The organism is Candidatus Accumulibacter sp. ACC003 (genome assembly GCF_907163085.1).
Lineage (GTDB): Bacteria > Pseudomonadota > Gammaproteobacteria > Burkholderiales > Rhodocyclaceae > Accumulibacter.
The window spans coordinates 573,988-631,658 of the sequence record NZ_CAJQTX010000009.1 but is presented as its reverse complement, the minus strand read 5'-3'; the positions used below and the strand labels follow the sequence as shown (position 1 = coordinate 631,658).

The window sequence follows — 57,671 nt, the reverse complement described above, 5'->3', positions numbered from 1 at the left end:
CGTGGCTCGCGCTGCTTCCGGGTAGGCTGCTTGAGCGTGCTGGCAACAGTACGCCTAGAGGAATGGCTGTCCACGACAGAACCCGGCTTATCGACCGGCTTCCCACCTTTTCCGAAGCTCGCGCCACTCGCGCTGCCGCCCCGGCGACGTTTCCAAAGTCCGCCAATTCGATCACGATTACCTGTCGCGCGTGTGCGTGCGCCGCCGCTAACGCGGACTTGCCGCTCGTTTCTGAGAAAATACTTTAACTACCGCAATTTTGTTGCTGTTTTATAAAGGAATACTCCTTCGAGATCGCCTCAAGAATCGCCTATAAGTCCTTGTAGGCATTGGGAAAAGCGACGTAAAACCCCTTGCTTTGACGCAATCTTTATCTTAAAGTGGGTACAAGTGGTAGAAAGTGGAAAGCTCGGCGTGCTCTCGCCAGGAAAACAAGGGACTGTTCGAACAAATGTTTCAGGGTGCGGCAGCATTAAGTCTCGACGTCAAAGGCCGGCTGGCAATTCCCGTGCGTCATCGGGAGGCGCTGATGTCGGCGGCCGACGGTCGTTTGGTGCTTACCGCGCATCCACATCGTTGCCTGCTCCTCTATCCCGAGCCAGCGTGGGAACCGATTCGCGACAAGGTGCTGGCGGCTTCGAGTCTCAACCAACAATCGGCGGCGATCAAGCGCCTGCTGGTCGGTAACGCCCGCGAAGAAGAAATGGACGCTGCCGGCCGGTTGCTGGTCGCGCCCGAGCTTCGGCAATTTGCGCGGCTCGAGAAACAGGTGTGGCTGGTTGGTCAGGGGACTCATTTCGAAATCTGGTCCGACAGTGGTTGGCAAGAACAGCAGGAAGTCGTTTTTGCCCTCGGCGAGCAGTTCCTGCCGCCGGGCCTGGAGGATCTTGCGTTGTGAGTTCGCCGTTGCAGCATCAGACGGTCCTGCTGCGAGAGGCGGTTGAAGCGCTGGAGATCAAGCCCGCAGGGATTTACGTCGACGGTACTTTCGGTCGTGGTGGCCACAGCCGGGCGATCCTCGAACGGCTTGGCCCGGACGGCCGTCTGCTGGCGCTTGATCGTGATCCGGAGGCGGTCGAACGGGCACGCGAAATGAACGACCCGCGCTTGCTCGTCATGCATCGGTGTTTCGGCGATCTGGCAGAAGCGCTGCAGCGGGCCGCTATCGAAATCGGCGAAGGCGTCGATGGCGTGCTTCTCGACATCGGTGTTTCGTCGCCGCAGCTCGACGATGGGCGGCGGGGTTTCAGTTTCCGCCACGATGCACCGCTCGATATGCGGATGGATACGACGCAGGGCGAGACTGCCGCGCAGTGGTTGCAGCGAGCGGGCGCGCAGGAGATTACGGAGGTTATCAGGGACTATGGGGAAGAACGGTTTGCTTTCCAGATTGCAAAGAAGATTGTGGCTGCTCGGAGAGAGCAGCCGCTTGCAACCACGGGTGAGCTCGCCGCCCTTGTACGCGCGACCGTGCGGACCCGCGAGCCCGGGCAGGACGCGGCGACGCGTACCTTTCAAGCTCTACGGATTCATATCAATCAAGAGCTCGAACAACTCACGCTAGTGCTGCCGCAGGCAATGGCGGTCCTCAAACAGGGAGGCCGGCTGGTGGTCATCAGTTTCCATTCGCTCGAAGATCGGATCGTCAAGCGTTTCATGCGCGAGCAGGCGGCGGCCGATCGTTTGCCCAAAGGCCTGCCCTTGCGCGCCGTGGACTTGCCGCCGCCAGCGCTTGCTCTGGTCGGCAAGCTGGTCAGGGCGAGCGTCTCGGAAATCGCCGGTAATCCGCGCGCGCGCAGCGCGGTGATGCGGGTTGCCGAAAAGCTCACCACAAGGACGGCCTGAGATGGCTCGCCTGAACGTCTTTCTGTTGCTCGCCGTGGTCGTCTGCAGTCTTGGGCTGGTCACCTCGCAGCACAAGGCGCGGCAGCTTTTTCAGGCGCTCGACGTCCAGCAGGAGCGCGCGCGCCAGCTTGACGTCGAGTTCGGGCAGCTGCAACTGGAGCTTTCGACCTGGGGGACGGCGCCGCGAATCGAGAAAATCGCCGTCGAGAAGCTCGGCATGCACACGCCCGAAGCTGAACCGCTGCTTGCCGCCGCCAACAAACCAGGCCGAGGCACCCGGCGATGATGCGTTTCAAGGGAAAAGTGGCGCACAAGTTCGCCGAAAGTCCGTTGCTCGAGCTGCGCATGCCGCCCTGGCGTTCGCGGCTGATGGCCCTGCTGATTCTCGGCTCCTTCGTCGTGCTGATCGGCCGCGCCTTCTATCTGCAGATCGTCAATACCGATTTCCTGCAGGAGAAGGGTGAGTCGCGCTACCGGCGCGATATCGAGATCAGCGCATCGCGCGGGCGCATTGCCGACCGCCACGGAGACGTTTTGGCGATTTCGACGCCGATGAAATCGATCTGGGCGGTGCCGTCAGCGGCAACGCTGACGCCCGAGCAAACTCGTCAACTGGCGAGCCTGCTGGAAACCGACGTGCAGCAGCTGACCAGCAAGCTGACTAGCGAAAAAAACTTTGTCTTTCTGCGCCGGCAGATTCCACCGGCCGTCGCCGACCGGGTGGCGGCGCTGAAACTGCCAGGCATCGGCCAGGACAAGGAGTACCGCCGCTTCTATCCGACCGGTGAAATGACGGCACACATGGTTGGCTTCACGGGCGTAGACGACAAGGGGCTGGAAGGCGTCGAACTGGCGTTTCATGGCCAGCTCCTGGGCCAGCCCGGCCGTCGTAGCGTGATCAAGGATCGTCGTGGGCAGCTCGTCGAGGACGTTGGCTCGATCAAACCGCCGCAAGACGGCGACGATATCCGTCTGGCGCTCGATTCGAAGATCCAGTACCTGGCGTACAGCCAGCTCAAGCAGGCCATCGCCGACAACAAGGCGAAGGCTGGCGGCGTCGTCGTGCTCGACGCCAGGAGCGGTGAAATTCTGGCGCTGGCCAACTGGCCGACCTACAACCCGAATAATCGCGAGAGCCTGAGCGGCAGCCAGCTCCGCAATCGTGCGGTGACTGACACCTTTGAGCCTGGTTCGACGCTCAAGCCATTCACCATCGCCAAAGCGCTTGACACTGGCAAGGTCCGCTTCGACACGATCATCAACTGCGCGCCGGGACGGCTGACCATCGGCAGAGCGACGATTTCCGACGCGCACCCGCACGGCGCCCTGACCGTCGCGCAGGTGATCCAGAAATCGTCCAACGTTGGCGCGGCGAAGATCGCCGCCATGCTGCCGTCGCAGCAGATGTGGACGATGTTCGATGACGTCGGTTTCGGTCAGCTGCCGCACCTGGGTTTTCCTGGCGAGGTCAGCGGCCACCTGCGCCCGTGGAAGACGTGGAAACCGATCGAGCAGGCCACCATGTCCTACGGTCATGGCATTTCAGTGTCGCTGATTCAACTCGCTCGTGCGTATTCGGTTTTCGCGCGCGATGGCGATCTGATTCCCTTGTCGCTTACCCGTCTCGATTCGCCGCCGCCGCGTGGCACGCAGGTATTCAGCCCGCAAACGGCCCGTGAAGTTCGGGCGATGCTCGAGATGGCCGTCCAGCCGGGTGGCACGGCTCCCAAGGCGCAGATTCCCGGCTACCGGGTGGCCGGCAAGACCGGCACCGCGCACAAGCTTGCCGGCGGACGTTACGCCAACAAGTACGTCTCGTCCTTCGTCGGTTTCGCGCCGGCGTCGGACCCACGGCTGATCGTCGCGGTGATGATCGACGAAGCCGCTGGCGGACAATATTATGGCGGTCTGGTCGCTGCGCCGGTGTTTGCGGCGGTGATGAGCAGCGCCCTGCGGACGCTCGGCGTCGCCCCGGACTCGCCGCTGGAGCTTGAGCCGAGTCCGCAGAGCCCAATCGTGAAGGCCGGACTTTGAGCGCGTCGACGACCGCCTTGGACGCCGCCGTTGCCGATACCACCGGCGCGATCCTGCAGCGGCTGGCAGCGCTCGGCGTGCTGCCCGGCGGCGTCACCGACGACAGCCGCCAGGTGCAGCCCGGGGACGTCTTCCTGGCGTATCCCGGCGATCTGGCCGATGGCCGCCTGCACATCGCCGAGGCGATCGCCAACGGTGCCGTCGCGGTTCTCTGGGAGGCGACGGCGGCCAATGCCGACTCGTTTGCCTGGCAAGGCGGCTGGCCGCTTGCCAATCTCCCGGTCAGCGGTTTGCGGCAACTGTGCGGTCCCCTGGCCAGTGCCATCTACGGCCATCCGAGCGAACGGCTGTCGCTGGTCGCAGTTACCGGCACCAACGGCAAGACCAGCGTCACGCAGTGGCTGGCCGCCAGTCACCCGCGCCGCTGCATGGCCATTGGCACGCTCGGTGCCGGCTTGCCCGGCGAGCTCGTCGAAACCGGCTTCACGACGCCCGAAGCAACGACCTTGATGCGCTATCTGGCGGCTTTTGCCGACGACCATGGCCAGGCCTGCGCGCTCGAAGCGAGTTCGATAGGTATTGCCGAAGGTCGTCTTGACGGCGTGCGCGTCGACGTCGCGGTGTTCACCAATCTGACGCGTGATCACCTCGACTACCACGGCAGCATGGACGCCTACGCGCAGGCCAAGGCCAGGCTGTTCACCTGGCCGCGTCTGCGCCTGGCGATCTGCAATCTGGACGACCCTTTCGGCCGCCAGCTCGCGGCGCTGACCAGCGCCACCAAAGTCGTCGGCTATACGCAGCAGGACGCGCCCGACGATCGGCAGGGAACGATCCGCGCCGAGAACGTCGAGGAAACCATCGACGGCTTGCGCTTTCGCCTGTGCGCTCCGAACGGTCGAGCGCTGGTCGAAACGGGCTTGCTGGGTCGCTACAACGTCGCCAATCTGCTCGCCGTCGCCGCCGTATTGATCGACGCTGGCCTGACGCCGCAAGCCGTCGCCGAGCGCTTTGCGGGCCTGCACTCGCCAGCTGGCCGCCTGGAGAAGCTTGGCGGCCATAACGAACCACTGGTGGTCGTCGACTATGCGCACACGCCGGACGCCCTGGCCAGTGCTTTGGCTGCCTTGCGCGCCATCGCCGGCGTTCGCGGTGCCGCTCTGGTAGTCGTTTTTGGCTGCGGCGGTGACCGCGATCGCGGCAAGCGACCACTGATGGGCGCGGTCGCCGCGCGGCTTGCTGATCGAGTCGTGCTGACCAGCGACAATCCTCGCAGCGAGGAGCCGCAAGCGATCCTCGACGATATCCGCGCCGGCGCGCCGGCCGCCGAAGTCATCGCCGATCGCGCGTCGGCGATCAAGCGCACGATCCTTGCTGCACATCCGGCCGACGTGATCTTGCTCGCCGGCAAGGGACACGAGTCGTATCAGGAGATCGGCGGCGTGCGCAGTCCGTTTTCGGATGTCGCGCAAGCACGCGCCGCACTTGCCAAACGTCCGGAGATCGTCGAATGACCGTAATGATGGATCTCCTGGCCGCCGCCCGCGCGACGGCCGGCCAGCTCGCCGGCCCGAACGTGACTTTCAGCGGCGTCTCCACCGACAGTCGGGGAATTGCCGCTGGCGAGTTGTTTGTCGCCTTGCGCGGTGAAAATTTCGACGGCCACAACTACCTGGCTGCGGCCAAGGCGCGTGGCGCGGTCGCCGCGGTCGTTGCCGCCGACTACCACGCCGACGATCTGGCGGTCGCCGACCTGCCGCTGATTCGCGTCGCCGAGACCCGCTTGTCGCTCGGCGCGCTGGCCGCCGACTGGCGCGGCCGCTTCACCTTGCCGCTGCTGGCGGTCACCGGCAGCAACGGCAAGACGACGACCAAGGAGATGATCGCCAGCATCTTGAAGGTCGCTTTTGGCGACGCCGTCCTGGCGACGCATGGCAACTTCAACAACGATATCGGCCTGCCGCTGACGCTGCTCAAAATGAACGCCACGCACCGCGCGGCGATCATCGAGATGGGCATGAATCATCCCGGCGAAATCGCCTATCTGGCCGGCATCGCTCGCCCGCGCGTCGCGCTGGTGACCAACGCCCAGCGCGCGCATCTCGAGGGGATGGGTTCTCTGGAGGCGATCGCCACCGAAAAAGGCAGCATTTATAGCGGTCTTGACGACGCTGGCGTGGCCGTCTTCAACGCCGACGACGTCTGGGCCGGGCTGTGGCGTAGCCAGAGTCGTGGTCTGCGGGTGATGACTTTTGCTTTCGAGAAAGCGGCCGACGTCAGCGGCAGCTGCCATCTGCATGGACTGGAGAGTCGCCTGCGGGTGCTCGCCCCCGCCGGTCAGGTGGACGTCGTCCTTGCCGTTCCCGGGCAACACAATGCCCGTAACGCTCTGGCAGCAGCCACCGCATGTCTGGCGGCCGGCGTTTCGCTGGCCGAGGTACAGGCTGGCCTGAGCGCTTTTCGTGGTCTCAAGGGACGGCTGCAGCAGCGGCCCGCCGTACATCATGCGGTGCTTCTCGACGACACCTACAACGCCAACCCGGACTCGGTGCGCGCCGGCATCGACGTGCTTGCGGCAACCATCGGCAAGACCGTGCTGGTGCTCGGCGACATGGGCGAGATCGGCGAAATGAGCGGCCAGTTCCACGACGAAATCGGCGGTTACGCCAAGAGCCAGGGAGTCGACCGTCTGCTGACCCTTGGTGAGGCCAGCGCCCTCGCCGCGCACAACTTCGGCAGCGGTGGCGAGCACTTCCGCAGCATCGACGAGCTGATCAGCGTTCTGACGGCTGAACTGACGCCGGAGACGACCGTCCTCGTCAAGGGTTCGCGCTTCATGCGCATGGAACGTGTGGCCGATGCCATTACCCTGCCAGCAGCCGGAGGAAACGACTGATGCTGCTACTACTGGCGCAATGGCTGGCGCAGGACGTCCGGGCCTTCAACGTCTTTTCCTACATCACGCTGCGCACCGTGCTCGCCGTGATGACCGCGCTGATCATCTCCTTCGTCGCCGGTCCGCCGCTGATCCGCTGGCTGGCAGCCAAGAAGATCGGCCAGGCGGTCCGTCAGGACGGCCCGCAAACGCACCTCGTCAAGTCGGGAACGCCGACCATGGGTGGCGCGCTGGTCCTGATCTCGATCAGCATCACGACGCTGCTGTGGGGCGACCTCGGCAATCGCTACGTGTGGGTGGTCCTGCTCGTCAGCATTGGCTTCGGCGGTATCGGTTGGTACGACGATTGGCAGAAAGTCGTCAATCGCGACCCGCGCGGCTTGGCGTCACGGTGGAAGTACTTCTGGCAATCGGCGCTCGGCCTGCTGGTCGCCCTGTACCTGGCGCTGAGCGCCAGCGGCCCGGAACAATTGCAGTTGATCGTGCCCTTCTTCAAGACCGTCTCCTATCCGCTGGGAATCGTCGGTTTCATCGTCCTCAGCTATCTGGTTGTCGTCGGTACCAGCAACGCCGTCAACCTGACCGATGGCCTCGACGGTCTGGCGATCATGCCGACGGTCATGATCGCCGTTGCCCTGGCGATCTTCGCCTACGTCGCCGGCAACGCCGTCTATGCCCGCTACCTGTTCCTGCCTTACGTCCCCGGTGCCGGCGAACTGGCGATCTTCCTCGGCGCCATGGCCGGCGCCGGGCTTGGCTTCCTGTGGTTCAACGCCTATCCGGCCGAAGTCTTCATGGGCGACGTCGGTGCGCTGGCGTTGGGCGCGGCGCTCGGGACGGTGGCGATCATCGTCCGCCAGGAGATCGTGCTGGCGATCATGGGCGGGGTGTTCGTCGCTGAAACGCTGTCGGTCGCCGCGCAGGTGCTGTACTACAAAGCAACCGGTGGCCGGCGGATCTTTCGCATGGCGCCACTGCACCACCATTTCGAACTCGGTGGCTGGAAGGAAACGCAGGTTGTCGTCCGCTTCTGGATCATCACCATCATGCTGGTGTTGATCGGCTTGTCCAGTTTGAAGTTGCGTTGACATGGAACTTCAGGGCAAATTGATCCTCGTCATCGGCCTCGGTGAAAGCGGCCTGGCGATGGCCAAGTGGCTGGCACGGCAGGGCGCGCAGCTGCGCGTCGCCGACAGCCGCAGCGCGCCGCCGCAGGCTGCCGCGCTGCGTGCGGCGGTCCCCGCGGCGCAGCTGTTTACCGGCCCGTTTACAGCAGAAGCCTTCGCTGGCGTCGAACTGATGGCGATTTCCCCCGGCGTGCCGGTACAGCAGCCATTGATCGAGCAGGCGCACGCGCGTGGCGTACCACTGGTCTCCGAGATCGAGTTGTTCGCCTGGGCGGTGCGCGAGCTGACGCCGCAGGCGGTGCTCGTGGCGATTACCGGCAGCAACGGTAAAACCACCACCACAGCGCTCACCGGCGCGCTCTGTCGGGCGGCGGGTCGGCGCACGGCCGTCGCCGGCAATATCGGCCCGGCGGCACTCGAGGCCTTGATGGCCGCCATCGACAGTGGCCAGCTGCCAGCGGTCTGGGTGCTCGAGCTGTCGAGCTTTCAGCTTGAAACGACGCACTCGCTGGCGGCCGCTGCGGCGACGCTGCTCAATGTCTCCGAGGACCATCTTGATCGCTATGCGGGCCTTGATGACTACGCCGCAGCCAAAGAACGGGTTTTTCAGGGCGGCGGCGTAATGGTCGTCAATCGCGACGATCGGCGTAGCCTTGCCGCCGCGCGCAGCGACCGTCGGGTGCTCAGCTTCGGCCTGGATACGCCGCTGCGGGCGGACGACTACGGCATCACCGATGCCTGGCTGGTGCGCGGCAGTGAGCGCCTTGTCGCGCTCGCCGAGCTGCAGCTGGTTGGTACTCATAACGCCGCCAATGCGCTGGCGGCGCTGGCCTTGTGCGAGGCAATCGGTATTAGTCCGCAGACCGTTCTGCCGGCACTGGTGCGCTTCGCGGGCCTGGCCCACCGCGTCGAATGGATCGCCGAGATCGACGGCGTCAACTACTTCGACGATTCCAAGGGGACCAACGTCGGCGCCACGCTGGCCGCCATCGACGGCCTCGGCTGCAAGGTCGCGGTGATCCTCGGCGGCGACGGCAAGGGGCAGGATTTCTCGCCGCTACGGCGGGCGATCGACCAGCACGCGCGGGCGGTGGCGCTGATCGGTCGTGACGCGCCACGCATCGCCGCCGTCCTCGCCGGCTGTCGGGTGCCGCTGCATGACTGCGCCGAGATGGCCGATGCGGTCGGCTGGTGTGCCGAGCACGCGCTGCCCGGCGACGCCGTCCTGCTCTCGCCGGCGTGCGCCAGCATGGACATGTACCGCGACTACGCGCATCGCGCCGCGGTCTTTATCGCCGCTGTTCGCGCCATCGAAAGCGAGGCCGCCTGATGCTGCGAACTCTCGATGCGCCGCGCCGCCTGCCATCGGAAATCGATCTGGTGCTGCTCTGGAGCACTTTGATCCTGCTGATGATCGGCATGGTGATGGTCTATTCGGCGTCGATGGCGACGGCCGAGGCGGCGCGCGGCACCGGCAATCAGCCAGCCTACTACCTGGTTCGCCATGCCGTTTTTGTGATCATCGGACTGGTCGCTGCCGTCGTGGCCTTTCAGGTGCCGATGTCGACCTGGCAACAATGGTCGCCGTGGCTGTTCGTCGGCGGTTTCCTGCTGCTCGCGCTGGTTCTCGTCCCCGGCGTTGGCCGCGAGGTCAACGGCGCGCAGCGCTGGCTGCCGCTGGGTATTGTCAACCTGCAACCGTCCGAGCTGATGAAGTTGTTTGCCGTTCTCTACGCCGCCGACTATACGGCGCGCAAGATGCCGCACATGCACGACCTGAAGAAGGCTTTCCTGCCGATGGCCTGCGCGATGGTCGCCGTTGGCTTCCTGCTGCTCAAGGAACCCGACTTCGGTGCCTTCGTGGTGATCATCTCGGTCGCCTTCAGCATTCTTTTCCTCGGCGGCATGCGGGCGCGCCTGTTCGTCGTGCTGATCATCGTCATGGTCGCCGCCTTCGCGGCGCTGATCATCCTGTCACCCTATCGACGCGATCGCATCTTTGGTTTCATGGACCCCTGGGCGGACGCCTTCGGACGCGGTTACCAGTTGTCACACGCGTTGATCGCCTTCGGTCGCGGCGAATTGATGGGCGTCGGCCTTGGTGCCAGTGTCGAAAAGTTGTTCTACCTGCCGGAAGCGCACACCGACTTCTTGCTGGCCGTCATCGCCGAAGAACTCGGTTTCGTCGGCGTTGTGGTGGTGATCATCCTGTTCGGACTGGTGGTGCAGCGGGCCTTTGCCATCGGTCGCCAGGCGGTCGCTCTCGACCGCCTCTATTCGGCGCTGGTCGCGCAGGGACTGGGCGTCTGGTTGGGCGTCCAGAGTTTCATCAACATGGGCGTCAACAGCGGCCTCTTGCCGACCAAGGGTTTGACGCTGCCGCTGATGAGCTTCGGCGGCTCGGGGATCCTCGCCAATTGCGTTGCCGTCGCGGTGCTGCTACGGATCGACTGGGAAAATCGCCAGTTGATGCGCGGAGCGAAGGTATGAGTGCGCCGCTCGGCAAGACGCTGCTGGTGATGGCTGGCGGCACCGGTGGGCACGTTTTCCCGGGCCTGGCGGTCGCCGACCTGCTGCGTAGCCGCAACTGGAACGTGGTGTGGATGGGTGCGCCTGGTAGCATGGAAGCCAGGCTGGTTCCCGAGCGCGGCTACGAAATGGCGTGGGTGCGCTTTGCTGCGTTACGTGGCAAGGGCCTGCTCCGCAAGCTACAGCTTCCCTTCCATCTGCTCTCGGCGTGCTGGCAGGCGCGGCGGGAAATTCGCCGCGTTCGACCCGACGTCGTTCTCGGCATGGGCGGCTATATCAGCTTTCCGGGTGGCCTCGTCGCCGCCTTGTTGCGCTACCCGCTGATCATTCATGAGCAGAATTCGGTGGCCGGTCTGGCCAACCGCCTACTCGCTCGCTTCGCCGACCGGGTCGCCTGTGGCTTCCCCGACGTGCTGCCGAAAGGCGTCTGGGTGGGCAATCCCTTGCGGCCCGAGATGAGCCGCGTGGCGCCACCCGCCGAACGCCTCGCCGGTCGCCAGCCAGTGCTGCGTTTGCTGGTTCTTGGCGGCAGCCTGGGCGCCGCGGCGCTCAACGAGACGGTCCCCCGGGGTCTGGCGCTGATTGACCCGCCACAGCGCCCGGAGGTCATCCATCAAGCCGGCGAGAAGCACCTTGCGCAACTGCGCGAGAACTATCAGGTGGCCGGCGTACAGGCGCAGTGCGTCGCTTTCATCGACGACATGGCGGCGGCCTACGAGTGGGCCGACCTGGTGCTCTGCCGGGCCGGCGCGCTGACCGTTGCCGAGCTGGCGGCGACTGGCGTAGCGAGCGTCCTGGTTCCCTTCCCTTACGCGGTTGACGATCATCAGACGAGCAACGCCAGATTCCTGGCGGCGGCCGGCGCGGCGACTCTGCTGCCACAGCCGCAGATGACGCCCGCGGCAATCAGCCGGCTGCGCGATTACCCGCGCAGCCAATTGCTGGCCATGGCCGAGTGCGCACGCGCGCTGGCCAAGCCGGCAGCGACGGCAGACGTGGCACGGATGTGCGAGGAACTGGTCAAGTGAAACACAAAGTAAAGAGAATTCATTTCGTCGGTATCGGCGGCGCCGGGATGAGCGGCATTGCCGAGGTTCTGGCCAATCTGGGCTTCGCGGTCAGTGGCTCGGATCTCGCTGACAACGCGACCACCCGGCGTCTGGCGAGTATCGGCGTGCGTACCGTCGTCGGGCACGCCGCCGAAAACGTCAATGGTGCCGACGCGGTAGTGGTCTCGTCGGCGGTCAAGGCCGACAACCCCGAGGTCGTCGCGGCCCGGCAGTGCAATCTGCCGGTGGTGCCGCGCGCACAGATGCTGGCTGAATTGATGCGCCTCAAACAGGGGATCGCCGTCGCCGGAACGCACGGCAAGACCACCACCACCAGCCTCGCCGCTTCGATTCTTGCCGAGGGTGGGATGGACCCGACTTTCGTCATCGGCGGCCTGCTCAACGCGGCCGGCGCCAACGCCCGGCTCGGTTCGGGCGACTTTCTGGTGGCCGAAGCCGACGAGTCCGACGCCTCGTTCCTGTTTCTTTCGCCGGTGATCTCGATCGTCACCAACATCGATGCCGATCACATGGAGACTTACGGCCACGATTTCAGCCGGCTGAAGCAGGCCTTCGTCGATTTCCTGCAGCGCCTGCCGTTTTACGGTGTGGCGGTGCTCTGCGCCGACGACGCCAACGTCCGCGAAATCATGCCGCAGGTCAGCAAGCAAATCGTCACCTACGGCCTGGACGCTTCGGCCAACGTCTATGCCGAGAATATCTGCGCTGACGAAGGTCAGATGCGCTTCGATTGCGTGCGCGTCAACGGCACCATCAGCCGCCTGCCGGTGACCCTCAACCTGCCCGGACGACATAACATCCTGAACGCCCTGGCAGCGATCGCCGTGGCCAGCGAGTTGGGCGTTGCCGACACGGCGATCGTCAAGGCGCTGACCGATTTCAAGGGCGTCGGTCGGCGCTTCCAGCGCTACGCGGACGTCCATCTGGCCAACGGCACGTCCTTCAGCGTCGTCGACGACTATGGCCACCATCCGGTCGAGATGCGCGCGACGATTGCCGCCGCCCGCGGCGCCTTTCCCGGCCGTCGTCTCTTGCTCGCCTTTCAGCCGCACCGCTACACCCGTACGCGCGACTGCTTCGAGGATTTCGTCAGCGTCCTGAGCACTGTTGACGCACTGGTTCTGGCCGAAGTCTACGCGGCTGGCGAACAGGCCATCGTCGCCGCCGACGGGCGTGCGCTGGCGCGAGCCCTGCGCGTCGCCGGCAAGGTCGAACCGCTGTTTGTCGAGAACGTCGGCGATCTGCCACAAGCGATTCGCGACATGGTGCGTGATGGCGACGTGGTGATGACCATGGGCGCCGGCTCGATCGGCTCGCTCGCCGGCAAGTTGGTGGCTGGCTAGGATGAATACCTTGAACGTTCATGATTTCGGCAAGGTCGCGGTCCTTTTCGGCGGTCGCTCGGCGGAACGCGAGGTCTCGCTGAATAGCGGTTCGCGGGTTCTCGCGGCGCTGTGCCGGCAGGGTGTCGATGCGCATGCCTTTGACCCGGCGCTGCGCAAACTCGACGATCTGGCTGCCTTCGATCGCGCCTTCATTGCCCTGCACGGGCGCTACGGCGAAGACGGGACGATCCAGGGTTGCCTGGAACTGATGGCTATTCCCTATACCGGCAGCGGTGTGATGGCGTCGGCGGTGGGCATGGACAAGTGGCGCAGCAAGATGCTCTGGCGCGCCGCGGGCCTGCCGATTCCGCAATCCGTGCTACTCAACGCCGATAGTGACCTGGCCGCCGTCGAAGCCGAGCTCGGTCTGCCGATGTTCGTCAAACCGGCCAACGAAGGCTCGTCGATCGGCATCAGCAAGGTCTGCCGCGCCGGCGAGCTGGCCGCCGCGTACGCTGTCGCCGGCAAATACGATTCGCTGGTGATCGCCGAACGCGCCATTCTTGGTGGAGAATACACGGTTGCCATTCTCGGCGACCAGGCCTTGCCGATCGTCAAGATCGAACCGAGCACCGAATTTTATGATTACGAAGCCAAATACCTGCGTGACGATACCGTCTACCGTTGCCCTTGCGGTCTGCCGGAAAGCCGTGAACGCGAGCTTCGCGAGCAGGCTCTCGCGGCGTTTCGCGTTCTTGGCGGCCGTGGCTGGGGTCGCGTCGACTTTCTGATGGATCAGACCCGCGCCGATGGCAGCGTCCAGGCCTACTTCCTCGAGGTCAATACCTCGCCCGGGATGACCGACCACTCGTTGGTGCCGATGGCGGCGCGAGCGGCGGGCATCACCTACGACGAACTGGTCGTTCGTGTCCTTGCACTTGCCACCCTGGGATGAGCGATGTGGCACAAACCGCACTTGATGACGGCGCTTGCCGACCTGCTGTATCTGGCCGCAGGGGCGACGCTGCTGGCCGCCGCGGTGATCTGGGGCGCGTCGCGCCTGCACGTCTTGCCGCACCAGGAGGTGCGGGTAAAACACGAGTTGCGAGAAGTGCAGCGTCTCGAGCTGGAGCAAGCGCTCAGCGAACTGCTGCGCAGCAGCTTCTTCACCGTCAATCTCGAAGCCTTGCGTCAGTCACTCGAGAGCCTGCCCTGGGTACGCCACGCCGAGCTGTGGCGGGAATGGCCGGCGCGGATCGGCGTGCGCATCGAGGAGCAACAGGCCGTGGCGCATTGGGGCGAGGGCAACGGCGAACTGGTCAATACCTTCGGCGAGGTCTTCGCGGCCTCCTTGTCCGGAGACCGGCAGCTGCCGCGGCTCAGCGGCCCGGTTGGGTCGGCGGCCGAAGTATTGCGTCGTCACCAGGAGTTTGTGCAGCTCTTGAAACCCATCGAGCAGCCGCTGGCACAGGTGACGCTGTCGCCGCGTCTGGCGTGGGCGCTCGAACTGGAGGATGGGATGTTGGTTGAACTCGGGCGGGAACAGGCCAAGGCGCCGATCCGCGTCCGCCTGCAACGTTTCGTCGACTACTACCCGACGCTGTCGGATACCCGCCATGGCCGGCCGCTGGCGGTGGATATGCGGTATCCCAACGGCTTCGCACTGCGCTTTGCGGCAAGCGTGGGTCAAGAACGCAAAGGAAAGAAATGAGCAGGGATAGCAAGGATCTGATCGTCGGACTCGATATCGGTACGTCGAAGATTGTCGCGCTGGTGGCTGAACTCACGCCCGAAGGTCGGGTAAACGTGATCGGCATGGGCTCGCAGGAATCGAGAGGGCTCAAGAAGGGCGTGGTGGTCAACATCGAAGAGACCGTGGCGACGATTTCGCGCGTCCTGCAGGAGGTTGAACTGATGGCCGACTGCAAGGTTCGCGACGTCTACACGGGTATCGCTGGCAGCCACATCAGGAGCTTCAACTCAAACGGCATGGTCGCCATCAAGGACCGCGAGGTGACCACGATGGACGTCGAAAGGGTCATTGAAACGGCGCGCGCGATGCCGATCCCGGCCGATCAGGAAATCCTGCACATCCTCACGCAGGAGTTCATCATCGACGACCAGGACGGCATCCGCGAGCCGATCGGCATGAGCGGTTTCCGCCTCGAAGTCAAGGTGCATATCGTCACCGGCGCGGTTTCCGCCGCGCAGAACATCGTCAAGTGCGTGCGGCGCTGTGGTCTGGAGGTCAACGACCTGGTTCTGCAGCCGCTCGCCTCGAGCTGCGCGGTGCTCTCCGAGGATGAAAAAGACCTCGGCATCTGCCTGATCGACATTGGCGGTGGCACCACCGATCTGGCCGTCTGGACGCAAGGCGCGATCCGTCATACCTCGGTCATCCCGATTGCCGGCGATCAGGTGACCAACGATATCGCCATGGCCCTGCGGACGCCCACCCGCGAGGCGGAAGACATCAAGCGCCGCTACGGCTGCGCGCTGGCCGATCTGGCCGACCCGGAAGACACCATCGACGTCATCGGCGTCGACGACCGCCCTTCGCGCAAGTTGTCCCGGCGGGCGCTGGCCGACGTCATCCAGCCGCGCGTCGAGGAGCTGTTCGAACTGATTCAGGCCGAGCTGCGGCGCTCGGGTTTCGAGGACGTCCTGTCTTCGGGAATCGTCCTGACCGGCGGCGCGTCGGTGATGCCGGGGATGATCGAACTCGGTGAAGAGATTTTCCACATGCCGGTGCGCCTCGGCATACCCAAGTATCAGGGTGCTCTCGCCGACGTCGTGCAGAGCCCCCGCTTCGCTACCGCTTGTGGTCTGCTGCTCGAAGCGCAGACGCAACGCAAGCGTGGCTTGAAAGTACGAGAAACAAGAGACGTCAAGCAGGTATTCGGGCGAATGAAGTCCTGGTTCGGCAAGAACTTCTGATCGCACGCAGGGTAGCAGTTATCAATTTTTGGCAGTTAGCAGGCTTTTTGCAGAGGAGACGACAATGTTTGAAATAATCGATAGAGAAGAAAGTGGCGGCGAGCGCGATACCGTCATCAAGGTGATCGGCATCGGTGGCGCCGGTGGCAACGCCGTCGATCACATGATCCGCGAGGGCGTCAATGGCGTTGACTTCATCGCCGCCAATACCGACTCGCAGGCACTCAACCGCAGCGTTGCAGTCCAGAAGCTGCAGCTTGGCAAGAGCGGCCTCGGCGCCGGCGCCAAACCGGAGGCCGGGCGTAGCGCCGCCGAAGAGGAGCGCGAGACGATTGCCCAATCGTTGGCCGGCGCCCACATGGTGTTCATCACCGCGGGTATGGGCGGCGGAACCGGCACCGGTGCTGCGCCGATCGTCGCCGAGGTGGCGCGCGAGCTCGGCGTGCTGACCGTCGCCGTCGTCACCAAGCCCTTTGGCTTTGAGGGCAAGCGCCTGAAAATTGCCGAGGCGGGTATCGCCGAGCTGCAAAAGAATGTCGATTCGCTGATTGTCATCCTCAATGACCGCTTGATGGACGTCCTTGGCGATGACGTATCGATGGACGATGCCTTCAAGGCCGCCGATAACGTCCTGCGCAATGCGGTGGGCGGTATTGCCGAAATCATCAACTTTCCCGGCCTGGTCAACGTCGACTTCGAGGACGTGCGAACGGTGATGGGCGAGATGGGGATGGCGATGATGGGCACGGCCAACGCTGCCGGCGTCGACCGCGCGCGGATTGCCGCCGAGAGAGCCGTCGCGTCGCCGCTGCTGGAGGGCGTTAACCTGTCGGGTGCCAAGGGCGTCCTGGTCAATATCACCGCCACGCGCTCCTTGAAGATGAAGGAAGTGAACGAGGTGATGAACACCGTCCGCGCTTTTGCCGCCGACGACGCACACATCATTTTCGGCGCGGTCTACGACGAAAGCATTGGCGACGAGATTCGCGTCACGGTCGTTGCTACCGGCCTCGGTCAGGCGCAGGCCAAGAGACAGAGCTTCGAAGTGATCAACAGCTCGCTGACGCAGGCCACCGGCACCGACGGTCGCTACGCCAGCAGCGGCCACCAGGGGATCGATTACTCGAGCCTCGACCAGACGCCAGCGGTCTTCCGCAAGGGCCGCAGCGCGACCGTCGAAGCGCTGGCCAACAGCGGTGTCGATCGCTGGGATATCCCGGCGTTTCTCAGAAAACAGGCTGACTGAGCGCGCCTGGCTGCACCTCCTCTGCGGCGCCGGTGAGTTCCGGGACAGCGCTGGCTGTGCTAGAATTCACCGGTTCCACCGTCTGTCAAGAACATATTGAAGCAACGAACTCTCAAGTCAGTGATCCGCGCCGCCGGCGTCGGTCTGCACTCCGGCGTCAAGGTGAACATCTGCCTGCGCCCGGCTGCGCCCGCTACCGGAATCGTCTTTCGCCGCATCGATCTCGAGCCGGTGGTCGACCTGCCGGCTTCGGCGCTGCTGATCGGCGATACGCGGATGTGCTCGTGTCTGGAGCGCGACGGCGTCAAGGTCGGCACCATCGAACACCTGATGTCGGCTTTTGCCGGCCTCGGCATCGACAACGCCTTCGTCGATCTGGATGCGGCCGAACTACCGATCCTCGACGGCTCGGCGTCACCGTTCGTCTTCCTGATCCAGTCGGCCGGGATCGAGGAACAGCCCGTGGCCAAGAAGTTCATCCGCGTGAAACGACCGATCGAGGTCCGCGAAACCGACCAGGCCGGCGACAAGTGGGCGCGTTTCGAGCCTTACGACGGCTATCGGCTGTCGTTTTCGATCGGCTTCAATCATCCGGCGATCGATCGCACGGGCCAGTCGGTGGTCATCGATTTTGCCGACAACTCGTACGTCCGCGAAGTAGCGCGGGCGCGCACCTTCGGTTTCATGCATGAAGTCGAATGGCTGCGCGAGAACGGTCTCGCACAAGGCGGCGGCCTCGACAACGCGGTGGTCCTCGACGAGTACCGGGTGCTCAATGCCGAGGGTCTGCGCTACAGCGACGAGTTTGTCAAGCACAAGGTGCTCGACGCCATCGGTGACCTCTATCTGCTCGGAAACCCCTTGCTGGCTTCGTTTGTCGCGCACAAGTCGGGGCACGCACTGAACAACGCGCTGGCCCGCGAGTTGCTGGCGACTCCCGACGCCTGGGAATACGTCAGCTTCGAAAACCGCGACCTCGCTCCGCAGTCGCTGGCGCATTGGTTGACCCTGCCGGCGGTCTGATCCGATGTGGCTGATGCGCCTGCTGGCGGTATTGACGGTAATCACCGTTGCCGCCGGCGTGCTCATCTTTCTGTTTACCAAAGACGCGCGCTACCTCTACTTCGCCTGGCGAGTCTTTCGCTATTCGTTGATCGTCGCGCTATTGATCTTCGCGCTGCTGATCGTCGAGCGGGTGGCGGTCATTCCTCTCTAGGCGCGCGCGCCAGCAGCTTCTCGAGCGCGCCACGCAAGGGTGACACCGGTAGCGACTCGCTCAGCGCGCTCAGGGCCTGACTGGTCCTGACGCTGAGCGGCTTCTGGGCGGCAAGCCGGGGCGCCGGACGAGCGTCCAGCGCGCGCACCTTCACCTCAAGCCCCCGACACTCGATCCCCCGTTGCAACATTTCGTCGACCAGCCTCGGCGTCATCTGGCGCAGTTTGGTGGCGACCGCGCCACTGCTGGCATGGACCACCATGATCCCCGACTTGAAATTGGCCAGGGTGCTCGCCTGGCCAAGATGGGGCGGCGCGATCTGCTGGTAGATCTCGGCGACCCTGCCCAGCAGGCGCGCGTGCACCAGCAGCTTGCTGCTATCGTCGGCTGCTTCCAGATAGTTCCCGAGCGAGTCGGCCATCGCGCGCCTCAGAGGTTTATGGATAATCAATCGACGCATCTTATTCGCCTTGTCGATCGGCTGGCAACCGCCAGGCCGCTGATCACCAGGCGGCGGCTGGCGAGATACAGGTGCCGGGGCCGGCACGGTTGGCCGAAAGCGGCTTGGTAATGATGAAGAGAGCATCATCTAGGCCCACAACAACCTGGTGATACTGAACCGATATAGGGGCAATGAGGTAGCCGCTGGCGGTGATGGCTGAACGGCTAGCGATAACCAGGCCCGAGCGCCATCTTCGCTTGTAGGGAGGGCATTACAGGGATAAGATTCGATCCCTATACCATCAAGATAACGATGGCAAAAGCGCAAGCAAAATAACAACTCGCCCTCACGCGGCGCGGCTGGCGGGTAGGCCATCAATGCTTGAGAAACTTGAACGCTTGGCCACCGATGTTGCTGCCCTCCACAGCAAGCTTATCCTTCTGGTTGGAGCTTCGGACACTGCCAAGACCGTACTGCTGGTCACGTTTGCAACGCGGGTAAAGGCTGCTCCCATGAACGTCGGTGCGGAACTGGGTCGCCGCTTGGCGGCAATCCCGCAGAGGCAACGCCATCTGCAGACCACAACCATCTTGCGTGAGCTGGCTGATCAGCACGCCAGCGGCGACCTGCTGTTGCTGGACCACATCGAGATCTTGTTCGACCGCTCGCTCCAGCTCGACCCCCTCGATCTGTTGAAACGACACGCGCACGCCCAACGCGTCGTGGCCGTTTGGCCAGGCGAATTGCAGGGCGACGCACGAACGGGCCGCCTGACTTATGCCGACATTGGGCATCCCGAACATCGCGACTACGGCCTGGCCGGCCTGGTCCCCTTCGAAATTCAGTAACTGGGAAGAGAGCAACCCATGCGCTACGGCGATCTCATTCAATTCGAACCGATCGAATCGGTCATACAACTGCTCGATGCCAATCGACCCGACGAGGCCAAGAAGCTCGTGTCGACCTACGTCATGTCCAACGACATGGCCGAGCGGATCGCCAAGCAGATGATTTCGCAGCTCTCCTTCGACGAGTCCGTCGACCACATGGGCGTGCTGGTGGTTGGCAACTACGGCACCGGTAAGTCGCACTTGATGTCGGTGCTATCTCTTGTGGCCGAGGATGCGACCTACCAGCCCATGATCCGTCACCCCAAGGTTGCCGAAGCCGCGGGAAAGATCGCGGGCAAGTTCAAGGTCCACCGCATCGAGATATCCAGCCAGATGTCGCTGCGGGACATCATCACCCAGGAGCTTGAGGTCTTCCTTGAAAAGAACGGCGTCAGCTACTCGTTCCCGGCGGCCGACAAGGTGGTCAACAACAAAGCGGCGTTCGAGGAGATGATGGCCGCGTTCACCGAGGTTCACCCCAACCACGGCGTGCTGCTGGTGGTCGACGAGTTTCTTGACTACCTGCGGTCGCGCAAAGATCACGATCTGGTTCTGGATCTGTCCTTCCTGCGCGAGATCGGTGAAGTCAGCAAGCACCTGCGCTTCCGCTTCGTTGCCGGCGTGCAGGAAGCCATCTTCGATAGCAACCGTTTCCAGCACGTCGCCGATAGCCTGCGTCGTGTGAAAGACCGATTCACCCAGGTGCTTCTGGCTCGGCAAGACGTCAGCTTCGTGGTCGCCGAGCGCCTGCTGAAGAAGACGACTGACCAGCAGAACAAGATCCGGACCTACCTCACCAGGTTTGCCAAGTTCTACAGCTCGATGAATGAGCGCATGGACGAGTACGTGCGGCTGTTCCCTGTCCACCCCGAGTACATCGGTACCTTCGAGCGGCTGATCTTCACTGAGAAGCGCGGCGCCCTGGTCACCTTGCGCGACCAGATTCAAGCCGTACTGAATGACGAAGTTCCCAGCGATCGCCCAGGATTGATCGGCTACGACAAGTTTTGGGAGACCGTGACTTCCAACTCGGTGCTGCGCTCCGACCCCAGTATCGGCCCCGTCCTGAAGGTGTCTGAAGTCCTGGCTGAACGCGTGCTGAAGGCCTTCGTCCGCCCGGCGTACAAGCCGATGGCGCAGCGCGTGATCGCAGGCCTGTCGGTGCATCGGCTAACCACAGGCGGCGACATCTACGTCCCGGTCGGGCCAACCGCTGCCGAGCTGCGAGACACACTTTGCTTGTACCAACCCGGCATTGAAGACCTGGGAGGTGACCCAGCCGACGACCTGCTCACCGCTGTGCAGACCACCCTGCGGGAGATCGTCAAGACGGTCAACGGCCAGTTCATCTCCAAGGCCCCGGACACCGAGCAGTACTACCTCGACCTGAAAAAGGACGTCGACTACGACGCACAGATCGACAAGCGTGCCGAGGCCTTGTCTGACGATGTGCTGGACCGTGCCTACTACGGCGCTATTAAGCAGTTGATGGAGCGTACTGACGAGAACAACTACGTGACGGGCCACCAGATCTGGCAGTACCAGATCGAATGGCAAGACCGCCGTGTCGATCGCAACGGTTATCTGTTCTTCGGAGCACCCAACGATCGACCCACCGCCCAGCCCGAACGCGACTTCTACATCTACTTCATCCAGCCCTTTGAGCCGCCACGCTTCCGTGACGGAAATAAGTCGGACGAAGTGTTCATACGACTCAAGGGTCTCGACGATGCCATCAAGCGTCACTTGGCGTTCTATGCCGCAGCGCAGGACCTTGCCTCCACTGCCAGTGGTGGTGCAAAAAGCGTTTACCTGGACAAAGCCAAGGACGCCCTGCGCGACATGAGCAAGTGGCTACAGGAAAAACAGATGACCGCGTTCCAGGTTACCTGCCAGGGTAAGACCAAAACCCTCCAGGACTGGGCCAAGGGCGTCTCCATCCGCGACAAGCTGCGCCTGGGCTCTGACGAACGTGCCAACTTCCGCGACATCGTCAACGTCGTCTCTGGCCTGGCGCTCAACCAGCAGTTTGCAGAAGTCTCGCCCGAGTACCCCACGTTCCCGGTGCTGGTCACCGAGTCCAACCGCAAGCAACTGGTGAGTAATGCGTTGAAGGCACTGGCCGGCGGCACCCGCACCAAAGACGCCAATGCCGTGCTCGACGCCTTGGAGATGCTGGACGGTGACCGCATCGAGCCAGGCCGATCACGCTACGCTCAAGAAGTACTGAGCCGCCTGAAGGCCAAGGGGCATGGCCAGGTGCTGAACCGTAGCGAGCTGCTGAACGGACAAACCGACGTGGAGTACTTCCACCCGGTGAAATTCCGCCTGGAGCCTGACCTGCTGGTGGCCGTGCTGGGCGGCCTCGTCTACTCCGGCGACATCGTGTTGGCGATCACTGGCGACAAGATCGACTCCGGCAAGATCACCCTGCTGGCCGAGCGCGGGCTCGAAGAGCTCAAGCAGTTCAAGCATGTCGAAGCGCCGAAAGAGATCAACGTCGCCGTTCTGCGTTCACTGTTCGAACTACTCGGCCTGTCGCCCGGCTTGGCGCAACTGGCCGCGCAAGGCTCTGAGGAACCCGTCAAGCAGCTTCTCGAAGCCGTCTCCAAGCTGGTCAGCCGTGTCCTAACGGCGGGTACGGATCTGCGAGGCAAGGTCACCTTCTGGGGCAAGCCTCTGCTCACCGATGACGAGATCCGTGACTGGCGCACCCGCCTGGAAGCGCTGAAGACTTTCACCGAGGGTCTGACGCCGTACAACACGGTCGGCAAGCTGAAGAACCTGCGCATTGGCTCGCACGACATCGACGCTCAGAGGAGGAACCTCGATGTTTTGGCCGCCGTCGAGAAGCTGCTGGCACTGGTGACGGACTTGGGCAGCACAGCCGCCTATCTGTCGCAAGCCGAGATGGTGCTGTCTAGCGATCACCCCTGGGTCAAGCAGGCGCAGAGCACCCGCAAGGACATCCTGGACAAACTCGCGCTGGACCGCAACGCGCAGCATGTAGCCAACTACCGGCAGACCCTGGTCCAGCTCAAGAAGGACTACCTTAACGCCTACATTACCCAGCACAGCAAGGCTCGCCTGGGCGTGGCCGAAGACAAGACCAAGTCTGCCTTGCGCAAAGACTCGCGGCTGGTCGCCATGCGCGCCCTGGCAGGAATCGCGCTGATGCCCACCAGCCAACTCACCGCCTTCGATGACAAGCTCGACAAGCTCAAGAGCTGCGCGTCACTGGTGGATTCGGCGCTAACTGCCAGTCCCTACTGCCCGCACTGCAGCTTCCGCCCTGCCAATGAGCAAGGCGACTTCCTGCCGGCCGCCAATGTGCTCAAGCAAATGGATGAGGAACTGGACCGGCTTCTCGACGGCTGGCAGCAGACGCTGCTCGACAACCTGGACGACCCGATCATTCAGGCCAACCTTGACCTGCTGAAGCCATCAGCACGAGAGCTAGTCAAGAGATTTGTGGCGGCCAAGAAGCTGGCCGACCCCGTGACCCCGGATTTCGTCAGCGCCGTGCAGGAAGCCCTATCAGGACTGGAGAAGATCGGCGTCAGTGGCGACGACATCAAGAAGGCCTTGCTACAAGGTGGCTCGCCAGCCACGCCGGAAGACCTCCGCAAGCGGTTCGAAGGCTTCCTTAATGAGCGCTGCAAGGGCAAGGACGCCAGCAAGTTGCGGTTCGTGGTGGAGTAGAACGATTCAGCCACAAAAACTCGGTCGCAAATCCATTTGCACCATCCGAACTGGAAAGTCGGCGCTGGCGGGACGGCGCCTTAGCGCTACGGGCCAAGCTGATCATGGATAGAAAAGAATTGCAGGCACGCCTCCAGTCGATTGAGTGGAGCGACATCGAATTCAAGGAAGCGGCGTGGGCCGCGCCCAAGGATTCGCTGGAAACCGTCAGCGCCTTCGCCAACACGGCGGGCGGGCACTTGGTATTTGGCGTCAAGCAGGCCAACGGCTCCTTCACCATTACCGGAGTGACCAATGCCGACGAAGTGCAGAACACTTTTCTCGGCTGGGTACGTGATCAGAACAAGATCAGCGTATTCCTGCCGATCAATGGATCAGTTCATTCCTTGGCTGAAGGCACGGTTCTGGCCTTCTATGTGCCCGAGGCTAAACGCAACGAAAAACCCGCTTTCATTGATCGCACACCGCACAAGGCATACATCCGCCGTGGTGGACGCGACGACACCTGCACGCGCGACGAACTGCTGCGCTTCATCCGCGACGCATCAAACATTCGCTACGACGCCGAACCGCTGGATGTTGATACCAGCCGTTGCTTTGACGAACCCTCCGTGCGCTGGTATCGCACCCGTTTCGCCGCCAGCAACCCCGGCAAGGATACGGCGGCTGACGACACCACCTTCCTGCGGAACTGGGGCTTTCTGGTTGAGCAAGGCGGCGTGCTGCGCCCCACCCGCGCCGCCATTCTGGTGTTGGGCAGCGGCGAATACGTCCGCCAGGTGCTGCCGCGCATGGTGACGGACGTGCAGTTCTACCGCAACGCCAGCGCTGACTACGACTCCGCCGTGCGCTGGGCCGACCGCCTTACCGTCGAAGACAATCTCATCAAGGCGTGGCAGTCCATCGTCGATTTCTACTTCCGCCACAGCGAGCGCCCCTTTGCCGTGGATGCCAGCACTTTGCGCCGTGACGACGATCCGCCGGACTACATCTCCTTCCGCGAAGCCGCCATCAATCTGCTGATCCATCAGGACTTTGGCGACACCACCCGCGTGCCTGTCATTCGCTTCTTCCGAGACCAGACCGAGTTCTTCAATCCCGGTGACGCCTTCGGCTCGCGCGAGCAACTGCTCGACCCCGGCGACAAGGAGGTTCGCAACCCCAGTATCGTCAACGCCTTCCGTCGTATCGGCCTATCCGACCAGGGCGGCACCGGCGTGCGCGCCATCTTCGACGGCTGGCGGAGGCTGGGTTACATGCCACCGGAAATCGAGAACCACAAGGCCGAAAAAAGCTTCCGCTTGCGTCTGCGCAAGGAAAAACTCATTACCGAAGCCCAGCTTCTGGCACAGGCCAGCTTGGGTGTGAGCCTCTCCGGGCAGGAAGCCGATGTCTTCGCTTACCTGACCCGCAAGGGCCAGATTGACATTGCCGACGTGAAGGCGCTCACCGGCCTTTCCGGTACGGACGCCCGCCAGCTTGTCCAGCGGCTTACCGTACAAGCCTTGCTGGTGGCGCAGGGAGAAACCGGCAACGTATTCGGCCTGGCCGAGCATTTGCGACCTCACTTCTTGGCCGGAAAGCCCAGCGTTCCACCAGAAAATCAACACGTTGCAGCAGAACTTGGCGGCGAAAAGAGTACCGATCAAGCTACCGATCAAGCTGGCGTAGGTGCAGGCGAGCTTGATCGGTCACTTGATCGCTTGTCCGACATGCAGTGGCGGCTCATCGGCTTTGCCGACGTGCCTCGTTCGATGGCGGAATTTATGACCCACACGGGCTTCAAGCATCGCCCGCACTTTGTAACGACTCATCTGGAGCCACTGCTGGCCGGCGGCGTGCTGCGCCTGACCCTCCCTGACAAGCCACGCTCCCCCAAGCAGCAATACGTGCTCACAGATGTCGGGGTAAAACTCAAGGCGATGCACGGGCAAGCTGGTGTCGCAACCGAACAGGAACCAGAACAATGACAACCTCCCACTCCCTGTTCGCCGAGGAGCCTAAGCCATCCGGCCCAGTGGAATGTCTCGGCCAGACATTCCCAAACGACGAAGCCCGGCGTGGGCACTACCTGGTGATCCTTCGCGAAAAGCTGAAAGAGCCAGCCTTTCACGAGATCGAAGGATTTCCCATCGGCACCGACGAGGACATTCTGGCGCTGTCCGATCCGCCCTATTACACCGCCTGCCCGAATCCCTTCATTGAGGATTTCATCAAGCATTACGGCAAGCCCTATGACCCATCGATCCCGTATAACAAAGAGCCGTTTGCGACGGATGTGAGCGAGGGCAAGAACGACCCGATCTACAACGCCCATAGCTACCACACCAAGGTGCCGCATAAGGCCATCATGCGGTACATCCTTCATTACACGCAGCCGGGCGATGTGGTGTTCGATGGATTCTGTGGGACGGGCATGACCGGGGTTGCAGCTCAGCTTTGCGCTGACAGATCAGTAGTGCAATCGCTCGGTTATAGAGTCGAGGCGGATGGAACCATCCTTGCGTCCGAAAAGGAAAATGGCGTGGATATTTGGAAACCGTTTTCAAAGATCGGGGCACGAACGGCGATTCTCAATGATCTTTCGCCCGCTGCGACCTTTATTGCCTCCAATTACAACTCTCCGGGGGATGTCTATGAGTTTGAAAAGGACGCTAAATCAATACTGTTTCAGGTGGAATCTGAATATGGCTGGATGTATGAAACATTTCACAGTGATGGCACAACGGTGGGGCGGATCAACTACACCGTCTGGTCAGACGTATTTATCTGCCCTTACTGTGCAGGCGAGGTTGTATTTTGGAGCGCTGCTGTAGACAAGGTCGCTGGTCAGGTTCGCGATGAGTTTGCGTGTCCGCATTGCTCATCTGAAGTGACAAAACGGAATCTGGATCGCGCATGGGTGACAAAGTTTGACATCGAGATAAATACGACGGTGAGGCAAGCAAAGCAAGTACCTGTCCTTATTAATTATAATGTTGGCAAGAAAAGATTCGAGAAGACGCCGGACACCTTTGACCTAAATGTCATCGAAAGGATTGAATCGAGAAAGATTGGCCTCGAACTTCCAACAGACCTTATTCCAGCAGGGGATAAGACTGGTGAGCCTCTGAGAATCGGTCTTTCGCATGTTCACCATCTTTATACGCGTCGGAACCTAACCGCCTTTGCGGCAATGTATCAAAAATCACGTTTGCCCCTTACTAGACTAGCTCTTCTTGGCGGATACACTGTGGGTCTAAAGACAGCTCGCTTCTTACCGCTTCGGTGGATTCAGAAAGATACCGGACCAATGAAACCTCACACAGCCGGCACACTTTATCTTCCCTCCGTTTCTGGTGAGCAAAACTGGCTGAATATACTCGAAAGCCGTCTCGCCGCAACAAAGCGAGGAATTATAAGTTGCGGATCAGGGTGCACTTTCATATCAACTTCTTCAGCAACTGATCTATATGCTGAGGGCGCGCAGGTTGACTACATTTTTCTAGATCCTCCATTCGGTTCTAACCTGATGTATTCAGAACTGAACTTTCTTTGGGAGGCATGGCTGAAGGTCTATACGAACATCCAGCACGAAGCAATTGAGAACAAAACGCAGAAAAAAGATATAGGGAACTATCGCCATTTGATGACCCGCTGCTTTCAGGAGGCATTCCGAATTCTCAAGCCTGGCCGATGGATGACGGTTGAATTTTCGAATACCAAGTCAACTGTCTGGAACGCTATCCAAACCGCTCTCCAGGAAGCTGGCTTTGTGGTTGCCAACGTCTCGGCCCTCGACAAGAAGCAAGGTAGCTTCAACGCCGTGACGAATACAACGTCTGTCAAGCAAGACCTAGTAATCTCCGCTTATAAGCCCAACGGTGGCATGGAAGAGCGCTTCGCCAAGGAGGGTGGCAGCGAGGAGTCGGCTTGGGATTTTGTCCGCACTCACCTGAAATACCTGCCAACCGTAAAGCTCAAGAATGGGCAAATCGAGTTCGTCGCCGAGCGCGATCCGCGCATTATTTTCGACCGGCTGGTGGCCTGGTTTGTCCGGCATAGCTTCCCGGTACCGCTCTCCAGCCAGGAATTCCAGGGTGGTCTGTCACAGCGCTTTGCGGAACGGGATGGCATGGTCTTCCTGCCCGAGCAGGTCAGTGAATACGACAAGAAGCGGATGCAAACCACCAAAGCGCCGCAGATGGAAATGTTTATCGCCGATGAACGCTCCGCTATCGACTGGCTGTCCGACTTCCTGAAGAAAAAGCCCTCGACCTATCAGGAAATTCATCCCGAGTTCATCAAACAACTGGGGGCCGGCTGGAAGAAGCACGAGGCCAAGCCCGAACTCTCATATTTGCTGGAAAGCAACTTCCTCTGCTACGACCCCAAAGGCAAGGACGCTTTTGAGATTCCTTCGCAGATTCACAGCTATCTCTCGACGAATTGGCAGGAGTTCCGCAATCTGGCAAAGTCTGACCCTCGCCTGAAAGCCAAGGCGACTGACCGCTGGTATGTGCCCGACCCGAGCAAGGCGCGTGACCTGGAAATGATCAGGGATAGGGCGCTACTCAAGGAGTTTGAGACCTACCGTTCCTTTACTGGTCGCCGCCTGAAAACCTTCCGGCTTGAAGCCATGCGCACCGGTTTCAAGCACGCGTGGGGGAACCGGGACTACGCGACCATCATCGCCGTCGCGCAGAAAGTTCCGGAAGAGGCCCTGCAGGAAGACGAGAAACTGCTGCTCTGGTACGACCAGGCGCTTACCCGCATGGAGGACAGATAGATGGCTGTCATCGAAGGGTTTCGGGTACAGAACTATCGTGCATTGCGCGACGTGACGCTGGGCAAGCTTTCCGGTCAGCAAGCCGGGGAGCCATTGACGCCTTTCGCTGTGGTTATTGGCAAGAACGGCGTGGGCAAGAGCACCTTGTTCGATGCCTTCGGGTTCGTTGCGGATTGTTTGTCTGCCGATGTGGAAAGCGCCTGCGACATGAAACAACGAGGGGGATTTGATCGTCTTCGTTCATTGGGGATAGATGAGCCTATCCGGTTTGAAATCTATTACCGCGAAGCGCCCAATGAGCGGCCGATCACCTATGAATTGGCGATTGCGCTGGACTCATCGGGTAGGCCTTTTGTCGAAGCCGAGCTGCTCAAGCAGCGTCGCAAGGGCCAGAAGCACGGCCGGCCGTACCCCTTTCTGCGACTGCACCACGGCAAGGGCACTGTATGGGCGGGTGAAGAAGCCGTTGAGCTTGAAGGCGAGGAGGATCGTGCCCAGACCCCCGTCGAACTGACCGACACACGGCAACTCGGCATCGCCACCCTGGGCACCCTCAAGGAGCATCCGCGTATCAAGCGCTTTCGAGACTTCCTCAAAGGCTGGTATCTCTCTTACTTCTACCCGGATGCGGCGCGTAGTCTGCCGAGCGCTGGCCCGCAGCGGCATTTGAACATCCACGGCGATAACATTGGCAACGTTGTGCAGTTCATGGAGCGCGAGCACAAAGCGCGATTCAAATCCATCCTCGAACGCATTGCCGCCAAAATTCCCGGGATTGCCAGTATCGACACGCAGGTGACTGAAGACAAACGCGTGTTGCTACGCTTTAACGATGGCGCTTTTGGCGACCCATTCTTCGCCCAGCAGATGTCAGATGGCACGCTGAAAGTTTTTGCTTACCTGCTGTTGTTGGAAGACCCTGACCCGCCACCGTTCATTTGCATCGAAGAGCCAGAGAACGGCCTCTATCACAAGCTGTTGGAGGCGTTGGCCCAGGAGTTCCGGTTGCATGCCACTGGCAAGAAGAACGCACCACAGATCTTCGTAACCACGCACCAGCCCTACTTTGTTGACGCGCTGGCACCTGAAGAGGTGTGGATCCTGGAGAAAGGCACGGATGGCTATTCCACCGTGCGTCGCGTCTCCGAGTTGGTAGATGTGAATAACCTCGTGGCTGAAGGCTTACCTTTGGGTGGCCTTTGGTATAGCGACTATCTCGACGCGAGGTGAGCATGCACATCGAGATTTTGGTCGAGGACAGTTCAGGGGAGACCTTGCTGCGAGTGTTGCTACCTCGGCTGCTGGGACCCCAAGGCGAGCCGCATAGCTGGCGTTTACATGCCTACAAAGGCATCGGCAGAATTCCGCAAGGCCTGGTGACGAAAGCTGATCCCGCGAAGCGAATCCTGCTTGATCAGTTGCCAAAGCTGTTGCGGGGCTATGGCAAGACGCCAGGAGTCGATGCCGTTGTGGTCGTGCTCGATACTGACAAACGCGACTGTGCTACCTTCCTGGGCGAACTGGAATTGGCCGCCGCAGCCTGCAGCCCAGCGCCCAATACGCTGTTCAGGCTCGCGATCGAGGAAATCGAAGCCTGGTATTTGGGTGACCGGGATGCTTTGTTGGCGGCCTATCCACGTGCCAAACTGGATGTGCTTGGCAAGTATCTTCAAGACAGCGCATGTGATACGTGGGAGCTGCTCGCCGATGCCGTGCATTCAGGCGGATCGGCGGCGATAAAGAAAGCCGGCTGGCCATTGCCGGGGCAGGTAAAGCATGAATGGGCCGATCGGATTGGTCCGTTCATGGATCCGGAACGGAACCTCTCTCCCAGTTTTGGAAAACTGCGGGATGGATTGCGGCGCCTCGCCGTGGGAGCGCCTTGACGTGAGTTGGGTCGTCGGCAACTGGTGCTTGCATACGCGCCACGCCGCGCCCTGCCGTGTGGTGGACAGGCAGGATATATGGGGCGAAACCGCCTACCGCGTCTGGCTGCCCACCAGGGACGCGGTGGTACGTGCGCGACCGCAGGACTTGGCCAAGCTCGACAGCATTCAGCCAACGGTCGAGCACATCCTCCACGCCGCAGCGGCAGCCAAGCTGCTGGACGCCTTGGAAGACAAGCTCTTGCTGGCGCCCATCCAGTCCAGCGTAGTCCCTTTGCCGCACCAGCTCTACGCACTCAACCGCGCCATGAGCCGTGGCCGCATCCGCTACCTGCTGGCGGACGAGGTGGGCTTGGGCAAGACCATCGAGGCTGGGCTGATCCTACGCGAGCTGAAATTGCGCGGCATGGCCAAGCGCGTGTTGGTGGTGGCGCCCAAGGGGCTGGTGCGCCAGTGGCAGGCCGAGATGCGGCTGCACTTCGGTGAGAAGCTGCAATTCGTCGACCCGGCCGAACTCACTGCCTTCCGGCAGTGGCGAGTCAACGCAACTGAGGATGAGGAAAACCTCTGGCGGCTGCACGACCAGGTAATCTGCTCACTGGATTCGGTTAAGCCGATCGAAGGCCGCAAAGGCTGGAGCCTGGAGCAGCTGAACAACTACAACCGCGAGCGATTCGAGGACTTGATTGCGGCCTCGTGGGATCTGGTGATTATCGACGAGTCACACCGCATGGGCGGCAGCACCGACCAGGTGGCGCGTTACAAGCTGGGGGCCGCACTGGCCGAAGCAGCGCCGTACTTGCTGCTGCTGTCGGCCACGCCGCACCAAGGCAAGACCGACCAGTTTCTGCGTTTGATGCAGTTGATCGACCGCGACTCCTTCCCCGATGAGGGCAGCGTCAGCCGTGATCGCGTGCGGCCGTTCGTCATTCGCACCGAGAAGCGCGACGCCATCGATGCGGAAGGCCAGGCGCTATTCAAGCCTCGCATCACACGGCTCCAGGCCGTGGCGTGGCAAGACCGGCACGGCGCCCAGCAACGGCTGTATGAGGCGGTCACCGACTACGTGCGCCATGGCTACAATCGAGCATTGGCGGCCAAGCAGCGGCACATCGGTTTCTTGATGATCCTGATGCAGCGGCTGGTGACGTCCAGCACCGCTGCCATTCGAACCACGTTGGAGAAGCGGCAAGCCCTGCTCGATGAACCCCAGCCCCAGGCATCGCTGTTCGATTCGACCGAGATGGACGAGTGGGCGGAGTTGGACGGTCAGAGCCAAGTGGACATCGCTGTGCGGACGTCGGGCTCGGTGCAGGAGAAGGCCGAGGTTGACCTGCTATTGACTCTGGCCCGCGAAACCGAAGCCCAAGGCACGGACGCCAAGGCCGAAGCCCTGTTGGAACTGATCTACAAGCTGCAGCAGGAAGAGAACGACCCAACCATGAAGGTTTTGATCTTCACGGAGTTCGTGCCGACACAGGCAATGCTGGCGGGTTTTCTGGAAATCCGTGGCTTCTCGGTGACCCTGCTCAACGGCAGCATGAATCTCGATACGCGCGCTAAGGCGCAACAGGACTTTTCGCGCGACGTCCGGGTTCTCGTCTCAACTGATGCTGGTGGTGAAGGCTTGAACCTGCAGTTCTGTCACGTCGTCGTCAATTTCGACATGCCGTGGAATCCGATGCGAATCGAGCAGCGTATCGGCCGCGTGGACCGCATCGGCCAGCGCCATGTGGTGCGCGCCATCAACTTTGTCCTTGAAGACACTGTCGAGCACCGTGTCCGCCAGGTACTGGAAAGCAAGCTTGAAGTCATCGCGCAAGAGTTCGGCGTGGACAAGGCATCTGACGTGATGGACTCGGTCGAAGCTGAGCCGATCTTCGACGAGCTGTTCGTGCAGGGTCTGCAGGATCCGGATTCGATCGAAAAGGCGTGCGACGCCGTGATCACCCAGGTCCGCGACAAGGTCGCCGACGAGCGACAGAATACCGACTTGCTGGCAGATGCCCATACGCTGGATGCTATTGAGGCCCGCAAATGGCGCGACCACCCAGCGCAGTTCTGGCTGGAACGTGCCATCACCACAGGTCTTACGGCCCACGGCGGCAGTGCCGTGAAGAAAGGCGACGCATGGCGCATCAAGTGGGACGACGGCAGCGAATCGACGCAGGTTTGCTTCGACGCCAGGACCGCGGAGCAGAACCCCGATTGGGAATGGGTCACGTTGGAGGACCCTCGCGCCAGAGCTGTGATCAGCGAACTGCCACGCTGCGTGATCGGGCAACCGCTGCCGTTCGTCAAGATCACCGGCTTGCCTGAGACGGTGCAGGGTGTCTGGTCGCTTTGGGAGATCAGCCTTGCCGCTGAGGGCCTCAGCCGCAAGCGCTTCCTGCCGGTTTTCGCAACGGACGACGGGCGAACCTTTGTACCCACGGCCAGGCGCATCTGGAATCTGCTGTTGACTGAAGCGATCGAGATCAAGAGCGCCGCCAGCAGCGAGCAGGCTGTGCATTGGTTCGAGGCCTCCATGACTGCTGCCAAGACTCAAGGTGAGAGCTTGTTCTCTGAACTGCTCGAGGAGCACCGCTCGCGGCTGAAGGAAGATCGAGAGCGCGCCAAGTACGCCTATGACGCCCGTTATCAGGCCATTGGTCGAATTGGCTTGCCAGCCGTTCGCGAGCATCGCCGTAAGCGGCTGGATGCCGAGCACCAGACGCGCATGACGGCATTGGACGATGCAGATGCCTGCGTGCCGGATCTCAACGCGGTGATGATGCTTCGGGTGGGTTCGATATGAGCCCATGGATTGACCGCATCCTCAAGGAGTTTCCGGCCGACCTGGCCCGTTTGTGGGTCGCCGCCGACCCCGACGATGTGCTGTTGGATGAGCAGCTACTTTCAAGCCTGCGCGAGCGTGGCTTCGAACTGATGCCCTTCGAAGACTCGGTCGCGTTCCGTGCTGAGTATGAAGATCGCTATCGCTGCGCATGGGACCGTGGGGACACCGCGCCAGCCAGGTCACTTGTGCTGCACCTGCGCGGCACCAACACGAGTGATCTGCCCTGGGACTACCTCAGGCAAGCGCGTCGCGTGAGCCTGAGTCTTGCCGACCTGTTCCCGAAACTCAGCTACTCAGTCGTTCGGCAGATCGGCAGTGAACACCATGAGGCGCTGTTCGCTGCGCAGGCCAAGCACGCACCACAGGCACTCGGTGAATTGGCGACCAAAGAGTTCATCCTGACGCACATCTTCAAGATCAGCCCGCATCTGATTTCGCGGCCCGAGGACCTGTGGCGCGAGTTGTTGCGACTGCACTACCGTGATTCCCCTTTGCCGGCGGTCCTGGCTGCGCATGTGGCCCATGTGCTTGGCGAGCATGCGGAGTTCAAGGGTTTGCCGATCGGCGAACTGTTCGGGTCGAAAAGCGCCTTACTTCGCGTGATCCAGGATGCATGGTATCGCTACCTGTCGCGCCTTGGCGTGACCGGGATACGTACCGGGGAGCCTAGGCCGACGGATCTTGTGGCTACCGCAGAAGTGCCGTTTGAGCACCCGGACGTGCGGGTAATCATCGACTCGATGTTCCTGGATGGGCTGCTCCACCCGCTTGCCGTTCAGGGTCTGCCTGCCCGCATTCCGGAGTGGGCGAAGGCCGGCATCGTGCGAGACCCGTTGGCACTGCGCAACCTCGTAGCGGAGGGCATCAAGGGCATTCTCCAGTCACTGCCAACGCTGGAATCCTCATGCCGCGACTGGGCCAACCTGGCCCGACGCTTGGGTGAGGTCATCGCCCGCTTCCACGGCTTGGACTCGGCTCGTGCCGAAGGGCTGAAGACCCTGATCAGCGAGCTGCAACTCGCTAGCGATGAGCGCTTGCGGGAGTGGGTAACCAAGCACTACGCTGACTTGCCATCCCTGCCCGTGGCGAAGGGTCCGGTCATGGTTCACCACGTGCCGCGCTTTCTTTCCATGCGACGCAGCTCTGGCGAGAGCAAGATCGCACTACTGGTGTTCGACGGCCTTGCCGTCGACCAGTGGGTCCAGATCCGGGAGTCTCTGGCCAGACGCACACCGAAGCTCGGCTTCGACGAGAGCGCTTGTTTTGCCTGGCTGCCGACATTGACGTCGGTGTCCCGACAGGCGCTGTTCTCAGGGCTCAAACCACGAGAGTTCGCGGACACGATCGACACAACTTCACCAGAGCCGAACCAGTGGTCCCGGTTCTGGCAGGACCAAGGCTTGCGCGTCAATGAGGTCCTATACCGCAAGGGCATCAAGCGTATCGACCAATTGGCTGATCTGGACGCGGGCCTGTCTGAACCGTTGATCAAGATCGCTGGCATCGTGGTCGACACCGTGGATGAGATCGTGCATGGTTCGGTGCTCGGCAAACGTGGCATCGCCACCCAAATCGAGGGCTGGTGTGAGACGGGTTTCGTCGATCGTCTGTTCTCGCTGCTGCTCGACAAGGGCTTCAACGTCTACCTGACTGCCGACCACGGGAATGTGGAGGCGGTCGGCCAGGGTCGGCCCAACCAAGGTGTAGCCGCCGAGATGCGCGGCGAGCGGGTCCGAACTTACCGCAGTGATGCCTTGGCCACAGAATCGGCTGCGGCCAATCCGGGCAGCTACCGTCTGGATATCGCTGGACTGCCTGCGAACTTCATGGCCCTATTCGCCGGCGGACGTACAGCCTTCATGCAGCGAGGCGAACCTGCCGTGGTACACGGCGGCATCTCGGTTGAAGAACTGTTGGTGCCCTTTATCAAAGTCAGGTATGTGAGTTGACTGAATGAGTCTGACCGCCCCACAAATTGGCTTCGACCGCTTCATCCAGCTCGACTGGGTAGCTGCAGCGTTGAAGGTGCGTGCCGGGTTGGCCAAGCTCGATGAGCTGAATGATCTGCTGGATGTCGCCGGCCTTGGTTTGGCTGCCAGAAAGAAGACTCGTACGGTTCTGAACCGACTTTGGCTTGAACCGCGAGTGGACCTTGTCGATTTCGCCAATCGTGGCGCCGAGATCTTCAAGGCAAATCCGAGTGTCTCCGTCGCAGCGTTGGCTTGGGGAATGGCGATCGCAACCTACCCGTTCTTCGGCAAGGTTGCCGAACTGGTGGGCCGCCTGTCTGCGCTGCAGGGCGACTGTAGTTCCGCAGAGGTGCATCGGCGGATGAGCGAGATTTACGGTGAGCGCGAAGGTATCTATCGCATGAGCAATATGGTTCTACAGTCGCAGGCTGGCTGGGGCGCTATAGAGCGAGTGGAAAAAGGTAAACGCTTAATTCGTTGCTCCCCGATTGCGCTAACCGAAAACGAGCCTGTAGCAGTGTGGCTCGTGGAAGCCACGCTGCGCTACGCCGGGAGGTCCGTGTCAATAGCGTCGCTGCAATCGATGGCCGTGCTTTTTCCGTTCGTTCTCGACCAGTCGCTGGCTTACATGGTCTCGAATAGCTCCTATTTGGAGCTTCGATCTGAAGGAGCCGGTACTCAGTTTGTTTCGCTCCGCGACTAAGGGTCATGACAATTCAAGCTCACCCGATGACGAGAGTCATGGCCGTTTGCGTTAATCCGGCCGGTAGCGCTCGCGCGACGCGATTCTAGCGGCGTTCGTAAACCACGAAATCGAAGGCCGGTGGTCGCTCAGTCGCAGCGGCATCTGCTGGCTGGACATTGCCGGCGCGGCGCGACACCTCGCGCCACTCGCCGGGCGCGATTTCGGGGAAGAAGCAGTCGCCGGGACGGTCATCGGCGACTTCGGTCAGGTAAAGCCGTTTTGCCAGCGACAAGGTTTGCCGATAAAGCTCTGCGCCACCAATCACGAAGACCTCGCTGGCGTCGCCGGCAATGGCGATCGCCGCTGCCATCGCTTCATCGATCGAAGCGGCGCGAGTGGCGCCGTCTGTCAGCAGGGCCGGGTCGCGGCTCACGACGATATTATGCCGCCTGGGCAATGGCCGAAAGGCCGCCGGCAGCGATTCCCAGGTCTTTCGGCCCATGATCACGGTCTTGTCGCGAGTCGTTTCACGAAAGTAGCGCAGGTCCTCCGGCAGGTGCCAGAGCAGTTGCTGGCGCAGGCCAATGGCCCGCTTGCTGCCGACTGCGGCGATCAGCGAGAGGATCATCGGCGACCCCGGCGGCGCTGCCCTCTATCGTTGATCATGGCCTCAAACCGCAATCGGCGCCGTGATGTGCGGATGCGGATCGTAAGCCATCAGGCTGAAGTCCTGAAAGCGGAAGGCGAACAGGTCGTCTACCGCCGGATTGAGGCGCATGCTCGGCAGTGGGCGTGGTGCACGAGTCAATTGCAGCCGCGCCTGCTCGACGTGATTACTGTAGAGGTGCGCGTCACCCAGGGTGTGCACAAAGTCGCCGGGCTGGTAGCCACAGACCTGCGCCAGCATCAGCGTCAGCAAGGCGTACGAAGCGATGTTGAACGGCACACCGAGGAAAATGTCGGCGCTGCGCTGGTACAACTGGCAGGAAAGCTTTGGACGACGATCGACGTCGGCGGCGGTCGCGGCGGCGACGTAGAACTGGAACAGGGCGTGGCAGGGCGGCAGCGCCATGCGCTCGACGTCGCCAGGATTCCAGGCAGTCACCAGATGGCGACGCGAATCGGGGTTGTTTTTCAGACTGGCGACGAGTTGCGCGAGTTGGTCGATTTCACGCCCGTCCGCCGTTTGCCAGTGTCGCCACTGGTGGCCGTAGACCGGGCCCAGCTCACCGTTCTCGTCAGCCCATTCGTCCCAGATGCGGACGCCGTTCTCGCGCAGGTAGGCGGTGTTGGTGTCGCCCTGCAGGAACCATAACAGCTCGTGGATGATCGACCGCAGGTGCAGCTTCTTGGTGGTCAACAGCGGGAAGCCGTCGCCGAGGTCGAAGCGCATCTGCCAGCCAAACACCGAGCAGGTGCCGGTGCCGGTGCGGTCAGCCTTGGTGTTGCCGTGTTCGAGGACGTGGCGCATCAGCTGAAGATATTGTTGCATGCGTTCTACCGGTCGATCTGTCAGCCCGAATTGTAGAGTAGTAGCTCGTCGCCAAACAGCAGCAGTTGCCCGCGCCAGATCGCCTGCTCACCGCCAGGCGGCAACAGCCGATCAAATTTCGACCGCGTCCTGGTTTACAATTCGCCGTCTTCCCTCGCCGGCTCTCGACAAGGTCGTGTTCCCCATGCGCCTCAGTTTCTTTCCGCAACGTCCCGACCATCCGCTCGCTGACCCGAAAGAGTTGAAGCGGATCCTTGCCGAGCTGCACCTCGACAAACCGGCCAAGGCCATCGACGAGGTGCGGGGCTGGTTCGAGTCGCTGGAGCACGCCGAGCATTTTCGCCTGGACCGCTATTTCGACGTGCTTCGCCAGCTCGACGAAGCCGCGCAGGCGCATCTGCGGCCGCTGCTGCGCGACTACCTGCAGGCGCCACGCCTGTCGAGAGTCGAAGAGGAGCGCCAGTGGGCGAGAAACTATGGCTATTGGCACGACATTGCCGCGCTTTACAACGGCTGCCTCGAACGCGCCCGACTCGACCCCAAAAGCAAGGGCAGCGAGGCCTTCGGAGCGTCCGTGCCACTGGCCATGCTGCGCACGCAAGCCGCTCGCTGCGCGCAGCTCAAGTGGCTGGCGTATCGCTACCGCAGCAGTGCCGAAGACATTTGGAAGTCCCTGGGGACAAACTATCTGGCGGCCGAGCCGGCTGCCCACACGCAGAAATCCCTACAGCTCTATCCCGCGCAGAGCGGCCTGAGCAGCGTTGCGCAGCAATACCTGCATGCGGTGGTTTTTGCGACCTCGTCGGTGGACAGCTTGATGCCCTTGCAGATCGAGCTGGCAGACCGGCTGATTGCCCACTTCCTGCCACACTTCGTGTTGTCGCCGCATTGCTCTGCCGACAGCGTGTACTGGGTCGACGCCGGCAATGGTCTGGCGCCGCTGCGACTGGCGCGGCCGCCGACGGCGCAGCAATCGGGCCTACGCTACTTCTCGCCAGCGACGGCGCCGCAGGCGCTCGACGAACTGATCCACGTTGTCGAGCAGGGTGAGGTGCCGCCGGACCTCAATCTTGGTGGCAAGTATACTCAGCGTGTGTTGCTGCCGGTCCTGCGTCATCTGCGCCTGCACTGGGCCCTGCGACCGCCGCAGCGGCAGCATCGGCGACACGCGGTGACGACGCGAATGCTGGTGCTGCGTGGTTTCGACGAAAGCTATACGGTGTTCTCCGGAGTTCAGCCAAGTCCGACCGATGTGCCAAATATCGAAAACTGGGTCGTCGAGAACGTCAGTCTTGGCGGCTTCCGCGCCTACCTGGACGACGCACCGGCGGTACAGGCCAAGCTTGGCGCGCTGCTCTGCGCGCAGCCGGAAGGCGGCCAAAACTGGTTGCTCGGGGTGGCCCGCCGCTTCAGCCGGAATACCGCCCGGCGCGCCAACCTGGGCGTGCAGGTGCTAGCCAGGCAGGCGCAAAGCATCGAGTTGCGACCGCGCCGCAGCGGCTTCTCGGCGGCGATCGCCATTCCCGGGATCTGGTTGTGTGATGGTGGCCAGGCGGGCGTCGAGCGCATCGTCTTGCCGCTCGGTGGCTTCAACGTCCGTGAAGCGGTCGAGTTCAGCCACGACGGCCGGCTGTTTTCCTTGCGGCCGGTGGACCTGGAAGAGACCGGCAGCGACTTCGAAATCGGTCGTTTCCACGTCCAGAAGCTTTCTTGAGGCGCGCCGCCCTCAGTCTTTTGGCGCTGGCCGGAGCGCCGACTTGGGTCGGAAGGCTTTGACGACCTCGTCGGCGGTTTCGACGTAGGGACCGCCCAACAGGTCGATGCAGTAGGGAACGGCGGCGAAAATGCCGTTGACCAGCACCGTGCCGTCGGCTGCTTTCACGCCCTCCAGCGTTTCCCTGATCGACTTGGGTTGCCCCGGTAGATTAAGGATCAGCGCCTGGCCACGGATCACCCCGAGCTGCCGCGAGAGGATCGCGGTCGGCACGAAGTTCAGGCTGATCCGCCGCATCTCCTCGCCGAAACCGGGCATCAGCTTGTCGGCGACGGCCAGGGTCGCCTCCGGCGTGACGTCGCGGAGCGCCGGGCCGGTGCCGCCGGTAGTCAGGACCAGCTGGCAGCCGAGCGCGTCGACCAGTTCGATCAAGGCTCTTTCGATCGACGCCTGGTCGTCGGCGATCAGGCGCGTGACCGTCCGCCACGGGCTGCGCAGCGCGCGCTCGAACCACTCCTCGAGAGCCGGGATTCCCTGGTCCTGATAGACGCCTTGCGAGGCACGGTCGCTGATCGACAGCAGGCCGATCAGCAGTTCGCGGTCAGCCTTGATCGTCGTCATTGTCATGATCCTCGTCGGCGGATTTGGCCTGCGTCGCGCCATCCATTTCCTTGAGCAGCTGGAAGAGCGCGCGGTAGCTGCGCGGTGCTTTGCCCTGCGTCTGTTCGAGCAGCGCCGCACGGCGTAGCGAGCGCAGACGCTGCAGGTCTACCGACGGGCAGGCTTCGGCAATTCCGTAGAGGACTCCTTCGTCGGCCAGCAATTCGCTGCGCAGGCGCTCGATGCGGTGCAGTTTCGCCGTCTCGTCGACGGAGTCACCGCGAACGACCGCCAGCGAGCGGCGAATCGGCTCCGGGTCCACGTCGCGCATCAGCCGGCCGACGTACTGCAGTTGTCGGCGCCGCGCCTCGTCGTGCCGCGTCATGCGCTGCGTCGCCCGCACCGCCTCGCGCAAATCGTCGGGCATCTCGACCCGCTTCATGCGGTCGGCCGGCAGGTCGACGAGTTCCTTGCCGAGCTCCTGGAGAGCCTCCATGGCCCGCTTGCGCTGCGTCTTGGATGGCGCAGTCTGCTCTTCTTCGGGGGTGTCCATTGTCTGCTGACTCGTCTATCGCGGTGGCCACTGGCCTGCGCAGGGGGTGAAAAGCCGGAACGGGTGGTCTCCGGGGAACTGCTATGATAGCGACTTTTGCTTTTGGTCACCGCCCCATGCCCCGTTCAGCCGTTAGCGAATCGCGCTTCAGTCACCGTGTCGACACCCTGCAGCAACTGGCGCGAGACGTTCTTGCGCATGCCGAAAAGAACGGCGCGAGCGCCTGCGAGGTCGACGTCTCGGACGGCTTCGGTCAGTCGGTAACGGTTCGCCGCGGCGAGATCGAAACGATCGAATACAACCGCGACAAGGCGATTGCCGTCGCGGTCTACCTCGGGCAGCGAAAAGGGCAGGCCAGCACCTCCGATTTTTCGCCGACGGCGCTGCGCGAAACCGTAGACGCGGCACTGAACATCGCCCGCTTTACCGCCGCCGATCCCTGTGCCGGCCTGCCCGCTGCCGAGCTGCTGGCGATCGCCAGCGAGCGCTTGCCGAGCCTTGATCTCTACCACCCCTGGCTGCTCTCGGTCGAAGGCGCCGTCGAGCTTGCGCAGCGTTGCGAGCAGGCGGCTTTCGCCGTCGGCCCACAGCTCAGCAACTCCGAAGGCGCCAGCGTCTCGACCCAGGAAGGGCATTTCATTTCGGCCAACAGCCTGGGTTTCATCGGCGGCTACCCGACCTCGCGGCATTACCTGTCGTGCTCGATGATTGCCGGCGAGAATGAGCGCATGCAGCGTGACGACTGGTATTCGATTGCTCGCGATCCGCAGGCCATCGGCAGCGCCGAGTCGATCGGTGAGCACGCCGCCCGGCGAGCACTGTCGCGTCTCGGCGCGCGCAAGATCAAGACCTGTAAGGTACCGGTTCTTTTCGAAGCACCACTCGCCTCGTCGCTGATCGGCCACTTTGTGCATGCCGTCAGCGGTGGCAGCCTGTACCGCAAGACGTCTTTCCTGGTCGACAGCCTGGGCAAGCGCGTTTTCTCGAAAAAACTGCAAATCAGCGAGCGACCACACCTGGCAGGCGCCCTGGCGAGTTCTTATTTCGACAGCGACGGCGTCGCCACGCATGACCGCGAACTGGTCGTCGACGGCCGGCTGCAGGGCTACTTCCTGAGCGCCTACACGGCGCGCAAACTGGGCATGGTGACGACCGCCAACGCCGGCGGTTGTCACAATCTGATCGTCCGTCCCGGCAAGCGCGATTTTCGCGGTCTGCTCAAGAAAATGGGGCGCGGCCTGCTGGTCACCGAGTTGCTCGGGCATGGCGTCAACTACGTCACCGGTGACTACTCGCGCGGCGCCGCCGGCTACTGGATCGAGGACGGCAAGATTGCTTACCCGGTCGAAGGAATCACCATCGCCGGCAATCTTCGCGACATGTTCAGGAACATCGCGGCGGTCGGCAACGATGTCCTGGTGCGGGGATCGAAGCAGGTCGGTTCGCTGCTCGTCGAACAGATGAAGATCGCCGGCCGTTAGCCGGTGCGCGCTGCGCTTCGCTGTACCCCGCCGTAGCGCGGCCGGCGGCCACCCGGGCGCAGACGAGTGCCCTTTTCGCTTTGCCGACTGCCTGTCGTGGCCAGCGCCAAGGGCACCTCGGAAAGCGATTCCCTACGGCCTTATCGATGCTCCCGTTAGCCATCCATCGCTCGAAGCGAGCTATCGGTAAATCCGTATTTCATCGCCGATTCCTTTCGCTATAATCGCCTGGCAACAACTTTACAAGAACACTAGAGGAGACAAGTTGTGGAAAGACGAAATTTTTTAGCAAAAGCAGGGGCGGGCGCAGCCGCTTTGGGCCTGGTGGCGTGTGGCAAGAAGGAGGAAGCCAAACCCGCGGCAAGCACCGCGGCGGCTCCAGCAGCGGCTCCGGCCGCCGCGCCAGGCGCCGGTGCCGAGATTCACTGGCGCCTCGCCTCGAGTTTCCCGAAGAGTCTCGACACCATCTATGGTGGCGCTGAGGTGATGGCCAAACGCGTCGCCGAAGCTACCGGCGGCAAGTTCCAGATCCAGGTCTTCGCCGGCGGCGAAATCGTTCCCGGTCCCGCAGTGTTCGACGCGGTCAAGGACAACACCGTGGAAATGGCGCATACGGCGTCGTACTATTTCTTCGGCAAGGATCCGACTTACGCCTTCGACTGCGCCATTCCCTTCGGAATGAACAACCGCCAGCTCGATGCCTGGATGCGTTACGGCAACGGCGGCAAGTTGTTGGGTGAGTTCTTCGGCAAGTCCAATATCGTGCCAATTCCCTGCGGTAATACCGGCACGCAGATGGGCGGCTGGTTCCGCAACGAAATCAAGACGGTCGCCGACATCCAGGGGCTGAAGATTCGTATCGGGGGATTCGCTGGCGAGGTGCTGACCAAGCTGGGAGCGGTTCCGCAGCAGATCCCGGGCGGCGACATCTATCCGTCACTCGAGAAGGGCACCATCGACGCCGCCGAGTGGGTCGGCCCCTACGACGATCAGAAGCTCGGCTTCAACAAGGTCGCCAAGTACTACTACTATCCGGGTTGGTGGGAAGGTGGTCCGCAGCTGTCGGTCTATGTCAACAGCGCCAAGTACGCCGAGCTGTCGCCGGAGTACAAGGCGATCCTGCACATGGCTTGCGCCGACGCACACGTCGACATGATGGCCAAGTACGACGCCAAGAACCCGATCGCGCTCAAGGAGCTGGTTGGTTCGGGTACGCAACTGCGGCAGTTTCCGAAGGCCGTGATGGACGCGTCGCACAAGGCGGCGATGGAGGTCTACGCCGAAACGTCGGCGAAGAATGCCGAGTTCAAGAAAATCTACGACGACTACAAGAAGTTCATGGACGACGAAGTGCTCTGGTTCCGCATCGCCGAAGGTTCGTACTCGAACTACCTGGCGACCATCAAGTAAGTTGCCTCTGAAATAGCGCCCGTCGCAGGGAGCCGGACACCGGCTCCTTTTCGGCGAAAAAAACGGCGGCCAATGGCCGCCGTTTTTTTTCGCGCGCCGCACGGCTGGCTGCCGTGCGGGTCGGCAGACGTTGCCGGCTACTTGCCCTGCTCCTTGAGCATGTCGAGAATGGCGTCGGTAGCGGCCGCTCCGGGCCTGGGCTTGTCCTGCTTCGGCGCGTCGAGTGCGTCGGGCACCGCCGGAGCGCCGTAGCCGCCGCTGCCGCCATAGTCCGACGTCGGGATGTCGATTTCGACCGTGTCGAGATCGACCTTGACCTTCTTGTCGAGGCCAAAGGTTACCAATTGCGGGAAGGCGATCAGCAGGCCGACCATGATCACCTGAATGCAGACGAAGGGAATCGCACCCCAGTAGATGTCGGTAGTCTTGACCGAGGCCGGCGCCACCGAGCGCAGGAAAAACAGCGCAAAACCAAAAGGTGGGTGCATGAACGAGGTCTGCATGTTCACCGCCAACAGAATCCCGAACCAGATCAGGTCGATCCCCAGCGCTTGTGCGACTGGCCCGAGCAGCGGCACGACGATGAACGAGAGCTCGAAAAAGTCGAGGAAGAACGCCAGCAGGAAGACCAGCACGTTGACCACGATCAGGAAGCCGACCTCGCCGCCCGGCAGTCCGGTAAGCAGATGCTCGACCCAGCGGTGCCCGTCGACGCCATAGAAAGTCAGCGAGAAGACGCGCGCACCAACCAGGATGAAGATCACGAAGGTGGTCAGCTTGGCGGTCGATTCCATCGCCTGCTTGAGCAGCGCCAGCGACAGTCGCCGACGCACCAGGGCCATGATCAGTGCGCCGGTGGCGCCCATCGCGCCGCCCTCGGTTGGCGTCGCTATGCCCATGAAGATCGTGCCGAGTACCAGGAAGATCAGCATCAGCGGCGGCACCATGGTCGTCAGCGCGCGCACGAACAATTTGCCGCCGTGCAGCGTCCGGGCCGCGGCGGGCAGCGCCGGCACCCAGTCGGGTCTGAAGATCGCCACCAGCGCCACGTAACCGACATACATGAAGGTCAGCACGATCGCTGGAATGAATGCACCCTGGTACATGTCGCCGACCGACTTGCCCAACTGGTCGGCCATGATGATCAGCACCAGCGATGGCGGCAGGATCTGCGCCAGCGTTCCGGACGCGGCGATGATACCGGTCGCCAGTTTGGTGTTGTAGCCGTAGCGCAGCATGATCGGCAGCGAGATCAGTCCCATCGAAATCACCGATGCGGCGACCACGCCGGTGGTCGCGGCGAGCAGCGCGCCGACGAAAATCACCGCGAAGGCGAGACCGCCGCGCAGCGGTCCGAACAGCTGACCGATGGTGTCGAGCAGGTCCTCGGCCATTCCCGAGCGTTCGAGGATCAGACCCATGAACGTGAAGAAGGGGATGGCCAGCAAGGTGTCGTTGCTCATGACGCCGAAAATGCGGTCGGGCAGCGCCTGGAACAGCTGCGGCCCGAGCAGACCGAGCTCGATGCCGATCAAACCGAAGAAGATGCCGTTGGCGGCCAGCGCGAAGGCTACCGGGAAACCGACGAGCAGGAAGAGGACCATCGACGCGAAGATGATCGGCGCCATGTTGTGGATCAGGAACTCGGTCATCAGAGTTCTCCCTGCCGGGCCTTGATGGCCAGCGCCAGCTCTTCTTCAGCGGTCGGTTTGTGGGGCTTGGCGGTCGGATCGGGACAAAGTCCCTGGATAAAACCGATTCGCTTGATCAATTCCGAGACGCCCTGAATGACCAGCAGAAAGAAGCCGATCGGTACCAGCAGGCGTACCGGCCAGATCGTCAGTCCGCCAGCGTTGCTCGATTGCTCGTTGTTATGAAACGCGAGGAGGAAGATCGGCCACGACATGTACATGATCGCGATGGCCATCGGCAGCAAAAAGAAGATGATCCCGAAGACGTCGATCCACGCCTGTCCGCGCTTCGAAAAGCGGCCAGCGATGAGGTCGATGCGCACGTGCTCGTTGCGCATCAGCGTGTAGCCCGATCCAAGAAGAAAGATCGCCGAGAACAGGTACCACTGGATCTCGAGAAAGGCATTCGAGCTGTAGTCGATGGTGTAGCGCATGACGGCGTTGCCCGCGCCGATCAGCGTAACGATCAGAACCAGCCAGATGATGCTCTTGCCGACGCGTTCGGTAAGACCGTCGATCAGAGTCGACAGCTTGAGTAAAGCATTCACGGGACAATCCTCCTTTGACAGCTGAAAATACGGTCCTCGCGGACCCGGTCGCTGGCCACCTGCCTCTTCGTCGGGCATTGTTCTCGGCCGCTGTACCAAAAAACCACACAGCGCTGGCACGGTGGCAAGAAGGCGGCACGATTATGGCACATCTTTTATTTATGCGAGGGCGCTTGTGTATTGCGAAAACCATCCCGCCAAGATGGAACAATATCTTGCTGATCAGGTGTTTACGCGCGCAGGTCCGGTTGCGGAAAGCGGCGCCGGAACGAGCCGCAACGCCTGGCCAGCGGGCTGGCGACGTTTGCGGCGACGCGAAGAACGCGCCAAATCGCTGGCTGTGCTTCGCCGAGGAATCGCGATGCGCTGGCCGCAACGCGTGGCGCCGCACCGCCGCTGCCGCGGTGGCGCGCTAAACGGCCGCCATCAGGCGGCGACCGCCGTCGTGCCGTCGACTCGCTGTACGCGATAGCAGGCGGCGTAGAGCGCCGGCAGAAAGAGCAGGGTCAATAGCGTGGCGACGATCAGGCCGCCCATGATGGCCACCGCCATCGGTCCCCAGAAGACGCTGCGGGTCAGCGGAATCATCGCCAGAATCGCTGCCGCGGCGGTCAGCATGATCGGCCGGAAGCGCCGGACGGTGGCGCCGACGACGGCCTCCCAGGCCGCCGCGCCGGCTTTTTCGTCCTGCTTGATCTGATCGACCAGGATGACTGCGTTGCGCATGATCATCCCCGACAAGGCGATCACGCCAAGGTTGGCGACGAAGCCGAAGGGCACCTTGAAGATCAGCAGCGCGGCGGCGACGCCGATCAGCCCGAGCGGCGCCGTGAGTAGTACCAGAACGCTGCGGCCGACGTTCTGCAACTGGATCATCAGCAAGGTGATGACGCCGACCAGCATCAGCGGCATCACCGCCTTGATCGAATTTTCGCCCTTGGCCGACTCCTCGGTGGCGCCGCCGGCTTCGATCCGGAAGCCGGCGGGCAGGCGGGCGCGCAGGGCGTCGAGCCGCGGATCGATCTGCGCGGTCACCACCGGCGCCTGGATGCCGTCGCGAATATCGGCGCGCACGGTCACCGTAGACAAGCGGTTGCGGCGCGCGATGACGCCGTCCTCGAGCGCGTAGTTGATCCTGGCCAGCTGCGCCAGCGGCACGTAGCGGCCGCTGGCGGTATGGATGTTGATGTCGGCCAGTGCCGAGATCCTGGCGCGTTCGTCGCCGGCAGCGCGCGCGACGACGTCGATCAACTGATCGCCCTCGCGCATTTGCGTGATGGTGATGCCGGTGAGCATCGAATTGAGGAAGCCGGCGAGTTCCTGCGAACTGATCCCCAGAGCGCGCGCCCGGTCCTGGTCGATATCGATGCGGACCACCTTGCTCATCTCGTTCCAGTCGAAGTTCACTTCCTGCAGGTGCGGATTGGCGCGCATCACCGCGGCGACCTCGCCGGCTGCGCGCCGCAACTCGCCGAGGTCCTCGCCGGAGACGCGAAACTGCACCGGGAAGCCGATCGGCGGACCATTTTCGAGACGCAGGACGCGTGTCCGCAGGCCGCTCCAATCGCCGCCAGCGTCGGCAAAGCGCTGTTCGAGGCGGCGCTTGAGGTCTTCGCGCGATTCGAGGTCGCGGGTGGTGACGACAAACTGCGCGAAGTTGTCGTTGAACAACTGCTGGTCCAGCGGCAGGTAGAAGCGCGGGCTGCCGTTGCCGAGGTAGCTGGCGTAATAGCGGACCGACTTCGCCATTTCGGGTTCGGCGAGCAGCTGCTCGACCCGCCGGGTCTGCGCCTCGGTCGCTGGCAGCGACGCGCCATTCGGCAGCCACAGGTCGACCAGCAACTCCGGGCGACTCGAGGCCGGGAAGAACTGTTTCTCGACGCCGAGCGCGAGCACCGCCAGCGCCGCCGCGAAGGCGATGGTGGTGGCGCCGATGACCAGCCAGCGATGACACAGCGACCACTCGATGCTGGCTCGCACGCGCCGGTAGAAAGGCGTCCCGTAAGTATCTTCGCCGTGCTGCTGCGCCTTGCGCCGGAGCTTGTCGGGGTCGAGCAGCAGATAGCCCAGATAGGGGGTAAACACCACCGCCACCAGCCACGACACCAGCAGCGCGATACTCACCACGGCGAAGATCGAGAAGGTGTATTCGCCGGCTCCCGACTTGGCCAGGCCCACCGGCATGAAGCCGATGGCGGTGATCAGCGTGCCGGTGAGCATCGGGAAAGCGGTCGAGGTGTAGGCGAAGGTTGCCGCCCGAAAACGATCCCAGCCCTGTTCCATTTTGACGACCATCATCTCGACGGCGATGATCGCGTCGTCGACCAATAGCCCCAGGGCAATGATCAGCGCACCGAGCGAAATCCGCTGCAGATCGATGCCGAAAACGGCCATCAACAGGAAGGTCACCGCCAGGACCAGCGGAATCGACAGCGCGACGACGGCGCCGGTGCGCATCCCGAGACTGAGGAAGGAAACCGCCAGAACGATCAGCACCGCCTCGGCCAGCGACGACATGAACAGGGTCATCGACTGGCTGACGATCTCGGGTTGATCGGCGACGACGTGAATGTCGATCCCCAGCGGCAGTTCCTGCTGCAGGCGAGCGGTTTCGGCGTGCAGGCGCTGGCCGAGCTGGATCACGTCGCCGCCCTTGTTCATGGCCACGGCGATGCCGATCGCGTCGGCGCCGTGGACGCGCATGCGCGGCGTCGGCGGGTCGGCAAAGCCGCGTTTGACGTTCGCGATGTCGCCCAGGCGGAATAGTCGCCCACCGGCCTCGATGCCGATTTCGCGAATGCTGGCGATCGACTCGAAGTCGCCGGAGACGCGAATTCGCACCCGATCGGAGGGCGTTTCGTAGAAGCCGGCCGGCGTCATCGCGTTCTGTTTGCGCAGTGCGTCGACGATGGTCATCGGGTTCAGCCCGAGCGTCGCCAGCTTGGCGTGCGACACCTCGATGTAGATCTTCTCTTCCTGGACGCCAACCAGCTCGGTCTTCTTGACGTCGGGCAGGCGGCGCAACTCACGTGCGATGCGGTCGGCGTGCCGGCGCAGTGCCGCCAGGTCGAAGCCGTCGCCGGTCAGCGCCAGGATGGTAATGAAGGTGTCGCCGAACTCGTCGTTGACGAACGGGCCCTGCACGCCTTGTGGCAGCGTGTGCCGCAGGTCGCCGATCTTCTTGCGCACCTGATACCACGCTTCGGGTACCTCTTTCTTGGGTGTGTAGTCCTTCAGCAGGATCGTGATCAGCGATTCGCCAGCGCGCGTCTGCGAGCGCAGCACGTCCACCCAGGGGACCTCCTGCAAGCGCTTCTCGATGCGTTCGGTGACCTGCAGTTCGACCTCGTGCGCTGTCGCACCGGGCCACAGCGTCCGCACGACCATCGCCTTGAAAGTGAAATCGGGGTCTTCGGCGCGGCCCAGTTTGAAGTACGCGACGACGCCGCCGAGCATCAGGACGACCATCAGGTAGGCGACCAGCGAACGGTGGCGCAGCGCCCATTCGGACAGGTTGGGAGGGCTCATTGCAGCGGCGTTGGTAATCGCCCCGGGGTGGCGGCCAGAGCGGTCGGCGGATCGGTGGGCGGCAGCGGCTGATCGACGACACGCACGCGCTCGCCGGCGCTCAGCTTATGGACGCCAGCGACGACGATTCTTTCGCCTGCCTGCGCGCCACTGTTCAGCAGCGCACTGTCTTCACGGTAGCTGGCGACGCTTACCGGTCGCAAAACGACGCGCTGATCGGCCATCACCACCCACAGCGCAGGCTGTCCGTCGTGCTGGAAAATAGCCGTCAGCGGCACCGCCAGTCGTGCCTGGCCCTGTGGACGAAGAAAACGCAGCTTGGCGGTCATCCCGAGCAGAATCCGGGCGTCGGGATCGCTTATCGAGACGCGCGCCGCGTAGGTGCGCGTCACCGGGTCGGCGACCGGCGACAATTCGCGCAAGCGGCCGTGATAGCGCGCCTGCGGGTCGGCCCACAGGCTCACCTCGGCGTCCTCGAGCGCGCGCACTTCCGGCATCCGTCCCTCGGGAATCGCGATTGCCACTTCAAGCGTGTCGGCGCTTGCCAGCCGCATCACCGGTTGGCCGGCGGCGACCACCTGCCCGACCTCGGCGGTGATTACGCCGACGACGCCGGCGTGATCGGCGCGTAGGACCGTGTATGCTTCCTGGTTGCGCGCCAGGTCGGCGTGAGCCTGCGCGGCCTTGAAAGCGGTTTCCTTGCTCTCGAGCGCCGCCTGACTGACAAAGTTCTTGTCGCGCAGATCGCGGAAACGCCGTAGATCGGCGTTCGCCAGTTGCTCTTGCGCGGCGGCCGCTGACGCCGACAGCGCTGTATCGCCTGGATCGAGCCGGGCCAGCACCTGCCCGGCCTTGACCAGCGCGCCGGCATCGACCAGGCGCGCGCTGATCTTGCCGGGAATGCGGAAGGCCAGCGGCGTTTCGTGGCGCGAGCGAACCTCGCCCGAGTAACTGACGAGCTCGTCGCCGGCGCTGTCACCGAGGACGCGCGTCAGCACCGGACGGATCATTTCGGGAGCTGACACTTCCTGGTTACAGGCCGCGAGCAAGGCCAGCAAGGCCACGACCACGCCGAGGCGAAGCCAGCTGCCCGGAACGACCGCGACTGCTTTCATGCGCCACTTCCCGTCACCGCTCCGCGCGGCGCCGCGGGCACGCATTCGGTGCCGCACAGACCGCGCAGCAGCAGCTCGAAATGCGTCTGCAAGTAGGCTTCCGGTGACGTTTGCTGCTCGCCGAAGCAGCGCGATGAACGCGAGATCGCCAGTAGCAGCAGCGGCGCCATGATCACCTCGACGGCGCTGTCGAGGTCAAGCGCGCGAAACTCGCCGCTGGCGACGCCGCGCTGCAGCGCGGCGCGCAACAGCGCGCGGCCGCGGTTGATTACCCGCTCGTGGTAATACTGCGCCACCTCCGGGAAATTTTTCGATTCACAGGCAATCAGCTTGCTGACGCCGGCCATCGGCGTTTTGCCGATCTGCTCCCACCAGCCGAACAGCAACTGCTGCAGGAGATCGGCTGCCGAGCCCTGAAAATCGGACGAACGCTGTTCGGCGGCGGTTAGCGCGGCGACCATCCCTTCCTCGATCACGGCTTTGAAGAGCGCTTCCTTGCTGTCGAAATACAGGTAGAGCGTCCCTTTCGAGACGCCGGCGCGGGCCGCGACATCGTCGAGGCGCGTCGCCGCAAAGCCCTTGTCGACGAACAGCGCCAGCGCCGCGGCGGTCAACTCCGAAGGGCGCGCGTCCTTGCGACGGCGGCGCGGCGGCAGGCTGTCGGCAGGAGGATTCGACTCGGATCGGGTGGCGTCAGGTCTCATTGCGGCATATTAATGACTGAGCGGTCAGTAATGTACGCGGCGTCAGGTAATGAGTCAATCAAGGGCCGCGCGGCGACCCGATCAGCCGTCGTCGTCTGAACCTTGTTTTGCCGCCACGATGCAGTTCGCGGCTGCGCGGATCTGCGACAATGCAGAGCCGTCGCGCCACTGCGCACGCCCACGCTGCCACTGGAATTAATCTAATGACCGCTTTTCGTTTGCGCAGCCAACTCTTCCTGGTTGCGCTCGCCCTGGCCACCGGCTTCCTGGTCTTTGGTGCCTGGGCGTGGCACACCATCGAACAATCCAAGGTCGGAGGCGCCAACTACGATCGCATCGTGTTGTACAAGGATCTGGTGGCCGATATCCTGCCGCCCCCGAACTACATCGTCGAATCCTACCTGACCGTTCTACAACTCTCCGACCCGGATCGACGGTCGGAGCGCGACGATCTGATCAGCACCTTCGGCAAATTGCACAAGGAGTACGAAACACGTCACCAGTTCTGGCTTGCGCAGCAGTTACCCGAAGACATCAAGACTCGTTTCCTGAGCGACGCGCACGCACCGGCGCAGCGGTTTTACAAGATCGCCGAGGAGGAGTTCATTCCGGCGGTCAATAGTGACAATTCGCTGGCGGTGCATAGCGCCTTGAAGAAAATCGAGGCGCAGTATTCCGAACACCGCAAAGCCATCGACGACGTCGTCGCGATGAGTACGCGCGAACAGGAAATCGTTGAAACAGTGACCGCGGCGAGCTTAAAGAGAGGTCTGGGGGTTCTGCTGCTGGTATTCGTTCTCAGTGCTGTGCTTGCTGCTGCTGGCAACTTCGTTTTCGGACGTTCGTTGCTGGCCGGCATAGGCGAGGCGCGGCGGCGACTGAATGACATCGCCAATGGCGACCTGGCCGCTCAAGCGAGCCTCAGCAAGCGTGCCGACGAGGTCGGCGACCTGCTGCGAACGCTCGATGACACGGCCGAGAAGCTGACCGTAACCGTCAGCCAGATTCGCGCTGCAGCAGAAACCGTGAGCCGCCGGGCGGCGCAGCTGTCATCGACGATGACCGGCGTTGCAGCCAGCGCGCGGACGCAGAGCGGCTCGGTGACGGCGGTGCTTGGCACGGTGGAGCAGATGTCCAGCGGCATCTCGGCGATGGCCGAACAAGCGGCTTTGGCGCGAATCAGGGTGCAGCAGGCCGGCGTGCGCTGCGCTCAAGGGAGCGCGGAAATCGTCAGTACGGCGGCCGTCGTGGAGAATCTCGCCGCCGATGTGCAGGCCACCGCCGAGTCCGTGAGCTTGCTGGGTGAGCGTTCCCGTGAAATATCGGGCATCGTCACCGTCATTCGCGCGGTCGCCGATCAAACCAACCTGTTGGCACTCAACGCGGCCATCGAATCGGCTCGGGCAGGCGAACAGGGACGCGGCTTTGCCGTTGTCGCCGACGAAGTCCGCAAGCTGGCTGAACGCACGGCAAAATCAACCGACCAGATCGCGACCATGGTCGCCGATATTCGCTCGGGCATCGAGAGTGCCGCTCGCGGAATGAGCGCGGGATCGGATCGGGCGCGGGCGAGCATCAGCGCCGTGAAGGCGGCCAGGGAGACGATGGAAGCCATTGCCGCCGAAACGCGAACGCTGGTCTCGGATATCGGCTTGATCGCGCAAAACGTCGAGGCGCAGCGGCAGGGCAGTTGCGGAATTAGCGCGGCTGTCGAGAGCATTGCCGGCGGCTCGGAGGAGAACAGTGCCGCCGCGGGCGAACTGTCCAGCACCGCGACGGATCTGTCCACGACGGCGAATGATCTTCGCCAAGCCGTAGGGTTTTTCCGTATCTGACAAGCTTGCGTCGAAAGTCCTGCCGAGCGCACCACCGCTCGGCCGCCAATCGCTGTGCTCGCCAGCCAACGGCTCACTCCAGCGAAGTTTCAAAAGGCACGTCGAGCCGGCGCAGCGTCCGCTCGGCGGCCAGGACGCCGCGATACTGCGCTTCTTCAAAGAGCGAGAAACCGCTGACGTCGGCGTGCGCAAAGAGCAGTCGCCGGCGGTCGACGGTGAACTGCTGGCGGGCGGCGCCGGTGATCAGACCGGGGACGGGCCGGGCCATCGCGTGGCCGTTGCGGAAGACGTCGAGGCGCGTCGTCAGCTGCCGGATGTTGGCGTGCGGTCGTTCGAGCTCGGCGAGGATTTGTTCGGCCCAGGCCGCGCGCGTCGTATCGCGCAGCGCGGCGCGGCCGAGCGGCGGGCTGAAGTCGTCGAAGGCCCGGTACCAGGTCAGTACCGTGGCGCCTGGCCAGAGTCGCATCTGCTGGTGCGTGGCGACGACATAGCCGAGGCCGCTGCCGTCGTAGAGCACGTTGTCCCAGGCCGCCGGTGCACCATGGCGGTCCTTGGGGAAGCGCGACAGCGTCAGGTTGGCAACCAGCCAGGGCGCGTAGCTGTAGGCGCGCGCGGCGGCATGCAGCGCCGGCTCGCCGATAAACACGTAGGGCACGAGGAACAGCGGCGCCGCCCAGATCAGTTGCTCGGCGAACACCCGCAGCGTCCGACCTTCGTCCGCCAGCCAGACGTCGATCGCCAGCTTGCCGGCCGGCTGGCGATCGTCGGCCGGTGCGACGCGAAACGCCAGCGCGCCGGTCAATGAGCGCTCGCCGACACGCTCGTCGATCGAGCGCCGCATGCCGGCCGCCAGCCAGGCGTTGCCGGCTGGCGCGGTGAGAACGGTATCGCTGCTGGCGTTGCGCGCTTCGCCGTCGCGGCACGCGAAATAGTGGATGCCGGCCCACGCCGAGACGGTGGCGCTGTTCGAACCATAGTCGTCACGACACGCGTAATTGACGTACCAGTGCAGCTCGGGTGAGGTGAAGCCCTGCGCCAGCAGCCAGTCGCGCATGCTGATCGTATCGAGCGCCAGCAAATCGGCGTCGCGGCTCGACAGCGCCATCGGCAGGGCGAAAGCGCGTCGGCCGGCGCTGTCGCGGCGGTGCCGGAAGGCTTCCATCTGCGCGAAGAAGCGCGCGTATTGCGCGCGCTCGGCGGCGCCGCCGGCTTGCGGAACGATGCCTTCGTGCCAGCGGCCGTCGCGATAAAGTCGTTCCTGCGGCGTCGCGCACAGATAGCGCTCGTCGTACTCGGGCTGCAGCGCGCGCGGATCGCCCTGCAGGACGCCGAGTTCGGCGAGCAGTTCGCGTACCGCTGTCGCCTCGCGCGTCGGTAAGGGCAGGTAGTGCGCGCCCCAGGGATAGGCACTGACGGCGTTGCGACCGGCACGAGCGTTGCCGCCGACCTCGTCCTCCAGTTCGAGCAGCAGAAAATCGGCGAAGCCCGATCGCGCCAGTTTCCAGCCGGCGGCAAGGCCGCCGATGCCGGCGCCGACAATCAGCACCGGCACTTCGCGGGTCTCGCCCGGCGTCGCCAGTTGGCGATCGCGCAGCCGGTGGCCTGTTGCCAACGAAGTCCCGAGCAGCTCGCCAGGCGGCAGCGGCGGGCGGGCGCCGTCGCAGCCGGTCAGAGAAGCGGCGCCGGCAGCAGCGACCGAGCCGAGGAAGCGGCGGCGATCCATGACCCTAGCGGATTACCTGCCGCCACTCGTTCTCGAAGTAGCGAACCAGCACCTGGCTGTTCAGGCGGTTGACCTCGGCGTCGACGCGCGCCATGTCCTTGGCGAAGAGGAACAACGTCGGCGTCGTCGCCGGTGTCAGGAAGCGGGTGTCTACGCTGTACGCAAGCGGCGGTCGGTAGGCGCGGCGACCGGCGAGGACGAAACCCCATTCGCCGAACGATGGCACCAGCGCGTGGTAGGGCGTCGCCACCAGGCCGACGCTCTCGATGGTGTTGACGATGCACCAGAACGACTGCCGAGCGTAGAGCGGCGAGGTGGACTGGATCACCGCCAGCGCGTCGCCGGCGAGGTGTTTCTCGAGCAGGCGATAGAAAGCCGAACTGTAAAGCTTGCCGATGGCAAAGTTCGACGGGTCGGGAAAATCGACGACGACGAAATCGAACAGCTCGTCGTTGTCCTCCAGCCACTGCAGCGCGTCGGCATTGACCACCTGCACTCGCGGCGAATGCAGGGCATCGTCGTTGAGCTTGCGCAACAAGGGCGCGCTGGCAAACAGCCGGGTCATCGCCGGGTCGAGGTCGACCAGCGTCACCGACTCGACCTGCGGGTACTTCAGAATCTCGCGCAGCGCCAGGCCGTCGCCGCCGCCGAGTACCAGCACCCGCCGCGCCGCCGGCAGCGTCGCCAGCCCGGGATGGACCAGCGCCTCGTGGTAGCGGTACTCGTCGCGCGAACTGAACTGCAGGTTGTTGTTCAGATGCAGGCGCAGGTCGTCCTTCCAGCGGGTGATGACGATCCGTTGGTAGGGCGTGCTCTCGGCGTGCACGATCTCGTCGGCGTAGAGATTGGCCTCGGCCAGCGACGTCAGCTCGCCGGCGGCGATGAAGGCCAGCAGCAATCCGAGCATCGCCGTCGCGCCCTGGGTCAGCAGCCAGCGGAAGTGGCGCAATTGCTCGCGAAACAGCCACCACGCCCACAGCGCCACGGCGACGTTGAGCAGCCCGAACAGCAGGCCGCTGCGCATCAGCCCGAGGTGCGGCACGAGCAGCACCGGAAAGAGGATCGAGACGGCCAGCGCGCCGAGGTAATCGAAGGTCAGTACCTGCGAAACCAGATCCTTGAAAGCCAGGTCGCTCTTCAGAATTCGCATGATCAGCGGAATCTCCAGCCCGACCAGCACGCCGATTCCCGACACCGACAGGTAGAGCGCCAGTTTGAACGGCGCCGGTGACCAGGCAAAGATGAAGAACAGGCCGGTCGCCGACAGACCGCCGATGACCCCGACGATCAATTCGACCTGGATGAAGCGCGCCACCAGATGCTGTTCGACGTAGCGCGACAGCCACGAGCCGATCCCCATGGCGAACAGGTAGCTGCCGATCACCGTCGAGAACTGGGTGACCGAGTCACCGAGCAGATAGCTGGCCAGCGCGCCGGCGATCAACTCGTAGGCCAGACCACATGAAGCGACGATGAACACCGAGAAGAGCAGCGCGTGCTTCATCAGCCGCCCGCCTCAGACAGTGCCAGCGCGCGGCACTGCCCGGCCGCGTCGCCGACGTGTCGAGGGCACTGGCTGAGTGGCGGCGCAGCGCTGTGGAACGGGTCTCTTTTGCACGCCGCCCATTCTAGTCCCGAAAGCCGGCTGCGCCGCCCCTGCCTGCGGCCAGCGCCCGAGCAGCGCTGGCCGCACTCCCGGGCGGGCCGGCCGCCTGCGAAATAAGCTACCATGGCCACTCTTGACGCCGCTTTCTGCGCTTTCATCGACGCCGAGGCCGGTCGTCGAGCACCGCTGGCGGCGGCCGCGAACAGACGATCCGGATGAGTCAACCATGAGCCTTACGACAAACAGACCCGAACTGGCCCGGAACACGCTGGCCATCCTTTTCATTGGCGTGCTGATCGCTGCGGCGGGCTGGATCCTGAAGCCGTTTCTGCCAGCACTGATCTGGGCGACGATGGTCGTCGTCGCCACCTGGCCGGTGATGCGGCGGGTGCAGCGCTACCTCGGCAATCGCCGCACGCCGGCAGTCATCGTGATGACGCTGCTGGTGCTGCTGGTGCTCGTCGTTCCCTTGTCGCTGGCCATCGCCACGCTGGTCGAAAACTCCGAGCGGATCGCCGGCTGGGGAAAATACATCGCCAACGTCGAGGTCCCGGAGCCACCGCACTGGGTGGCCACCGTGCCGCTGATCGGCGACCGGCTGGTACACGGCTGGGACCAACTGGCGGCCGCCGGCCGCACGGGAATTGCCGCCAAGATCGCGCCGTATGCGGGCAACCTGACCAAGTGGTTTGTCGCCGAAGTCGGCAACTTCGGGCTGGTCTTGTTCCAGTTCCTGTTGACCGTTGCCCTGTCGGCGATTCTCTACGCCAGCGGTGAGCACGCCGCCGGCGAGGTGCGGCGCTTCGGCCGTCGCCTGGCCGGTGAACGCGGCGACGGCGCCGTCGTGCTCGCCGCGCAGGCCGTTCGTGCCGTCGCCCTCGGCGTCGGCATTACGGCGCTGGTGCAGTCGATCCTCGGCGGCATCGGTCTGGCCATCGCCGGCGTTCCCCTGGCCGCCATCCTGACGGCCCTGATGTTCATGCTGTGCATCGCGCAACTCGGCCCGACGCTGGTGCTGGCGCCGGCTGTCGTCTGGTTGTACTGGAGCGGCGACACTGGCTGGGGCAGCTTCCTGCTGGTGTGGACGCTGATTGTCGGCACCATGGATAATTTCCTGCGGCCACTGCTGATCAAACAGGGCGCCGACCTGCCATTGCTGCTGATTCTCGCCGGCGTGATCGGCGGCTTGCTGGCCTTCGGTCTGGTCGGCATCTTCGTCGGCCCGGTCGTCCTGGCCGTTGCTTACACGCTGCTCGAGGCCTGGCTGGCGGACGATTTGCTGGTCGTCGGTGGCGCTGCCACTGGCGCCGGCGGCTCACCAGACGCTGCCCGGAAGGGCCCCGACGTCGCTGCTGGCTGATTGCCGACCAGCGCTCGCCGCTGCCCGGCGCGTGGCGGCCGGCGCGCTGCCGACGCGGCGTGGCGGCATGCTAGAATCCGCGCTCCTTGCCATCATCGTTTCGCCGGATTCTCGCCATGTTCTCAGGAATCATCGCCGCCGTTGGCCAAATCACCGCGACCGTGCCACGCCTCGACGGCGCAGCGACGCTTCGCCTGACGATCGACGCCGGCAGACTCGAACTCGACGACGTCGCGGTCGGCGATTCGATTTCCTGCAACGGCGTTTGCCTGACTGTCGTCGACCAGCAGGATCGCTGTTTTCAGGTTGACGTTTCTCCGGAGTCGCTGGCGTGCACCGTTGGCCTCGCCGCACCAGGACCCGTCAACCTCGAGAAAGCGCTGCGCCTGGCCGACCGCCTTGGCGGCCATCTGGTATCGGGTCACGTCGATGGCATCGGCGAGGTAACGTCTTTCGACGCCGTCGGTGACAACCGGCTGCTCGAAATCCGGGCGCCGGCAGAACTCGCCAGATACATCGCCCGCAAGGGCTCGATCACCGTCGATGGCGTCAGCCTGACGACCAACGCGGTCGACGGCAGCCGCTTTACCATCAACCTGATCCCGCACACCCTGGCGGCAACGACTCTCGGACACCTGCAGCGCGGTCACCAGGTTAATCTTGAAATCGACCTCATCGCACGCTATTGCGAACGCTTGCTGAATGCCGATGCCGATGCCGAGCCGTAAAGGGCGTCGATCGCTGTCTGCCTGGAGTCGTTTACCCGACCAGCCAAGGCCAGGCGAACGGTCCGCTGCCGGCGGCGTGTGTCGCTGCGAAGCGCGGCACTGAGTGGACTCGCTACCATTTGCCTTTGCTCATCCTCACCCTTGTCCGCCGCTGCCGTGCCGGCGTTGCGCACGCC

Annotated in this window: 44 protein-coding genes and 1 other RNA gene (1 of these 45 running past the window's edge); 33 read left to right on the top strand and 12 right to left on the bottom strand. The window is 62.9% G+C overall.

From position 1 onward, the window contains the following. The 18 genes from rnpB to QZ656_RS21135 form a co-directional block, all read left to right on the top strand. Positions 1 to 106, top strand: an RNA gene (gene rnpB / locus QZ656_RS21220) — RNase P RNA component class A (it extends 259 nt beyond the left edge of the window). A gap of 345 nt (positions 107 to 451) precedes the next feature. Then, positions 452 to 898, top strand: coding sequence for a division/cell wall cluster transcriptional repressor MraZ (gene mraZ / locus QZ656_RS21215; RefSeq protein ID WP_291995284.1), 447 nt, complete (start codon positions 452 to 454; stop codon positions 896 to 898). Beyond that, positions 895 to 1,845 carry a 16S rRNA (cytosine(1402)-N(4))-methyltransferase RsmH gene (rsmH, locus tag QZ656_RS21210; RefSeq protein ID WP_291995243.1) on the top strand — a complete coding sequence of 317 codons (951 nt, stop codon included), beginning with the start codon at positions 895 to 897 and terminating at the stop codon, positions 1,843 to 1,845. The genes mraZ and rsmH overlap by 4 nt, the downstream gene beginning before the upstream one ends. Before the next feature lies 1 nt (position 1,846). After that, on the top strand, positions 1,847 to 2,131 hold the full coding sequence (gene ftsL, locus QZ656_RS21205) for a cell division protein FtsL (RefSeq protein WP_291995242.1): 285 nt from the start codon (positions 1,847 to 1,849) through the stop codon (positions 2,129 to 2,131). Beyond that, the gene (locus QZ656_RS21200; RefSeq protein ID WP_291995241.1) at positions 2,128 to 3,879 is read left to right on the top strand and encodes a penicillin-binding protein 2; all 1,752 of its coding nucleotides are present in this window, start codon (positions 2,128 to 2,130) and stop codon (positions 3,877 to 3,879) included. Before ftsL ends, QZ656_RS21200 begins: the two co-directional genes overlap by 4 nt. A gap of 17 nt (positions 3,880 to 3,896) precedes the next feature. After that, a complete protein-coding gene (locus tag QZ656_RS21195; protein ID WP_291995240.1) occupies positions 3,897 to 5,393 on the top strand; it encodes a UDP-N-acetylmuramoyl-L-alanyl-D-glutamate--2,6-diaminopimelate ligase in 1,497 nt (498 codons plus the stop codon). Between the two features lie 5 nt (positions 5,394 to 5,398). Next, entirely contained in the window at positions 5,399 to 6,775 is a 1,377-nt protein-coding gene (gene murF, locus QZ656_RS21190) for a UDP-N-acetylmuramoyl-tripeptide--D-alanyl-D-alanine ligase (protein ID WP_291995283.1), read from the top strand. After that, complete coding sequence (mraY, locus tag QZ656_RS21185) at positions 6,775 to 7,863, top strand: phospho-N-acetylmuramoyl-pentapeptide-transferase (protein WP_291995239.1); 1,089 nt, start codon at positions 6,775 to 6,777, stop codon at positions 7,861 to 7,863. Before murF ends, mraY begins: the two co-directional genes overlap by 1 nt. Before the next feature lies 1 nt (position 7,864). Continuing rightward, complete coding sequence (gene murD, locus QZ656_RS21180; protein ID WP_291995238.1) at positions 7,865 to 9,232, top strand: UDP-N-acetylmuramoyl-L-alanine--D-glutamate ligase; 1,368 nt, start codon at positions 7,865 to 7,867, stop codon at positions 9,230 to 9,232. After that, positions 9,232 to 10,392, top strand: coding sequence for a putative lipid II flippase FtsW (ftsW, locus tag QZ656_RS21175; protein ID WP_291995237.1), 1,161 nt, complete (start codon positions 9,232 to 9,234; stop codon positions 10,390 to 10,392). The genes murD and ftsW overlap by 1 nt, the downstream gene beginning before the upstream one ends. Next, the gene (gene murG, locus QZ656_RS21170; protein WP_291995236.1) at positions 10,389 to 11,459 is read left to right on the top strand and encodes an undecaprenyldiphospho-muramoylpentapeptide beta-N-acetylglucosaminyltransferase; all 1,071 of its coding nucleotides are present in this window, start codon (positions 10,389 to 10,391) and stop codon (positions 11,457 to 11,459) included. Before ftsW ends, murG begins: the two co-directional genes overlap by 4 nt. Continuing rightward, positions 11,456 to 12,844: a UDP-N-acetylmuramate--L-alanine ligase gene (murC, locus tag QZ656_RS21165; protein ID WP_291995235.1), complete on the top strand. Its 1,389-nt coding sequence runs from the start codon at positions 11,456 to 11,458 to the stop codon at positions 12,842 to 12,844. Before murG ends, murC begins: the two co-directional genes overlap by 4 nt. 1 nt (position 12,845) lies before the next feature. Continuing rightward, positions 12,846 to 13,781 carry a D-alanine--D-alanine ligase gene (locus tag QZ656_RS21160; protein ID WP_291995234.1) on the top strand — a complete coding sequence of 312 codons (936 nt, stop codon included), beginning with the start codon at positions 12,846 to 12,848 and terminating at the stop codon, positions 13,779 to 13,781. A gap of 3 nt (positions 13,782 to 13,784) precedes the next feature. After that, positions 13,785 to 14,537: a cell division protein FtsQ/DivIB gene (locus QZ656_RS21155; RefSeq protein ID WP_291995233.1), complete on the top strand. Its 753-nt coding sequence runs from the start codon at positions 13,785 to 13,787 to the stop codon at positions 14,535 to 14,537. After that, a complete protein-coding gene (gene ftsA, locus QZ656_RS21150; RefSeq protein ID WP_291995232.1) occupies positions 14,534 to 15,763 on the top strand; it encodes a cell division protein FtsA in 1,230 nt (409 codons plus the stop codon). Before QZ656_RS21155 ends, ftsA begins: the two co-directional genes overlap by 4 nt. Positions 15,764 to 15,827: 64 nt before the next feature. Continuing rightward, positions 15,828 to 17,009, top strand: coding sequence for a cell division protein FtsZ (ftsZ, locus tag QZ656_RS21145; protein ID WP_291995231.1), 1,182 nt, complete (start codon positions 15,828 to 15,830; stop codon positions 17,007 to 17,009). Between the two features lie 93 nt (positions 17,010 to 17,102). Beyond that, complete coding sequence (gene lpxC / locus QZ656_RS21140) at positions 17,103 to 18,032, top strand: UDP-3-O-acyl-N-acetylglucosamine deacetylase (RefSeq protein WP_291995282.1); 930 nt, start codon at positions 17,103 to 17,105, stop codon at positions 18,030 to 18,032. A gap of 4 nt (positions 18,033 to 18,036) precedes the next feature. Beyond that, positions 18,037 to 18,225, top strand: coding sequence for a hypothetical protein (locus QZ656_RS21135; RefSeq protein ID WP_291995230.1), 189 nt, complete (start codon positions 18,037 to 18,039; stop codon positions 18,223 to 18,225). Here the strand turns inward: QZ656_RS21135 and QZ656_RS21130 are convergent. Continuing rightward, entirely contained in the window at positions 18,212 to 18,646 is a 435-nt protein-coding gene (locus QZ656_RS21130) for a DUF721 domain-containing protein (RefSeq protein ID WP_291995229.1), read from the bottom strand. The two genes, QZ656_RS21135 and QZ656_RS21130, sit on opposite strands and share 14 nt — an antisense overlap. Before the next feature lie 398 nt (positions 18,647 to 19,044). On the opposite strand from QZ656_RS21130, the gene brxF reads away from it, so the two are divergent. The 9 genes from brxF to QZ656_RS21085 all read left to right on the top strand — a co-directional run bounded on the left by brxF (position 19,045) and on the right by QZ656_RS21085 (position 35,425). Next, positions 19,045 to 19,515 (top strand): BREX-3 system P-loop-containing protein BrxF, encoded by a 471-nt coding sequence (gene brxF, locus QZ656_RS21125; protein WP_291995228.1) that lies wholly within the window; start codon positions 19,045 to 19,047, stop codon positions 19,513 to 19,515. Positions 19,516 to 19,533: 18 nt separating this feature from the next. Beyond that, on the top strand, positions 19,534 to 23,259 hold the full coding sequence (locus QZ656_RS21120; protein ID WP_291995227.1) for a DUF6079 family protein: 3,726 nt from the start codon (positions 19,534 to 19,536) through the stop codon (positions 23,257 to 23,259). A gap of 104 nt (positions 23,260 to 23,363) precedes the next feature. Continuing rightward, positions 23,364 to 25,229 carry an RNA-binding domain-containing protein gene (locus tag QZ656_RS21115; RefSeq protein ID WP_291995226.1) on the top strand — a complete coding sequence of 622 codons (1,866 nt, stop codon included), beginning with the start codon at positions 23,364 to 23,366 and terminating at the stop codon, positions 25,227 to 25,229. After that, the gene (locus QZ656_RS21110) at positions 25,226 to 28,027 is read left to right on the top strand and encodes a DNA methyltransferase (RefSeq protein WP_291995225.1); all 2,802 of its coding nucleotides are present in this window, start codon (positions 25,226 to 25,228) and stop codon (positions 28,025 to 28,027) included. The genes QZ656_RS21115 and QZ656_RS21110 overlap by 4 nt, the downstream gene beginning before the upstream one ends. Next, the gene (locus QZ656_RS21105) at positions 28,028 to 29,257 is read left to right on the top strand and encodes an AAA family ATPase (protein ID WP_291995224.1); all 1,230 of its coding nucleotides are present in this window, start codon (positions 28,028 to 28,030) and stop codon (positions 29,255 to 29,257) included. Positions 29,258 to 29,259: 2 nt separating this feature from the next. Then, the gene (locus QZ656_RS21100; protein WP_291995223.1) at positions 29,260 to 29,913 is read left to right on the top strand and encodes a DUF4276 family protein; all 654 of its coding nucleotides are present in this window, start codon (positions 29,260 to 29,262) and stop codon (positions 29,911 to 29,913) included. Then, positions 29,879 to 32,710, top strand: a complete 2,832-nt coding sequence (locus tag QZ656_RS21095; RefSeq protein ID WP_291995222.1) for a helicase-related protein — start codon at positions 29,879 to 29,881, stop codon at positions 32,708 to 32,710. Before QZ656_RS21100 ends, QZ656_RS21095 begins: the two co-directional genes overlap by 35 nt. Beyond that, complete coding sequence (gene pglZ, locus QZ656_RS21090; RefSeq protein ID WP_291995221.1) at positions 32,707 to 34,701, top strand: BREX-3 system phosphatase PglZ; 1,995 nt, start codon at positions 32,707 to 32,709, stop codon at positions 34,699 to 34,701. Before QZ656_RS21095 ends, pglZ begins: the two co-directional genes overlap by 4 nt. A gap of 4 nt (positions 34,702 to 34,705) precedes the next feature. Next, the gene (locus tag QZ656_RS21085; RefSeq protein ID WP_291995220.1) at positions 34,706 to 35,425 is read left to right on the top strand and encodes a hypothetical protein; all 720 of its coding nucleotides are present in this window, start codon (positions 34,706 to 34,708) and stop codon (positions 35,423 to 35,425) included. Between the two features lie 85 nt (positions 35,426 to 35,510). Here QZ656_RS21085 and QZ656_RS21080 read toward each other — a convergent pair whose 3' ends face one another. Both QZ656_RS21080 and QZ656_RS21075 read right to left on the bottom strand, forming a co-directional pair. After that, on the bottom strand, positions 35,511 to 36,035 hold the full coding sequence (locus tag QZ656_RS21080) for a dihydrofolate reductase (protein ID WP_291995219.1): 525 nt from the start codon (positions 36,033 to 36,035) through the stop codon (positions 35,511 to 35,513). 42 nt (positions 36,036 to 36,077) lie between these two features. Next, positions 36,078 to 36,899 carry a thymidylate synthase gene (locus QZ656_RS21075; protein WP_291995218.1) on the bottom strand — a complete coding sequence of 274 codons (822 nt, stop codon included), beginning with the start codon at positions 36,897 to 36,899 and terminating at the stop codon, positions 36,078 to 36,080. Between the two features lie 184 nt (positions 36,900 to 37,083). Here QZ656_RS21075 and QZ656_RS21070 point away from each other — a divergent pair, with 184 nt between their 5' ends. After that, the gene (locus QZ656_RS21070; RefSeq protein ID WP_291995281.1) at positions 37,084 to 38,613 is read left to right on the top strand and encodes a hypothetical protein; all 1,530 of its coding nucleotides are present in this window, start codon (positions 37,084 to 37,086) and stop codon (positions 38,611 to 38,613) included. A 12-nt stretch (positions 38,614 to 38,625) separates the two neighbouring features. Here the strand turns inward: QZ656_RS21070 and mog are convergent, their stop codons facing one another. Together mog and yjgA are read right to left on the bottom strand one after the other, a co-directional pair. After that, on the bottom strand, positions 38,626 to 39,234 hold the full coding sequence (mog, locus tag QZ656_RS21065; RefSeq protein ID WP_291995217.1) for a molybdopterin adenylyltransferase: 609 nt from the start codon (positions 39,232 to 39,234) through the stop codon (positions 38,626 to 38,628). Continuing rightward, positions 39,215 to 39,766, bottom strand: coding sequence for a ribosome biogenesis factor YjgA (yjgA, locus tag QZ656_RS21060; RefSeq protein WP_291995216.1), 552 nt, complete (start codon positions 39,764 to 39,766; stop codon positions 39,215 to 39,217). The genes mog and yjgA overlap by 20 nt, the downstream gene beginning before the upstream one ends. A gap of 116 nt (positions 39,767 to 39,882) precedes the next feature. On the opposite strand from yjgA, the gene pmbA reads away from it, so the two are divergent. Together pmbA and QZ656_RS21050 are read left to right on the top strand one after the other, a co-directional pair. After that, positions 39,883 to 41,247, top strand: a complete 1,365-nt coding sequence (gene pmbA, locus QZ656_RS21055; protein ID WP_291995215.1) for a metalloprotease PmbA — start codon at positions 39,883 to 39,885, stop codon at positions 41,245 to 41,247. Between the two features lie 267 nt (positions 41,248 to 41,514). Beyond that, a complete protein-coding gene (locus tag QZ656_RS21050; protein WP_291995214.1) occupies positions 41,515 to 42,657 on the top strand; it encodes a TRAP transporter substrate-binding protein in 1,143 nt (380 codons plus the stop codon). A 137-nt stretch (positions 42,658 to 42,794) separates the two neighbouring features. Here QZ656_RS21050 and QZ656_RS21045 read toward each other — a convergent pair whose 3' ends face one another. The 5 genes from QZ656_RS21045 to QZ656_RS21025 all read right to left on the bottom strand — a co-directional run bounded on the left by QZ656_RS21045 (position 42,795) and on the right by QZ656_RS21025 (position 50,243). Next, positions 42,795 to 44,309: a TRAP transporter large permease subunit gene (locus QZ656_RS21045; RefSeq protein ID WP_291995213.1), complete on the bottom strand. Its 1,515-nt coding sequence runs from the start codon at positions 44,307 to 44,309 to the stop codon at positions 42,795 to 42,797. Next, positions 44,309 to 44,896 (bottom strand): TRAP transporter small permease subunit, encoded by a 588-nt coding sequence (locus tag QZ656_RS21040; protein ID WP_291995212.1) that lies wholly within the window; start codon positions 44,894 to 44,896, stop codon positions 44,309 to 44,311. The genes QZ656_RS21045 and QZ656_RS21040 overlap by 1 nt, the downstream gene beginning before the upstream one ends. 426 nt (positions 44,897 to 45,322) lie before the next feature. Next, entirely contained in the window at positions 45,323 to 48,424 is a 3,102-nt protein-coding gene (locus tag QZ656_RS21035; protein ID WP_291995211.1) for an efflux RND transporter permease subunit, read from the bottom strand. Then, the gene (locus tag QZ656_RS21030; protein WP_291995210.1) at positions 48,421 to 49,539 is read right to left on the bottom strand and encodes an efflux RND transporter periplasmic adaptor subunit; all 1,119 of its coding nucleotides are present in this window, start codon (positions 49,537 to 49,539) and stop codon (positions 48,421 to 48,423) included. The genes QZ656_RS21035 and QZ656_RS21030 overlap by 4 nt, the downstream gene beginning before the upstream one ends. Then, positions 49,536 to 50,243, bottom strand: coding sequence for a TetR/AcrR family transcriptional regulator (locus QZ656_RS21025; protein WP_291995209.1), 708 nt, complete (start codon positions 50,241 to 50,243; stop codon positions 49,536 to 49,538). Before QZ656_RS21025 ends, QZ656_RS21030 begins: the two co-directional genes overlap by 4 nt. Before the next feature lie 203 nt (positions 50,244 to 50,446). On the opposite strand from QZ656_RS21025, the gene QZ656_RS21020 reads away from it, so the two are divergent. Beyond that, positions 50,447 to 52,078, top strand: a complete 1,632-nt coding sequence (locus QZ656_RS21020) for a methyl-accepting chemotaxis protein (protein ID WP_291995208.1) — start codon at positions 50,447 to 50,449, stop codon at positions 52,076 to 52,078. A gap of 73 nt (positions 52,079 to 52,151) precedes the next feature. On the opposite strand, the gene QZ656_RS21015 is transcribed toward QZ656_RS21020, so the two are convergent. Next, positions 52,152 to 53,801, bottom strand: a complete 1,650-nt coding sequence (locus QZ656_RS21015; RefSeq protein WP_291995207.1) for an NAD(P)-binding protein — start codon at positions 53,799 to 53,801, stop codon at positions 52,152 to 52,154. A gap of 4 nt (positions 53,802 to 53,805) precedes the next feature. Continuing rightward, entirely contained in the window at positions 53,806 to 55,305 is a 1,500-nt protein-coding gene (locus QZ656_RS21010; RefSeq protein WP_291995206.1) for a polyamine aminopropyltransferase, read from the bottom strand. 328 nt (positions 55,306 to 55,633) lie between these two features. Between QZ656_RS21010 and ydiK the strand changes: the two genes are divergently transcribed. Together ydiK and QZ656_RS21000 are read left to right on the top strand one after the other, a co-directional pair. After that, positions 55,634 to 56,767 carry an AI-2E family transporter YdiK gene (gene ydiK / locus QZ656_RS21005; protein ID WP_291995205.1) on the top strand — a complete coding sequence of 378 codons (1,134 nt, stop codon included), beginning with the start codon at positions 55,634 to 55,636 and terminating at the stop codon, positions 56,765 to 56,767. Between the two features lie 116 nt (positions 56,768 to 56,883). Further along, positions 56,884 to 57,495, top strand: coding sequence for a riboflavin synthase (locus QZ656_RS21000; protein ID WP_291995204.1), 612 nt, complete (start codon positions 56,884 to 56,886; stop codon positions 57,493 to 57,495). Positions 57,496 to 57,671 lie beyond the last annotated feature (176 nt).

Bases quoted from the DNA above. Each gene is read 5' to 3' on its own strand.
- murG (WP_291995236.1), top strand. From the start codon at position 10,389: ATGAGTGCGCCGCTCGGCAAGACGCTGCTGGTGATGGCTGGCGGCACC.
- QZ656_RS21085 (WP_291995220.1), top strand. From the start codon at position 34,706: ATGAGTCTGACCGCCCCACAAATTGGCTTCGACCGCTTCATCCAGCTC.
- murD (WP_291995238.1), top strand. From the start codon at position 7,865: ATGGAACTTCAGGGCAAATTGATCCTCGTCATCGGCCTCGGTGAAAGC.
- yjgA (WP_291995216.1), bottom strand. From the start codon at position 39,766: ATGGACACCCCCGAAGAAGAGCAGACTGCGCCATCCAAGACGCAGCGC.
- QZ656_RS21120 (WP_291995227.1), top strand. From the start codon at position 19,534: ATGCGCTACGGCGATCTCATTCAATTCGAACCGATCGAATCGGTCATA.
- ftsL (WP_291995242.1), top strand. From the start codon at position 1,847: ATGGCTCGCCTGAACGTCTTTCTGTTGCTCGCCGTGGTCGTCTGCAGT.
- QZ656_RS21020 (WP_291995208.1), top strand. From the start codon at position 50,447: ATGACCGCTTTTCGTTTGCGCAGCCAACTCTTCCTGGTTGCGCTCGCC.
- brxF (WP_291995228.1), top strand. From the start codon at position 19,045: ATGCTTGAGAAACTTGAACGCTTGGCCACCGATGTTGCTGCCCTCCAC.
- mraZ (WP_291995284.1), top strand. From the start codon at position 452: ATGTTTCAGGGTGCGGCAGCATTAAGTCTCGACGTCAAAGGCCGGCTG.
- ftsZ (WP_291995231.1), top strand. From the start codon at position 15,828: ATGTTTGAAATAATCGATAGAGAAGAAAGTGGCGGCGAGCGCGATACC.
- QZ656_RS21045 (WP_291995213.1), bottom strand. From the start codon at position 44,309: ATGACCGAGTTCCTGATCCACAACATGGCGCCGATCATCTTCGCGTCG.
- mog (WP_291995217.1), bottom strand. From the start codon at position 39,234: ATGACGACGATCAAGGCTGACCGCGAACTGCTGATCGGCCTGCTGTCG.
- QZ656_RS21160 (WP_291995234.1), top strand. From the start codon at position 12,846: ATGAATACCTTGAACGTTCATGATTTCGGCAAGGTCGCGGTCCTTTTC.
- QZ656_RS21110 (WP_291995225.1), top strand. From the start codon at position 25,226: ATGACAACCTCCCACTCCCTGTTCGCCGAGGAGCCTAAGCCATCCGGC.
- QZ656_RS21095 (WP_291995222.1), top strand. From the start codon at position 29,879: ATGGATTGCGGCGCCTCGCCGTGGGAGCGCCTTGACGTGAGTTGGGTC.
- QZ656_RS21075 (WP_291995218.1), bottom strand. From the start codon at position 36,899: ATGCAACAATATCTTCAGCTGATGCGCCACGTCCTCGAACACGGCAAC.
- QZ656_RS21035 (WP_291995211.1), bottom strand. From the start codon at position 48,424: ATGAGCCCTCCCAACCTGTCCGAATGGGCGCTGCGCCACCGTTCGCTG.
- pglZ (WP_291995221.1), top strand. From the start codon at position 32,707: ATGAGCCCATGGATTGACCGCATCCTCAAGGAGTTTCCGGCCGACCTG.
- pmbA (WP_291995215.1), top strand. From the start codon at position 39,883: ATGCCCCGTTCAGCCGTTAGCGAATCGCGCTTCAGTCACCGTGTCGAC.
- QZ656_RS21100 (WP_291995223.1), top strand. From the start codon at position 29,260: ATGCACATCGAGATTTTGGTCGAGGACAGTTCAGGGGAGACCTTGCTG.
- QZ656_RS21200 (WP_291995241.1), top strand. From the start codon at position 2,128: ATGATGCGTTTCAAGGGAAAAGTGGCGCACAAGTTCGCCGAAAGTCCG.
- QZ656_RS21080 (WP_291995219.1), bottom strand. From the start codon at position 36,035: ATGATCCTCTCGCTGATCGCCGCAGTCGGCAGCAAGCGGGCCATTGGC.
- QZ656_RS21070 (WP_291995281.1), top strand. From the start codon at position 37,084: ATGCGCCTCAGTTTCTTTCCGCAACGTCCCGACCATCCGCTCGCTGAC.
- ftsW (WP_291995237.1), top strand. From the start codon at position 9,232: ATGCTGCGAACTCTCGATGCGCCGCGCCGCCTGCCATCGGAAATCGAT.
- QZ656_RS21015 (WP_291995207.1), bottom strand. From the start codon at position 53,801: ATGGATCGCCGCCGCTTCCTCGGCTCGGTCGCTGCTGCCGGCGCCGCT.
- QZ656_RS21135 (WP_291995230.1), top strand. From the start codon at position 18,037: ATGTGGCTGATGCGCCTGCTGGCGGTATTGACGGTAATCACCGTTGCC.
- QZ656_RS21030 (WP_291995210.1), bottom strand. From the start codon at position 49,539: ATGAAAGCAGTCGCGGTCGTTCCGGGCAGCTGGCTTCGCCTCGGCGTG.
- QZ656_RS21115 (WP_291995226.1), top strand. From the start codon at position 23,364: ATGGATAGAAAAGAATTGCAGGCACGCCTCCAGTCGATTGAGTGGAGC.
- QZ656_RS21130 (WP_291995229.1), bottom strand. From the start codon at position 18,646: ATGGCCGACTCGCTCGGGAACTATCTGGAAGCAGCCGACGATAGCAGC.
- QZ656_RS21105 (WP_291995224.1), top strand. From the start codon at position 28,028: ATGGCTGTCATCGAAGGGTTTCGGGTACAGAACTATCGTGCATTGCGC.
- ydiK (WP_291995205.1), top strand. From the start codon at position 55,634: ATGAGCCTTACGACAAACAGACCCGAACTGGCCCGGAACACGCTGGCC.
- ftsA (WP_291995232.1), top strand. From the start codon at position 14,534: ATGAGCAGGGATAGCAAGGATCTGATCGTCGGACTCGATATCGGTACG.
- QZ656_RS21010 (WP_291995206.1), bottom strand. From the start codon at position 55,305: ATGAAGCACGCGCTGCTCTTCTCGGTGTTCATCGTCGCTTCATGTGGT.
- murF (WP_291995283.1), top strand. From the start codon at position 5,399: ATGATGGATCTCCTGGCCGCCGCCCGCGCGACGGCCGGCCAGCTCGCC.
- QZ656_RS21025 (WP_291995209.1), bottom strand. From the start codon at position 50,243: ATGAGACCTGACGCCACCCGATCCGAGTCGAATCCTCCTGCCGACAGC.
- QZ656_RS21000 (WP_291995204.1), top strand. From the start codon at position 56,884: ATGTTCTCAGGAATCATCGCCGCCGTTGGCCAAATCACCGCGACCGTG.
- mraY (WP_291995239.1), top strand. From the start codon at position 6,775: ATGCTGCTACTACTGGCGCAATGGCTGGCGCAGGACGTCCGGGCCTTC.
- QZ656_RS21155 (WP_291995233.1), top strand. From the start codon at position 13,785: ATGTGGCACAAACCGCACTTGATGACGGCGCTTGCCGACCTGCTGTAT.